Origin of the sequence: Micromonospora sp. NPDC023814 (assembly GCF_040639595.1) — a bacterium.
GTDB lineage: Bacteria > Actinomycetota > Actinomycetes > Mycobacteriales > Micromonosporaceae > Micromonospora.
Genome location: NZ_JBFAAF010000005.1, coordinates 1 through 56,233, shown reverse-complemented (window position 1 = coordinate 56,233; position 56,233 = coordinate 1). Strand labels below are relative to the sequence as shown.

Annotated in this window: 51 protein-coding genes, 1 tRNA gene and 1 riboswitch (1 of these 53 cut by a window edge); of the genes, 25 read left to right on the top strand and 27 right to left on the bottom strand. The window is 73.5% G+C overall.

Annotated features, from left to right (window positions below; genetic code table 11):
• The 9 genes from AB0G14_RS03900 to clpB all read right to left on the bottom strand — a co-directional run.
• Window positions 1-1,202, bottom strand: partial view of a polyamine aminopropyltransferase gene (locus tag AB0G14_RS03900; RefSeq protein WP_357693449.1) — the 5' portion only. It extends 367 nt beyond the left edge of the window; only the first 1,202 of its 1,569 coding nucleotides appear in the window; it begins with the start codon at window positions 1,200-1,202; its stop codon lies beyond the left edge, outside the window.
• Window positions 1,199-2,026: a hypothetical protein gene (locus AB0G14_RS03895; RefSeq protein ID WP_357693447.1), complete on the bottom strand. Its 828-nt coding sequence runs from the start codon at window positions 2,024-2,026 to the stop codon at window positions 1,199-1,201. Before AB0G14_RS03895 ends, AB0G14_RS03900 begins: the two co-directional genes overlap by 4 nt.
• Window positions 2,026-2,448: a DUF350 domain-containing protein gene (locus AB0G14_RS03890; protein ID WP_357449859.1), complete on the bottom strand. Its 423-nt coding sequence runs from the start codon at window positions 2,446-2,448 to the stop codon at window positions 2,026-2,028. The genes AB0G14_RS03895 and AB0G14_RS03890 overlap by 1 nt, the downstream gene beginning before the upstream one ends.
• Before the next feature lie 37 nt (window positions 2,449-2,485).
• Complete coding sequence (locus AB0G14_RS03885) at window positions 2,486-2,911, bottom strand: DUF4247 domain-containing protein (protein ID WP_357693445.1); 426 nt, start codon at window positions 2,909-2,911, stop codon at window positions 2,486-2,488.
• Entirely contained in the window at window positions 2,908-3,414 is a 507-nt protein-coding gene (locus AB0G14_RS03880; RefSeq protein ID WP_357693443.1) for a DUF2617 family protein, read from the bottom strand. Before AB0G14_RS03880 ends, AB0G14_RS03885 begins: the two co-directional genes overlap by 4 nt.
• Window positions 3,414-4,037, bottom strand: coding sequence for a DUF4178 domain-containing protein (locus AB0G14_RS03875; RefSeq protein WP_357693441.1), 624 nt, complete (start codon window positions 4,035-4,037; stop codon window positions 3,414-3,416). The genes AB0G14_RS03880 and AB0G14_RS03875 overlap by 1 nt, the downstream gene beginning before the upstream one ends.
• Before the next feature lie 85 nt (window positions 4,038-4,122).
• Window positions 4,123-5,082, bottom strand: a complete 960-nt coding sequence (locus AB0G14_RS03870) for a hypothetical protein (protein ID WP_357693439.1) — start codon at window positions 5,080-5,082, stop codon at window positions 4,123-4,125.
• A 69-nt stretch (window positions 5,083-5,151) separates the two neighbouring features.
• Window positions 5,152-5,532 carry a hypothetical protein gene (locus AB0G14_RS03865; protein WP_357693437.1) on the bottom strand — a complete coding sequence of 127 codons (381 nt, stop codon included), beginning with the start codon at window positions 5,530-5,532 and terminating at the stop codon, window positions 5,152-5,154.
• A gap of 113 nt (window positions 5,533-5,645) precedes the next feature.
• A complete protein-coding gene (gene clpB, locus AB0G14_RS03860) occupies window positions 5,646-8,237 on the bottom strand; it encodes an ATP-dependent chaperone ClpB (RefSeq protein WP_357693435.1) in 2,592 nt (863 codons plus the stop codon).
• Between the two features lie 231 nt (window positions 8,238-8,468).
• Here clpB and AB0G14_RS03855 point away from each other — a divergent pair, with 231 nt between their 5' ends.
• The 3 genes from AB0G14_RS03855 (at window position 8,469) to AB0G14_RS03845 (ending at window position 10,792) form a co-directional block, all read left to right on the top strand.
• Window positions 8,469-8,969: a TrkA C-terminal domain-containing protein gene (locus AB0G14_RS03855; RefSeq protein WP_350702229.1), complete on the top strand. Its 501-nt coding sequence runs from the start codon at window positions 8,469-8,471 to the stop codon at window positions 8,967-8,969.
• 7 nt (window positions 8,970-8,976) lie between these two features.
• Window positions 8,977-10,182 (top strand): cation:proton antiporter, encoded by a 1,206-nt coding sequence (locus AB0G14_RS03850; RefSeq protein ID WP_357693433.1) that lies wholly within the window; start codon window positions 8,977-8,979, stop codon window positions 10,180-10,182.
• Between the two features lie 178 nt (window positions 10,183-10,360).
• Complete coding sequence (locus AB0G14_RS03845; RefSeq protein WP_357693431.1) at window positions 10,361-10,792, top strand: hypothetical protein; 432 nt, start codon at window positions 10,361-10,363, stop codon at window positions 10,790-10,792.
• Window positions 10,793-11,002: 210 nt separating this feature from the next.
• Here AB0G14_RS03845 and AB0G14_RS03840 read toward each other — a convergent pair whose 3' ends face one another.
• The 5 genes from AB0G14_RS03840 to dnaK form a co-directional block, all read right to left on the bottom strand.
• Window positions 11,003-11,212, bottom strand: a complete 210-nt coding sequence (locus AB0G14_RS03840) for a hypothetical protein (protein ID WP_357693429.1) — start codon at window positions 11,210-11,212, stop codon at window positions 11,003-11,005.
• A gap of 199 nt (window positions 11,213-11,411) precedes the next feature.
• Window positions 11,412-11,852 carry a helix-turn-helix transcriptional regulator gene (locus AB0G14_RS03835; protein ID WP_357693427.1) on the bottom strand — a complete coding sequence of 147 codons (441 nt, stop codon included), beginning with the start codon at window positions 11,850-11,852 and terminating at the stop codon, window positions 11,412-11,414.
• 46 nt (window positions 11,853-11,898) lie between these two features.
• On the bottom strand, window positions 11,899-13,095 hold the full coding sequence (dnaJ, locus tag AB0G14_RS03830; protein ID WP_357693425.1) for a molecular chaperone DnaJ: 1,197 nt from the start codon (window positions 13,093-13,095) through the stop codon (window positions 11,899-11,901).
• Window positions 13,096-13,178: 83 nt separating this feature from the next.
• Entirely contained in the window at window positions 13,179-13,907 is a 729-nt protein-coding gene (gene grpE / locus AB0G14_RS03825) for a nucleotide exchange factor GrpE (protein ID WP_357693423.1), read from the bottom strand.
• Between the two features lie 47 nt (window positions 13,908-13,954).
• Window positions 13,955-15,817, bottom strand: coding sequence for a molecular chaperone DnaK (dnaK, locus tag AB0G14_RS03820; protein ID WP_357693421.1), 1,863 nt, complete (start codon window positions 15,815-15,817; stop codon window positions 13,955-13,957).
• Between the two features lie 221 nt (window positions 15,818-16,038).
• On the opposite strand from dnaK, the gene AB0G14_RS03815 reads away from it, so the two are divergent.
• The 3 genes from AB0G14_RS03815 (at window position 16,039) to AB0G14_RS03805 (ending at window position 20,898) form a co-directional block, all read left to right on the top strand.
• Entirely contained in the window at window positions 16,039-17,880 is a 1,842-nt protein-coding gene (locus AB0G14_RS03815) for an ABC transporter (protein ID WP_357693419.1), read from the top strand.
• Window positions 17,877-19,562 (top strand): GTPase, encoded by a 1,686-nt coding sequence (locus AB0G14_RS03810; RefSeq protein WP_357693417.1) that lies wholly within the window; start codon window positions 17,877-17,879, stop codon window positions 19,560-19,562. The genes AB0G14_RS03815 and AB0G14_RS03810 overlap by 4 nt, the downstream gene beginning before the upstream one ends.
• A gap of 112 nt (window positions 19,563-19,674) precedes the next feature.
• Window positions 19,675-20,898 carry a hypothetical protein gene (locus AB0G14_RS03805; protein ID WP_357693415.1) on the top strand — a complete coding sequence of 408 codons (1,224 nt, stop codon included), beginning with the start codon at window positions 19,675-19,677 and terminating at the stop codon, window positions 20,896-20,898.
• A 137-nt stretch (window positions 20,899-21,035) separates the two neighbouring features.
• Here the strand turns inward: AB0G14_RS03805 and AB0G14_RS03800 are convergent, their stop codons facing one another.
• Window positions 21,036-21,626, bottom strand: coding sequence for a phosphatase PAP2 family protein (locus AB0G14_RS03800; protein ID WP_357693413.1), 591 nt, complete (start codon window positions 21,624-21,626; stop codon window positions 21,036-21,038).
• Between the two features lie 226 nt (window positions 21,627-21,852).
• On the opposite strand from AB0G14_RS03800, the gene AB0G14_RS03795 reads away from it, so the two are divergent.
• The 7 genes from AB0G14_RS03795 (at window position 21,853) to AB0G14_RS03765 (ending at window position 31,755) form a co-directional block, all read left to right on the top strand.
• Window positions 21,853-22,413 carry a hypothetical protein gene (locus tag AB0G14_RS03795; protein WP_357693411.1) on the top strand — a complete coding sequence of 187 codons (561 nt, stop codon included), beginning with the start codon at window positions 21,853-21,855 and terminating at the stop codon, window positions 22,411-22,413.
• A 794-nt stretch (window positions 22,414-23,207) separates the two neighbouring features.
• The gene (gene pdhA / locus AB0G14_RS03790) at window positions 23,208-24,383 is read left to right on the top strand and encodes a pyruvate dehydrogenase (acetyl-transferring) E1 component subunit alpha (protein ID WP_357693409.1); all 1,176 of its coding nucleotides are present in this window, start codon (window positions 23,208-23,210) and stop codon (window positions 24,381-24,383) included.
• Complete coding sequence (locus tag AB0G14_RS03785) at window positions 24,383-25,372, top strand: alpha-ketoacid dehydrogenase subunit beta (RefSeq protein WP_357693407.1); 990 nt, start codon at window positions 24,383-24,385, stop codon at window positions 25,370-25,372. Before pdhA ends, AB0G14_RS03785 begins: the two co-directional genes overlap by 1 nt.
• Window positions 25,373-25,377: 5 nt before the next feature.
• Window positions 25,378-26,847 carry a dihydrolipoamide acetyltransferase family protein gene (locus tag AB0G14_RS03780; RefSeq protein ID WP_357693639.1) on the top strand — a complete coding sequence of 490 codons (1,470 nt, stop codon included), beginning with the start codon at window positions 25,378-25,380 and terminating at the stop codon, window positions 26,845-26,847.
• Between the two features lie 222 nt (window positions 26,848-27,069).
• Window positions 27,070-27,207, top strand: coding sequence for a hypothetical protein (locus tag AB0G14_RS03775; protein ID WP_165947779.1), 138 nt, complete (start codon window positions 27,070-27,072; stop codon window positions 27,205-27,207).
• A 344-nt stretch (window positions 27,208-27,551) separates the two neighbouring features.
• Entirely contained in the window at window positions 27,552-29,801 is a 2,250-nt protein-coding gene (locus AB0G14_RS03770; protein WP_357693405.1) for a hypothetical protein, read from the top strand.
• A 121-nt stretch (window positions 29,802-29,922) separates the two neighbouring features.
• Window positions 29,923-31,755 (top strand): NHL domain-containing thioredoxin family protein, encoded by a 1,833-nt coding sequence (locus tag AB0G14_RS03765; RefSeq protein WP_357693403.1) that lies wholly within the window; start codon window positions 29,923-29,925, stop codon window positions 31,753-31,755.
• Window positions 31,756-31,809: 54 nt separating this feature from the next.
• Here the strand turns inward: AB0G14_RS03765 and AB0G14_RS03760 are convergent, their stop codons facing one another.
• From AB0G14_RS03760 to AB0G14_RS03750, 3 genes are read right to left on the bottom strand one after another with little or no spacing between them, the layout of a single operon-like run.
• Window positions 31,810-32,559: a 5-oxoprolinase subunit PxpA gene (locus AB0G14_RS03760; RefSeq protein WP_357693402.1), complete on the bottom strand. Its 750-nt coding sequence runs from the start codon at window positions 32,557-32,559 to the stop codon at window positions 31,810-31,812.
• The gene (locus AB0G14_RS03755; RefSeq protein WP_357693400.1) at window positions 32,543-33,403 is read right to left on the bottom strand and encodes a biotin-dependent carboxyltransferase family protein; all 861 of its coding nucleotides are present in this window, start codon (window positions 33,401-33,403) and stop codon (window positions 32,543-32,545) included. Before AB0G14_RS03755 ends, AB0G14_RS03760 begins: the two co-directional genes overlap by 17 nt.
• The gene (locus AB0G14_RS03750) at window positions 33,400-34,017 is read right to left on the bottom strand and encodes an allophanate hydrolase subunit 1 (RefSeq protein WP_357693397.1); all 618 of its coding nucleotides are present in this window, start codon (window positions 34,015-34,017) and stop codon (window positions 33,400-33,402) included. Before AB0G14_RS03750 ends, AB0G14_RS03755 begins: the two co-directional genes overlap by 4 nt.
• A 106-nt stretch (window positions 34,018-34,123) precedes the next feature.
• Here AB0G14_RS03750 and AB0G14_RS03745 point away from each other — a divergent pair, with 106 nt between their 5' ends.
• A complete protein-coding gene (locus AB0G14_RS03745; RefSeq protein ID WP_357693393.1) occupies window positions 34,124-34,801 on the top strand; it encodes a hemolysin III family protein in 678 nt (225 codons plus the stop codon).
• Window positions 34,802-34,894: 93 nt separating this feature from the next.
• On the opposite strand, the gene AB0G14_RS03740 is transcribed toward AB0G14_RS03745, so the two are convergent.
• On the bottom strand, window positions 34,895-35,182 hold the full coding sequence (locus AB0G14_RS03740; RefSeq protein ID WP_357693391.1) for a DUF6458 family protein: 288 nt from the start codon (window positions 35,180-35,182) through the stop codon (window positions 34,895-34,897).
• 114 nt (window positions 35,183-35,296) lie between these two features.
• Between AB0G14_RS03740 and AB0G14_RS03735 the strand changes: the two genes are divergently transcribed.
• Window positions 35,297-35,833 (top strand): histidine phosphatase family protein, encoded by a 537-nt coding sequence (locus AB0G14_RS03735; RefSeq protein ID WP_357693389.1) that lies wholly within the window; start codon window positions 35,297-35,299, stop codon window positions 35,831-35,833.
• Window positions 35,834-35,976: 143 nt separating this feature from the next.
• On the opposite strand, the gene AB0G14_RS03730 is transcribed toward AB0G14_RS03735, so the two are convergent.
• From AB0G14_RS03730 to AB0G14_RS03715, 4 genes are all read right to left on the bottom strand, one after another.
• Window positions 35,977-36,246, bottom strand: a complete 270-nt coding sequence (locus tag AB0G14_RS03730) for a DUF6458 family protein (protein WP_043961115.1) — start codon at window positions 36,244-36,246, stop codon at window positions 35,977-35,979.
• 688 nt (window positions 36,247-36,934) lie between these two features.
• Complete coding sequence (locus AB0G14_RS03725; protein WP_357693387.1) at window positions 36,935-38,791, bottom strand: acyl-CoA dehydrogenase; 1,857 nt, start codon at window positions 38,789-38,791, stop codon at window positions 36,935-36,937.
• 163 nt (window positions 38,792-38,954) lie between these two features.
• Complete coding sequence (locus AB0G14_RS03720; RefSeq protein WP_350702273.1) at window positions 38,955-40,088, bottom strand: PP2C family protein-serine/threonine phosphatase; 1,134 nt, start codon at window positions 40,086-40,088, stop codon at window positions 38,955-38,957.
• A 100-nt stretch (window positions 40,089-40,188) separates the two neighbouring features.
• A complete protein-coding gene (locus AB0G14_RS03715; RefSeq protein ID WP_357693385.1) occupies window positions 40,189-40,818 on the bottom strand; it encodes a septal ring lytic transglycosylase RlpA family protein in 630 nt (209 codons plus the stop codon).
• A 195-nt stretch (window positions 40,819-41,013) separates the two neighbouring features.
• Between AB0G14_RS03715 and AB0G14_RS03710 the strand changes: the two genes are divergently transcribed.
• Window positions 41,014-41,562, top strand: coding sequence for a phosphoribosyltransferase family protein (locus AB0G14_RS03710; RefSeq protein WP_357449942.1), 549 nt, complete (start codon window positions 41,014-41,016; stop codon window positions 41,560-41,562).
• 69 nt (window positions 41,563-41,631) lie between these two features.
• Entirely contained in the window at window positions 41,632-42,063 is a 432-nt protein-coding gene (locus AB0G14_RS03705; protein ID WP_357693383.1) for an ASCH domain-containing protein, read from the top strand.
• Window positions 42,064-42,148: 85 nt separating this feature from the next.
• Here AB0G14_RS03705 and AB0G14_RS03700 read toward each other — a convergent pair whose 3' ends face one another.
• Window positions 42,149-43,030 carry an LLM class flavin-dependent oxidoreductase gene (locus tag AB0G14_RS03700; RefSeq protein ID WP_357693381.1) on the bottom strand — a complete coding sequence of 294 codons (882 nt, stop codon included), beginning with the start codon at window positions 43,028-43,030 and terminating at the stop codon, window positions 42,149-42,151.
• A 213-nt stretch (window positions 43,031-43,243) separates the two neighbouring features.
• Between AB0G14_RS03700 and AB0G14_RS03695 the strand changes: the two genes are divergently transcribed.
• The 5 genes from AB0G14_RS03695 (at window position 43,244) to AB0G14_RS03675 (ending at window position 49,693) form a co-directional block, all read left to right on the top strand.
• A complete protein-coding gene (locus AB0G14_RS03695; RefSeq protein WP_357693379.1) occupies window positions 43,244-44,047 on the top strand; it encodes an AAC(3) family N-acetyltransferase in 804 nt (267 codons plus the stop codon).
• 206 nt (window positions 44,048-44,253) lie between these two features.
• Complete coding sequence (locus AB0G14_RS03690) at window positions 44,254-46,596, top strand: FlgD immunoglobulin-like domain containing protein (protein WP_357693377.1); 2,343 nt, start codon at window positions 44,254-44,256, stop codon at window positions 46,594-46,596.
• 1 nt (window position 46,597) lies between these two features.
• The gene (locus AB0G14_RS03685) at window positions 46,598-47,713 is read left to right on the top strand and encodes a hypothetical protein (RefSeq protein WP_357693375.1); all 1,116 of its coding nucleotides are present in this window, start codon (window positions 46,598-46,600) and stop codon (window positions 47,711-47,713) included.
• Window positions 47,714-47,816: 103 nt separating this feature from the next.
• Window positions 47,817-49,499, top strand: a complete 1,683-nt coding sequence (locus tag AB0G14_RS03680) for a hypothetical protein (protein ID WP_357693373.1) — start codon at window positions 47,817-47,819, stop codon at window positions 49,497-49,499.
• Entirely contained in the window at window positions 49,499-49,693 is a 195-nt protein-coding gene (locus AB0G14_RS03675; protein WP_357693371.1) for a hypothetical protein, read from the top strand. Before AB0G14_RS03680 ends, AB0G14_RS03675 begins: the two co-directional genes overlap by 1 nt.
• 81 nt (window positions 49,694-49,774) lie before the next feature.
• Here the strand turns inward: AB0G14_RS03675 and AB0G14_RS03670 are convergent.
• Window positions 49,775-49,848 (bottom strand) — tRNA-Gly (locus AB0G14_RS03670).
• Window positions 49,849-50,250: 402 nt separating this feature from the next.
• On the opposite strand from AB0G14_RS03670, the gene AB0G14_RS03665 reads away from it, so the two are divergent.
• Window positions 50,251-51,234, top strand: coding sequence for a zinc metalloprotease (locus AB0G14_RS03665; protein WP_357693369.1), 984 nt, complete (start codon window positions 50,251-50,253; stop codon window positions 51,232-51,234).
• 118 nt (window positions 51,235-51,352) lie between these two features.
• Here AB0G14_RS03665 and AB0G14_RS03660 read toward each other — a convergent pair whose 3' ends face one another.
• Window positions 51,353-51,904, bottom strand: coding sequence for a pyridoxamine 5'-phosphate oxidase family protein (locus AB0G14_RS03660; RefSeq protein ID WP_357693367.1), 552 nt, complete (start codon window positions 51,902-51,904; stop codon window positions 51,353-51,355).
• A gap of 78 nt (window positions 51,905-51,982) precedes the next feature.
• Here AB0G14_RS03660 and dcd point away from each other — a divergent pair, with 78 nt between their 5' ends.
• Entirely contained in the window at window positions 51,983-52,561 is a 579-nt protein-coding gene (gene dcd / locus AB0G14_RS03655) for a dCTP deaminase (RefSeq protein WP_350683119.1), read from the top strand.
• Between the two features lie 70 nt (window positions 52,562-52,631).
• Here the strand turns inward: dcd and AB0G14_RS03650 are convergent, their stop codons facing one another.
• On the bottom strand, window positions 52,632-53,672 hold the full coding sequence (locus tag AB0G14_RS03650; protein WP_357693365.1) for an NlpC/P60 family protein: 1,041 nt from the start codon (window positions 53,670-53,672) through the stop codon (window positions 52,632-52,634).
• 12 nt (window positions 53,673-53,684) lie between these two features.
• Window positions 53,685-53,821: riboswitch (cyclic di-AMP (ydaO/yuaA leader) on the bottom strand.
• 238 nt (window positions 53,822-54,059) lie between these two features.
• Between AB0G14_RS03650 and AB0G14_RS03645 the strand changes: the two genes are divergently transcribed.
• Complete coding sequence (locus AB0G14_RS03645) at window positions 54,060-56,081, top strand: peptidoglycan recognition family protein (protein WP_357693363.1); 2,022 nt, start codon at window positions 54,060-54,062, stop codon at window positions 56,079-56,081.
• Window positions 56,082-56,233 lie beyond the last annotated feature (152 nt).

Below are 56,233 nucleotides of genomic sequence, written 5' to 3'. Positions count from 1 at the left end.
TAGAACTCGACCGTGTAGAGCTTGGCGGTGGCCGTCTCGTCCGGGTCGGGCAGGTCGGCCACCACCGCGTCGAACCGGTCCGTGGCGGTACGCAGCCACGAGAACGCGTCGGCGTGCACCACCCGGACCCGGGAGTCGTCGAACGCCCCGCCGTTCAGCCGGCGCAGCTGCGGCTCGCTGCGGGCCAGCGCCACCACCGCCGGGTCCAGGTCCACCACCGTGACCCGCCGGACGTCCGGGTAGCGCAGCAGCTCGCGTACGGCGAGGCCGTCGCCGGCGCCGAGCACCAGCACCTCGCCGCGCGGGCCGTTCAGCACCGGGTGCACCAGTGCCTCGTGGTAGCGGTACTCGTCGACGGAGCTGAACTGGAGGTCGCCGTTGAGGAAGAGCCGCAGGTCGGTGCCGGTCCGCCCGGTCTCGGGGACCGAGCGGGTGAGCACGATCTCCTGGTAGCGGCTGCGCTCGGCGTGCACCACCGGGTCCCGGTAGAGCTGCTGGCGGGCGGTCAGCTCGAAGTCGTGCGCGGTCACCCACGCGTACCCGAGGCTGAGGAAGACCACGACGGTGCCGGCGCCGAGCGCGACGCGGGCCCGGCGGCTCAGCTCGCGCCGGAAGACCGTGCAGACCAGCGCGAGCCCGGCCACGGCGTTCACCGCGCCGACCACCAGCGCGCCCTTGAGCTGCCCGAAGACCGGCAGCAGCAGGAACGGGAAGGCCAACCCGCCGAGCAACGCGCCGACGTAGTCGGCGGCGAACAGGTCCGCCACCGCGCTGCCGGCGGCCTGCTCCCGGATGCGTTGCAGCAGCACCATCAGCAGCGGGATCTCCGCGCCGATCAGCAGGCCCAGCACGAACGCGGTGGCGACCAGCGCCGGGCCGTAGAGGTCCAGCCACGCGAAGGCCGCGTAGAGGCCGAGGACGGAGAGACCGCCGAGCAGGGCCAGGGCCAGCTCGATCGCGGCGAACGCGGCGGCGGCGCGCGGCTGCAACGGCTTGGCGGCGAGCGCGCCGACGCCCATCGCGAACACCATCACGCCCAGCACGATCGACGCCTGCCCGACCGTGTCCCCGATCAGGTAGCTGCCCAGGGCGACCAGGGCCAGCTCGTAGACCAGGCCGCAGGCGGCGCAGACGAAGACCGCGACGAGCACCGCCGCGCGGGACAGCCGCCACCGCGCGGGCGCCGGCGCGTCGACGGTCACCGGCCCTCCGGCGTACGCCGTGCGTCCCGCTCGGCGGGCTGCCGGGGAGCCGTGGGCGTCCGCCCGCCGGCCTTGCCTCCCTCGGCCTCCTTGCGGAGCTGGCGGCGGCGCTGCCACAAGCCGACGGCGACCAGCAGCCCGGTGAGCAGCAGCAGGCCGAACGCGGCCAGGAGGTAGCCCCAGCGGTCCCGCCACAGGTCGCTGCTGGCGTCGGGTAGCGGCGCGGGGGTGGCCGCGTCGACTGCCGGGGTGGCGGCCGGCTCCACCAGTCCCGCCTCGGCGGCGAGCAGGGGCAGCGTCACGGCGGCCCGGGTGATCGCCCAACCCGGGTCGTCGACGAAGACGTCCTCGGTCAGGCCGAACCGCTCCAGCCCTTGCTCGATGCGCAGCAGCTGACTGGTGGAGATGTCGGCGGACCCCGTCACGTCGATACGCGCGAAGTCGTTGCTCTCGCTGCTCTCCGAGGTGTAGGCGACCTGGGCGTCCACCTGCACCCAACGGGGACAGGCCGGGTTCTCCTCGACCGCGACCCCGTCACCGAGGTTCGACCCGACGCTCAGCGGGTCGCTGTAGCTGTAGCTGTAGTAGTCCTCCAGCACCCAGCCGTAGCAGATGCCCTGGCTGTCGGTGGAGCGCTGGAGGATCGGCACGGTGTCACCGCGTTCCTGCGCGGTCGGTGCCGGCACGTCGTCGTCTCCCGAACCGCTGTTGACCATCCCGGCCACCACGCAGCCGAGGACGACCAGGCCGGTGATCAGCCAGAAGACCCAGGCTCCCGTCGACTTCTTCGCGGCCGGCGCGGCGGGTGTCTTCGTGCCGGCCATCAGCTGATAGCGGCGGCGATGATCGCGCCGGTGGCCAGGTGGACGACGGCGGAGACCCAGACCGCCGGGTGCGGCTGCGGGTCGACCAGGATCTCCCCGAGCCTGCCCGGCGTGGCCGCGTCGAGCAGCAGGAACGCCGCCGCCATGATGACCAGGCCGAGGATGCCGTACGCGGCCGCGCCGACGATGCCGAGCACGAAGTCGTCGGCGCTGGCGGCGATGGCGGCCACCACGATGATGCCGACGCCCGCCAGGTTGGAGGCGAGCAGCAGCGCGGCGTTGCGGTTGCGCTCGACCCAGATCAGCTCGTGGAGCTTTCCGGGGGTGGCCACGTCGACGAGGGCGTAGCCGACGGCCATCAGGACGACACCGACCACGCCGTAGGCGAGCGTGACCAGCAGATCGGTGACCAGCGTCTGCAAGGGGACTCCAGGGGTTTCGTCGGGGTGAGGGGATGGGCTACTTGCCGGAGCCCGGGCCGCCGCCGCGCACGGTGCTGCCCCGGCCCCAGCCCCAGTGGTTGCCCACGGTGGAGTGGTAGCGCGGGTACGCCGTGCCGAGGCGTTCCAGCAGGATCACCGAACCGGCGGCGATGGGCAGGATCACCACCGAGTCGTCGTCGTAGCGCAGGTAGACGCCGCTGCCGTCGACGTACTGGTCGGCCGGCTGCCACGCGTCGGTGACCTCCTTCGCCACCTGGCTGGGCGACCGGTTCGAGGTGTAGGCGACGGCGTTCCCGCCGATGTCCCGGCTCGCCGCCCGGGTGTACCTGTCCTCGACGAAGCCGCGGGGCGAGAAGTTGCCGTAGAAGATGGCGAAGGCGGCGACCAGCGCGCCGATGACGGCGAACGCCACCCCCACCACGAACCAGCGTCGGTACGTCATCGCAGTGCCACCACCGTCTCGGTCAGGACCAGCTCGTTGGTCTGGGGATACGCGTGCCAGGTGCGCCAGCCGAGGGCGCCGTCCGGCGGATCGGGGCGCACCGACAGCGCGGTCACCGCGTCGGCGTCGCCGGGGAAGACCCCCACCAGCGCGTACGGGTCGTCGGCCAGGTCGGCGCGCAGGGCGGCCACCCGGTCGCTCAGCCCGGTTCCGGCGGGCCGCAGCACGGTCGCGGTGAAGCGGTAGCCGTTCGCCTCGTCCTGCACCGCTTGCGGCAGCTCGGGCGGGCGGCCGGGCAGGCAGGCGACCGTCTCGGTCAGCGTGGTGCCTCCAGCGCGCAGGACCACCTGGTGCGAGGCGCCGAGCAGGCGCAGCCGCAGCCGGACGCCGCCGGGCAGGTCGAGGTCGAGCACGTGCAGCGCGGGCAACTCGTCGTCGCCGAGGGCCAGGCTGAGGTCGGCGGCGCTGGTGTCGACGTACGGGGCGTCGAGGGTGACGAGCATCAGTCCACCTCGGCCTGCGGGTAGATCATCACGTCGGCGCGGTGCAGCACCTCGCCCAGCGCCACCTCCCAGCCCGCCTCGCCGTACGCCTCGAAGGAGAGCCGGGCCCCGCCGGGCGCCTGGTAGTCGTGGTACCGCATGGTGCCGGTCGGGTCGAGGCCGGTGGTGCCCGTCGCGGTGTAGCGGGCCTGGCCGGACTCGTCCCAGTTGTAGCGACGGCCGGCGAAGTCGATCGTCGGGGCGCCCGGGGTGACGGTGGCGCCCGGCTCGGCGGCCCAGAGCACCAGCTCCAGCTCCGGGTCCTCCTCCACCGAGAGCCAACGGCGCACGCCCGCGGCGTCGTCGAGCAGGTGCTCGGCCCAGCTCCAGCCGCCCTCGACCAGGCGGATCGAGCCGCGGACGGCGTACGACGTCCCGCGGATCTCGACGATGTCGCCGGGCTTCAGGCGGCGGGGGTCGCCGCGCAGCGCGTCGGCGTCCCGGTCCCGCAGCGGATCGCCCGGCTCCTTGGGGCGCTGCGGCCGGGACCGACCCCGGCGCAGGGCCACCACGGCGACCACCACTCCGGCCACCCCCACCAGACAGCCCGCCGCCGTCAGCAGGTACGCCACCGACCCGTCCACCGACCACCTCCCCAGGTACGTCGGCGGAGACGGTAACAACCCCGCGCACCTGGGGAAACCTGCCGTCGTTCGAGTGAGGAACCGATTACGCGACGTGCTGGATGGTTCCGTCGTCCGCGGTCCCCGATCCGGCGTCGCCCGGCCGGGGCGGGGCCTCGTGTGCCGCCGGATCGGGACAGATCAGGTGACCGGGCGGGGCGGCCTGGTGACCGCCGGGGCTGGCCGCCGGGACGTGAGCGCCGGGCCCCGCCGGTGGGGCGTAGGCGCCGGGCCAGGCCGGCGGGACGTGTCCGCCGGCCCAGGCCGCCGAGGCGTAGGCGCCGGACCCGGCCGGCGGGGCGTAGGCGACGGGGATCACGGCGTACCCGGCCGGCGGCAGCGGCGCGGCGGGGGACGCGGCCCGGGGCACGAACCACCGGTGGGCGGGCGGCAGCGCCAGCAACAGCACCACCGCGAGGGTGAGCAGCAGCACGGTCAGCACCCCGAGTCCGGCCAGCGGGAACAGCACCGCATCGAAGGGGTCGGACTGCGAGTAGAGGGTCTCGACGAACTTCGACTCCGCCCAGAAGTCGGCCTCCGGGTCGACCGGCCCCTCGACGGGATACTCCTCCTCCGCGTACGGCTCGTCGAGGCCGAGGCCGAGGCCGAAGAGCAGGGGGAACACGAGCACGCCGGCGAAGCTCTGGCCACAGCAGACGACCAGTTGGACGCCGCCGGCCACGAAGACCAGGATCCGGGCGACGTTGCCGCCGCGCCGCACCGGCAGCGCCGTGGCGGCCAGCCAGAGCGCGAGCAGCAGGGCGGGCAGGCCGAGCACCACCGCCCCGACGACGTTGCTCCAGCGCTCGCCGCGCACCTCGTCGGGATCGGCGTCCGGGACCGCCCGCACCGCACGGTCGATCTGGCCGTCCCACTGGATGGCCTGGGTGACCACCAGGGCCACCAGCCCGAGGAGGACGAGCACAGTCGCGAGTTGCAACCAGAAGGCGATGGTGACGGTGGCGGGACGGGGCGGGCGTACCGGCGCGTCGGCGGGAGGCGTCATGGGACGGAAGCTACGGACCGCCGGCACCGGCCGGCAGGGCCGATCGGGCGGGGCCGGCCGGCGAACGGATCATGCGCCGGCGAGCCGCTCCGACGCGTACCCGCCCAGGGTGGCGCGGCCCATGACACAGCCGGTGAACGTGCCGAACTCCGCCGGGTCGTCCCGCAGCGCCGTCCAGGCCGCCCGGCCGGCCGCCGGGTCGATCCCCTCCAGCAGCGTGGCGGCGTAGACGCGGCCCGCCGGGGTGCCCTCGGCGAGCAGCCGGTCGAGTTGCCCGCGTACGTCCCCGGGGTCGTCGGCGAGCGCCGCCTCGACCCGCCGGTACGCCTCGGTCACCGGCAGCAGCGTGCCGGCGATCCCGACCCCGCCGAACGCCACCGTGTCGGCCTGCCGTAGCTCGTCGAGGGCCGCCCCGACCTCCCGGTCCCGCTTCTTCCCGATCCCGAACATGCCCATCTCCTTCCCCGCCGCGCCCCGCCCGACTCTCTGAATCATGAGGTTGGCGGCAGTTGTCGAGATCCAACTCGCCGCCAACCTCATGATCGATGCGGGTCGGGCAGGGGTCAGGCCGTCGAGACCGAGAGGGCGTCCTTCGTGTCCGCCAGGTCGACGCGAACCGTGTCGCCGTCGCGGATCCGGCCGGCCAGGAGGGCCTTGGCGAGCTGGTCGCCGATCGCCGTCTGGACCAGGCGGCGCAGCGGCCGGGCCCCGTAGATCGGGTCGTAGCCGTGCTCGGCGAGCCACCCCCGGGCGGCGTCGGTGATGTCCAGGCCGAGGCGGCGGTCCGCCAGCCGCCTGCGCATCCGGTCGAGCTGGATGTCCACGATGGCCCGCAGGTCGTCACCGTGCAGCGCGGCGAAGACCACGATGTCGTCCAGCCGGTTGAGGAACTCCGGCTTGAAGTGCGACCGGACCACCGCGAGGACACCCTCCCGGCGCTGCTCCTCGGCCAGCGTCAGGTCGCCGATCACCGACGACCCGAGGTTGGAGGTGAGGATCAGGATGGCGTTGCGGAAGTCCACCGTGCGGCCCTGCCCGTCGGTGAGCCGGCCGTCGTCCAGCACCTGGAGCAGGACGTCGAAGACGTCCGGGTGGGCCTTCTCGACCTCGTCCAGCAGGATCACCGAGTACGGCCGGCGGCGTACCGCCTCGGTGAGCTGGCCGCCCTCCTCGTAGCCGACGTAGCCGGGCGGGGCGCCGACCAGGCGGGCGACGGAGTGCTTCTCGCCGTACTCGCTCATGTCGATGCGGACCATGGCCCGCTCGTCGTCGAAGAGGAACTCGGCGAGCGCCTTGGCCAGCTCGGTCTTGCCGACGCCGGTCGGGCCCAGGAAGAGGAAGCTGCCGGTCGGGCGGTCCGGGTCGGCGACCCCGGCCCGGGCACGGCGGACGGCGTCGGAGACCGAGCCCACGGCCTCGGCCTGGCCGACCACGCGGGCGCCCAGCGACTCCTCCATCCGCAGCAGCTTGGCGGTCTCGCCCTCCAGCAGCCGGCCGGCAGGGATGCCGGTCCAGGAGGCGACCACGGCGGCGATGTCGTCGGCGCCGACCTCCTCCTTGAGCATCGCGCCGTCGGCCTGGAGCCGGGCCAGTTCCTCCTCGGCCTGCTTCAGCTCGGTCTTGAGGGCGGGAATCCGGCCGTAGCGCAGCTCGGCGGCGCGCTCCAGCTCGCCGTCGCGCTCGGCCCGCTCGGCCTCGCCGCCGAGCCGCTCCAGCTCCTCCTTGGCGGTGGAGAGCTTGGTGATGTGGTCCTTCTCCAGCTTCCAGCGGTCGGCGAGGGCGGTGAGCTGCTCGCGCTTGTCGGCCAGCTCCTTGCGCAGCCGCTCCAGCCGCTCGGCGGAGGCGGCGTCGGGCTCCTTGGCCAGCGCCATCTCCTCGATCTCCAGCCGGCGCACCGCCCGCTCGATCTCGTCCACCTCGACGGGCCGGGAGTCGATCTCCATCCGGAGCCGGGAGGCGGACTCGTCGACCAGGTCGATCGCCTTGTCCGGCAGGAACCGGTCGGTGATGTAGCGGTCCGACAGTGCCGCGGCGGCGACCAGGGCGGCGTCGGTGATGCGTACGCCGTGGTGCACCTCGTAGCGCTCCTTGAGGCCGCGCAGGATGCCGATGGTGTCCTCGATGGTCGGCTCGCCGACCAGCACCGGCTGGAAGCGGCGCTCCAGGGCCGGGTCCTTCTCGATGTGCTCGCGGTACTCGTCGAGGGTGGTCGCGCCGACCATCCGCAGCTCGCCGCGGGCCAGCATCGGCTTGAGCATGTTGCCGGCGTCCATCGAGCCCTCGCCCTTGCCGGCGCCGACGACGGTGTGCAGCTCGTCGAGGAAGGTGATGACCTGCCCGTTGGAGTTCTTGATCTCCTCCAGGACGGACTTCAGCCGCTCCTCGAACTGGCCCCGGTACTGCGCGCCGGCGACCATCGCGCCGAGGTCGAGCGAGACCAGCTTCTTGTCGCGCAGCGACTCGGGCACGTCGCCGGCGACGATCCGCTGGGCCAGGCCCTCGACGATCGCGGTCTTGCCGACGCCCGGCTCGCCGATCAGCACCGGGTTGTTCTTGGTACGCCGGGACAGCACCTGGATCACCCGGCGGATCTCCGAGTCCCGGCCGATGACCGGGTCGATCTTGCCGTCGCGGGCGCTGGCGGTCAGGTCCACGCCGTACTTGGCCAGGGCCTGGTAGGTCTGCTCGGGGTCGGTGGTGGTGACCCGCCGGTCCCCGCCGCGCACGGTCGGGAAGGCGGCGACGAGGTTCTCCTCGGTGGCGCCGGCCGACTTCAACGCGCCCGACACCGCGCCACCCACCCGGGCCAGGCCGGCGAGCAGGTGCTCGGTGGAGGTGTACTCGTCGCCGAGCGGCCGGGCGATCTGCTCGGCGGCCCCGATGGCGTTGACGAACTCGCGGGCCAGGGTCGGCTCGGCGATGCTGGAGCCGCGCGCGGCGGGCAGGGCGTCGACCGAGCGCTGGGCGACCCGGCGCAGCTCGGCGGGGTCGGCCCCGACGGCGCGCAGCAGGCCGGCGGCGGTCGAGCCCTCGGTGTCCAGCAGCGCCAGCAGCAGGTGCCAGGGCTCCACGGTGGCGTGACCGCGCTGGTTCGCCATCGCGACGGCACCGGTGATGGTCTCGCGGCTCTTGGTGGTGAGTCGTTCCGTGTTCATGGGCTCCCCCGGATCGGCGTGTCCACTGGGAAGGACACAACCAGAGTTGAGCCTATTCCGCTCAACCCTGACGGTGTGAGCTGAATCACTCTCGCCGCCCGGACGTGCCCAGCGGTGTCTGCGATCGATTGGACGGGCGGTTCTGGTGGCGGGGAAGCGCTGAGCGACCACACAGCGGAACCGCGCTCGTTGCCAAGATCTGCGCGGGCCGACCAGGGGTAGCCTGGCCGTGTGCGCGTACGTGTTGAACAGACCGCCCTGCCGGGAATCGGGGTCCGTCACGATCTGTTGACGGAGTCCGGTCGCCGCCTCGGTGTGGTCTCCCACCGCAATGGCCGCCGTGACCTCGTCCTGTACGACCCGGACGATCCCGACTCATGTCAGCACGACATACCGCTGACGGACGACGAGGCGGAGGCGCTCGCCGACATCCTCGGCGCGTCGCTGATGCTCGGTCAGCTGTCCGGGCTGCGGGAGCAGGCCGCCGGCCTGCTCACCGAGCAGATCGCCATTCCGGCCGGCTCGAAGTACGTCAACCGGAAGCTCGGGGACACGCAGGCACGTTCCCGCACGGGCGCCTCGATCGTGGCCGTGCTGCGCCACGGCGAGGTGATCGTCTCGCCGGAGCCCTCCTTCCGCTTCGCCGCCGGTGACGTGGTGGTCGTGGTCGGGACCCGCCAGGGCCTCGACGGGGTCACAGCCATCCTTGCCGACAGCGACCCGGACGGCTGAGGCGCGGATGCACGAAACGACGACACTGCTCATCGAAGTCGGCGCACTGCTCTTCCTGCTCGGCCTCCTCGGCCGGCTGAGCCGCCGGATCGGCCTCTCACCCATCCCCCTCTACCTGCTCGCCGGGCTCGCGTTCGGGCACGGCGGCCTGCTGCCCCTGGCCGCCAGCGAGGAGTTCTTCGCGGTCGGCGCCGAGATCGGCGTGATCCTGCTGCTGGTCATGCTGGGCCTGGAATACTCGGCCAACGAGTTGGTCGGCAACCTGCGCGCCGCGGCCCCGGCCGGCCTGATCGACGGGCTGCTGAACGCGCTGCCCGGGGCGGCGTTCGCGCTGCTGCTCGGCTGGGACTGGATCGCCGCCCTGGTGCTCGCCGGCATCACCTGGGTCTCCTCCTCGGGGGTCATCGCCAAGGTCCTCGCCGACCTGGGCCGCCTCGGTAACCGGGAGACCCCGGTGATCCTCTCGGTCCTGGTGATCGAGGACCTGGCGATGGCGTTCTACCTGCCCCTGGCGACCGCGGTGCTCGCCGGCAGCGGCCTGCTGGGCGGCGGCATCGCGCTCGGTGTCGCGGTCGGCACCGTGCTGCTGGTGCTGGTGGTCGCGATCAGGTACGGCAACCTGATCTCCACCGCCATGTCGGCGAAGGACCCGGAGGCGCTGCTGCTCGGCGTACTCGGGATGACCCTGCTGGTGGCGGGCATCGCGGCCAAGCTCCAGGTGTCGGCGGCGGTCGGCGCGTTCCTGGTCGGCATCGCGCTGTCCGGGCCGGTGGCGCACCACGCGACCGAACTGCTCACCCCGCTGCGGGACCTCTTCGCGGCGGTCTTCTTCGTCTTCTTCGGTCTGGTCACCGACCCGCGGGACATCCCGCCGGTGCTGCTGCCCGCGCTCGCACTGGCCGTGATCACCATGGCGACGAAGACGCTCACCGGTTACCTGGCGGCTCGCCGGGTCGGCATCGCCGAACCCGGTCGCTGGCGGGCCGGCCTGGCCCTGGTGCCCCGGGGAGAGTTCTCCATCGTCATCGCGGGGCTCGCGGTGGCCGCCGGCAGCGTCGACCCGAAGCTGGCGGCGCTCGCCACGGCGTACGTGCTGATCACGGTCGTGACCGGGCCGATGCTGGCGCGGCTGCCCGACTTCGCGTGGTTCAAGCGCTGGCTGCGGAAGCGCGGCGCGGCCCAGCGGGCCCAACCGGTGCCGGCGCACGACTGACCGACGTCACCGTCCGGGCCGGGTCGACCGTACGGTCGGCCCGGCCCTCGCCCAACGGTTGTCGAATTGCCTCCGGCGGGGCCTACCGCCGGTCGACGCGCCGGGTTACCGTTTCGCCCCAGCAGCCAGAGCTCGCGGACGGCCTGAGCCGCCGCGGACGAGAGCGGAAGGTTGGCCGGTGAGCGTGCAGGAGTCGACGTTCCACGGCTTTGCCAACCCCGTCGATCCGACCCCCGCCGAGCTGCGCGCGTGGGCCTTCCAGCCCGACTCCGTGCCGCTGACCTCCATGCCGCCGGACTGGGACCTGCTGGTATCCGGTGACCGGCTGGTGGCGGTGCTCTTCGACCTGGCGATGGACCCGGCCTGCCCGGCCCGCCGGTTCGCCCTGCACTGCCTCTACATCTACGCCGCCGACGGCATCCGGACGAACTTCCGCGCCCACCCGAAGCGGCGCTTCCGGAAGCTGGTCGAGCAGGCCGAGCGGAACGGCGACGACCTGATGCGCACCTGGGCGTACAACAGCCGGGCGCTGCTGGCCCGGCCGGAGCTCTTCGTCTACCGGGACTGGTGCGAGGGCGGCCTGGTCCGGGAGAACCGCCGCATCGCCTGAGCGCCCCACACACCCGCACGGCGTCCCGGCCCGTACTCCACGACGGCGAACGTGCCGGGACCCCCACCCGGGACCTCTGGCGTCCCGGCCCGCCTCTGGACGGCGAACGGGCCGGGACCCCCGCCCGGGACCTCTGGCGTCCCGGCCCGTCCCTGGACGGCGAACGGGCCGGGACCCCCCGTGGGTCCCGGCCCGCACGTCGGCGGAGCGTCAGTGTTCCGATCCGCCCTGCTCGCGGCGTCTCGCCTCGTCACGTCCCTGGTCGATGCCGTGGTCGACCTGGTCGGCGAACCTGCCGTTCTTGATCTCGTCGGTGAAGCGGGTCTCGGTGAACCGGTCGAATCTCTCCCGGACGTTCTTCGTCACCTCGTCGAGCCGTTCCTCTGTCTGCTGGGCAACCTTCCTCGCCGCTTCCGTCATGGCTCCCCCTGCCATCGGAGTCCGGATTGAGATGGTTGGACCTGATTTTGAGGCTAGCGGATCCGGTGCCGTCCCCGCCGGCAAACCGGTAACCGTGGGCCCTTGCGGAGACGACGCACGTCCCGGTCGGAGGCGGGGCGGGGGCGGAAAGGCGACCGCGCCCGGCCGCGGGAGGGCGGCCGGGCGCGGTGCGGTGTCGTCAGCGGTCGGGGCCCCGCCGGGGACGCCAGACCACCAGCGCGGTGGAGGTGCGGTTGGTCGGGACGAGGTCGCTGCCCGGGAAGCGGGCCAAGGCCTCCAGCTCGGCGATCCGGCGGTACGCGGCGTCCAGTTCCGCCTCCAGCCGGGCCACCCGCTGCTGGGCCTGCTCCAGCAGCCGCTCCAGCCCGATGATGCGCTTGACCCCCGCCAGGTTGATGCCGTCGTCCTGGCTGAGCCGCTGCACCTCGCGCAGCAGCACCACGTCCCGCACGCTGTAGCGGCGGCCACCGCCGGCCGCCCGGCCCGGCTGGACCAGGCCCAGCCGGTCGTACTGGCGCAGGGTCTGCGGGTGCATCCCCGCCATCCGCGCCGCCACCGAGATCATCAGCACCTTGGCCTCGTAGGCAGGGTCACCCGAACCGACGAACTCGTCCGACATCCCGCTCACCTCCGCGTGCACTCCACCGAGCCGACTGAACACCGGGTCAACTGAATCGACGCACCCGCGCGTCGAGATGTTCCCGGGCGGCCGGCGGGGTCTGCGCGGCGAAGCTCTCCAACGCCGTACGCGCCTCGTCGGACACCCGCGCGGGCACCACCACGTCGAGGGTCACCAGCAGGTCACCCGCCCGCCCGTCGCGGCGGACCACGCCCTTGCCGCGGGCCCGCAGGATCCGGCCGCTCGGCGTGCCCGGCGGCACCCGCAGGGTCACCGCGCCGTCGAGGGTGGGCACCCGCAGGTCCGTGCCGAGCACGGCCTCCGCGAACGTGATCGGCACGGTCAGCGTGAGGTCGTCGCCCGTACGCCCGAACAGCTCGTCCGGTCGCACCTTGACGTGTACGAAGAGGTCCCCGGCCGGGCCGCCCCGCGCGCCGGGCTCACCCCGCCCCGCCAGCCGGATCTTCTGGCCGTCGGCCACCCCGGCCGGGAAGCGGACGTTCAGCGTGCGGGTCTTGGTGACCCCGCCGGTGCCCTGACACTCCGGGCACTTCTCCTCCACGATCGTGCCCACGCCCTGACAGTTGCGGCACGGCTCGGAGAAGCTGAACGACCCCTGGTTGCGGGTGGTCACCCCGGCCCCGTGGCACACCGGGCAGGTGCGCGGCTGGGTGCCGGGCTTGGCCCCGTTGCCGTGGCAGGTGTCGCAGACCCCCGGGGCGCGCAGCGTCAACGGGACGGTCACCCCGCGTACGGCGTCGCCGAAGTCGAGGGCCACCTCGGCCTCGACGTCCCGGCCCCGCGCCGGGCCCCGGGGTGCGGCCGGCCCGCCGCCGGGACCAGCGGCGCCGCCAGTGAAGATCGAACTGAACAGGTCCTGGAAGCCGGCCCCGCCGAAGCGGCGGTCGCCACCCCCACCGGCCGCGCCCCCGAACAGGTCGGAGACGTCGAACGGCATGCCGCCGGGCTGGCCGGCGCCACGGGCGTTGCGGCGGAACGCGCCCGAGCCGAACAGCGAGCGCAGCTCGTCGTACTCGCGGCGCTTGGCGTCGTCGCCGAGCACCGCGTACGCCTCGGAGGCGGCCTTGAAACGCTCCTCGGCCTTCGGGTCACCGGGGTTGTGGTCCGGGTGCGAATCCCGCGCCAGCTTCCGGTATGCCTTCTTGATGTCGTCGCCGGAGGCGGCCTTGTCCACGCCCAGCACGGCGTAGAAGTCCTTCTCGATCCAGTCCTTGGAACTCACCGGTCCACCCCCTCCCTACCTGGGGACCGACCGTCCCGCCCACCCGTTCGGGGTGGGCGGGACGATCCGGTCGTCGTTGCGCACTACTCCGGGTCGGCGACCGCGACCATGGCGGGTCGCAGCAGCCGCTCCCCGACCTGGTAGCCCCGGCGCATCACCTGCACACAGGTCGGCTCGGTGACGTCGGCCGAGGTCTGGTGGGCCACCGCCTCGTGCCGGGTCGGGTCGAACGGGTCGCCCTGCTCGCCGAACGCCGTCAGCCCGAACTTGCCGAGCGCCGTGGTGAGCTGCTCGGCCACCGTGCCGAACGGCCCGACCAGGTCGCCGTGCTCGCGGGCCCGGTCCAGGTCGTCGAGGATCGGCAGCAGCGCGGCGAGCACCGCGCCGGTCGCCTGCTCGGTGACCAGACCCTTGTCCCGGTCCACCCGCTTGCGGTAGTTGGCGTACTCCGCCGTCACCCGCTGCAGATCCCGGGTCCGCTCGTCGAGGTCCTTGCGCAGCGCCTCCAGTTCGGCGCCGAGCGCGGTCCCGCCGCCGTCGGCCGGCTGTGCCGGGGCGTCCACCACCGGCGGGCCGGCCACCTCGGCCGCCTCGACCTCGATCTCGTCGACCACGACCTCGGCCTCCTCGACCAGGCCCTCGGCCGGGGCGTCCGACCCGGCGTCGGCGGCGGCCGGCTCGTTGCTCTCACTGATCTTGCGGTTGTTGCGGATGACGACCCGCGGCCCGTCGCCGGCCTGCTCGGCGGGCGCGGAGCCACCCGGCGTCGACCCGGTCGCACCCGGGTCGGCGGCTCGTGGCTTCTCCGTCATGGGGTTACCTCATCCCTCTGCCGTGGTGCCGTGTCCGGGACGGACCGTCACTTCTTGTCCTCGTCCACGATCTCCGCGTCGACCACGTCGTCCGCGCCACCGGCCTGCGCGCCACCGGTCGCCCCGGCGCCCGCCGCACCCGCGGCACCCGGACCGGCCTCGCCCGGCTGCTCGCCCTGCTGGCTGTAGAGCAGCGAACCGGCCTGCTGGGAGACCTGCGCCAGCCGCTCGTGCGCCGACTTGATCTTCTCGATGTCCTGACCACCGAGGGCGCCGCGCAGCTCGCCGAGCGCCTCGTTGATCTGGTCACGGGACTCCGCCGGCAGCTTGTCGCCGCTCTCGGCCAGGAACTTCTCGGTCTGCCACTGGAGCGCCTCGGCCAGGTTGCGGGTCTCGGCCTCGTCGCGGCGACGCTTGTCGTCCTCGGCGTGCTCCTCGGCGTCGCGGCGCATGCGCTCGATGTCGTCCTTCGGCAGCGAGGAGCCGCCGGTGATCGTCATCTTCTGCTCCTTGCCGGTGCCGAGGTCCTTGGCGTGGACGTTGACGATGCCGTTGGCGTCGATGTCGAAGGTGACCTCGATCTGCGGCACGCCGCGCGGCGCCGGCGGGAGGCCGGTCAGCTCGAAGGTGCCGAGCTTCTTGTTGTAGGCCGCGATCTCCCGCTCGCCCTGGAACACCTGGATCAGCACCGACGGCTGGTTGTCGTCCGCCGTGGTGAAGACCTCGGAGCGCTTGGTCGGGATGGTGGTGTTGCGCTCGATCAGCTTGGTGAAGATGCCGCCCTTGGTCTCGATGCCCAGGCTCAGCGGGGTCACGTCGAGCAGCAGGACGTCCTTGACCTCGCCCTTGAGCACACCGGCCTGCAGGGCGGCGCCGACGGCGACGACCTCGTCCGGGTTGACGCCCTTGTTGGGCTCCTTGCCGGTGAGCTGCTTGACCAGGTCGGTCACGGCCGGCATGCGGGTCGAGCCGCCGACCAGGATGACGTGCTCGACGTCGGAGACCTTGATGCCGGCGTCCTTCACGGCCTGCTCGAACGGGCCCTTGCAGCGGTCCAGCAGGTCCTGCGTCATCCGCTGGAACTCGGCCCGGCTGAGCGTCACGTCCAGGTGCAGCGGGCCCGCCGCGCCGGCCGTGATGTACGGCAGGTTGATGTTGGTGGTGGTGGCGGCGGACAGCTCGATCTTGGCCTTCTCGGCCGCCTCGCGGAGCCGCTGCAGCGCCATCTTGTCCTGGGCCAGGTCGATGCCGTGCTCGCCCCGGAAGGTCTTCACCAGGTGGTCGATGATGCGCTGGTCCCAGTCGTCACCACCGAGGTTGTTGTCACCGCTGGTCGACTTGACCTCGATGACGCCCTCGGCCAGCTCGAGCAGCGACACGTCGAAGGTGCCGCCGCCGAGGTCGAAGACCAGGACGGTCTGCTCCTTGGAGCCCTTGTCCAGCCCGTACGCCAGGGCCGCCGCGGTCGGCTCGTTCACGATCCGCAGCACGTTGAAGCCGGCGATCTCGCCGGCCTCCTTGGTGGCCTGGCGCTGGCTGTCGTTGAAGTAGGCCGGGACGGTGATCACCGCGTCGGTGATCTGCTCGCCCAGGTACGCCTCGGCGTCCCGCTTGAGCTTCATCAGCGTGCGGGCCGAGATCTCCTGCGGGGTGTACTTCTTGCCGTCGATGTCGACGGACCAGTTGGTGCCGACCTCCCGCTTGACCGAGCGGATCGTCCGATCCGGGTTGGTCACCGCCTGGCGCTTGGCGACCTCACCGACGAGCACCTCGCCGTTGCGGGCGAACGCGACGATCGACGGGGTCGTCCGCGAGCCCTCAGCGTTGGCGATGACGGTGGGCTCACCGCCCTCCAGGACGCTGACGCAGGAGTTCGTCGTGCCGAGGTCGATACCGACCGCACGTGCCATCTTCGCTTCCTCGCTTCGTGACGTTGTGAGCCGCTCGTGGGCACCGCCCTGAGCTGCGTGGCGGGCGTCGCCCGCAGCGACCCCACCACAAGTTGAGTGAACTTGACTCAATAGTGCCACGCCCCCGGAAATCGTCAAGTCGAGGTTGAGCCGACCCGACGCAAGTCACGGGTACTACCGGCCGGTTGTCTTCCCTTGCGTCGGTCGGGCACGCTTTAGCGGTGACGACGCACGGCGACTCCGCCACCCAGGCCGACGCGCCCACCGTCGCAGCCCGCACCGGCTCCACGGACGCCGGGGAGGACCGGCCCGCCACCACCGGGGACGACAGCCTGCCCGCCGCGCTGGCCGACCTGCGCGCCGCGATCGGGGCGGCCCGGTTCCCGCTGGCGCTACCCTCCGCCGAGCCCGCCCGCCGGGCCGCCGGGAGCCTCACCGACCAGCTCGACGACTACCTGCTGCCCCGGCTGCGCCGGCTCGACGCGCCGCTGCTCGTGGTGGTCGGCGGGTCCACCGGCGCGGGCAAGTCCACCCTGGTCAACAGCCTGGTGCAGGCGCGGGTGAGCGCGGCCGGGGTGCTCCGGCCCACCACCCGCTCCCCGGTGCTGGTGTGCAGCCCGGCCGACTCCGGCTGGTTCCGTCAGGGCGAGCTGCTGCCCGGCCTCACCCGCACCAACGAGCCCAGCGAGGACCCGCACACCCTGCAACTGGTCACCGCCCCCGCCCTGCCGCCCGGGTTGGCCTTCCTCGACGCCCCCGACATCGACTCGGTGGTCGACGCCAACCGGGCCCTGGCCGGCCAGCTCCTGGCCGCCGCCGACCTCTGGCTCTTCGTCACCACCGCCGCCCGCTACGCCGACGCGGTCCCCTGGGAGCTGCTGCGCAGCGCCCGGGCCCGGGGCGCGGTGATCGCCATGGTGCTGGACCGGGTGCCCCCGGAGGCGGCCGACGAGATCGCCGCCCACCTGTCGGAGATGCTCGCCGCGCAGGATCTCGGCGCGGCCCCGCTGTTCGTGCTGCCGGAGACCTCGGTCGACGGGCAGGGCCTGCTGCCCGACCGGGTGACCGCGCCGCTCTCCGCCTGGTTCGCCCGGCTGGCCGCCGACGCCGACGCCCGGGCGGCCGTGGTCCGGCAGACCCTCGACGGCGCACTCGCCGCGCTGCGCCCGGCGGTCGAGGGGCTCGCCGACGCCGCCGACGAGCAGGTGACCGCCGCGGACGCGCTCGACGAGCGGGTGCGGGCGGCGTACCGGGGGGCGCACCGGGCCGTCGAGCAGGGGCTGAAGGACGGTCGGCTGCTCCGTGGCGAGGTGCTCGCCCGCTGGCAGGAGTTCGTCGGCACCGGGGAGTTCTTCCGCACGCTGGAGGCCCGGATCGGGCGGCTCCGCGACCGGGTGGTGGCCGCCGTCACCGGCCGTCCCGCGCCCGCCGCCGAGCTGCGCGAGGCGATCGAGTCCCAGCTGGTGACCCTGCTGCGCGGCGTCGCCGCCGAGGCGGCGGAGAACGCGTACACCGGGTGGAAGGCGCATCCCGCCGGGGCGGCACTGCTCGAGCCGGGGCTCGCCCACCCCGCCGGCGACCTGCCCGAGCGAGCCGAGCGCCTGGTCCGGGAGTGGCAGCGCGGCGTGCTGGAGCTGGTGCGGGTCGAGGGCGGCGACCGGCGCTTCGTGGCCCGCACGGCCGCGTACGCCGTCAACGCCACCGGGCTCGCCGTGATGATCGCCGTGTTCGCCTCGACCGCGTTCGTCCCGACCGGGCTGGAGGTCGCCACCGGGGCCGGCACCACGGTCGCCGCGCAGACCGTGCTCCAGGCGCTCTTCGGCGACCAGGCCGTGCGTACGCTCGCCGCCAAGGCCCGGGCCGACCTGCTGGACCGGGTGCGGGCCCTGCTGGACGACGAGGCCGCCCGCTACCTGGCCCGGACGGCGGAGGCCCGGCCCGCCCCGGACACCGCGGAGGCCCTGCGCCGGGCCGGCAACGGGGTGGAGATGGCCCGGCACCGCAGCGGCCTCGCCGACGCGGACGCCGCGCGCCTCCCCGGCACCGAGGGCGGAGGATCATGACGAACATCGTCGGGCGGATGCGCGAGGCGTTCCGTGGTGACCGACGGGTGGACGCCGACGCCCTGATGGCCCGCCTCGACGCCGTACGCCGGTTCCTCACGGTCGTCGACGGCCACCTGCCGGATTCGCGACTCGTGCCGGCGCACACCCTGGTCGAGCGGGCCGGCACCCGGCTGGCGCTCTCCCGCGACCACACCGTGGTGGCCCTCGCCGGCGCGACGGGCAGCGGCAAGTCCAGCCTGTTCAACGCGCTCGCCCGGATGGAGCTCTCCCCGGTCGGGGTGCGCCGCCCCACCACCGGCGTCACGCACGCCTGCGTCTGGGGGCCGCTCGACGGCGGCAACCGGCTGCTCGACTGGGTCGGGGTGCTGCCCCGGCACCGGTTCGTCCGGGAGAGCGTGCTCGACGGCGACGACGAGTCGGCCCTGCACGGGCTGATCCTGCTCGACCTGCCCGACTTCGACTCGGTGCAGCGGTCCCACCGGCTGGAGGTGGACCGGCTGCTCGGCCTGGTCGACCTCGTGGTCTGGGTGGTCGATCCGCAGAAGTACGCCGACCGCGTCATCCACACCAGCTACCTGCGCGAGTTCCACCGGCACAGGGACGTCACGCTGGTCGTGCTCAACCAGGCCGACCGGCTGCCCCCGGCCGAGCTGCCCCGGGTGCTGGCCGACCTGCGCCGCCTGCTCGACGCGGACGGCCTGGCCGGCGTGCCGCTGCAGGCCACCACCGCCGTGGAACCGGCGGGCATGGTCGGGCTCCGGGAGGCGCTGGAACGGACGGTGGCCGGGCGGCAGGCCGCGCTGCGCCGGCTCCAGGGTGACGTGGACACGGTGGTGGCCGGGCTCGACGAGCTGGTCGGGGGCGGGTCGTCGGCCGCCGGGCCGGACGACGCCGCCGTCACCGCGCTGCACCGGGCGCTGGCCGGCGCCGCCGGGGTGCCGACGGTCGCCGAGGCGGTCGAGCAGGCGTACCGGCACCGGGGCGCCGCCGCCACCGGCTGGCCGCTGGTCCGGGGCTGGCGGCGGCTGCGGCCCGACCCGCTGCGCCGGCTGCACCTGCCCGGCCCGGCCGGCGAGCGCGACGACCCGGCGGAGAGCCTGGTCGCCGCGACCTCGGTGCCCGACCCCACCGCCGCGCAACGCTCCGCGCTCGGGCTGGCGATCCGGTCCGTGGCCGACCAGGCCGGGGCGGAACTGCCCGCCTTCTGGCCCGCCGCGGTGACCGCCGCCGCCCGGTCGCGCCTCGGCGACCTGCCGGACGCGCTGGACCGCGCGGTCGCCGGCACCGACCTCGGCATGGACCGGCGGCCGCTCTGGTGGCGGATCGTCGGCGGCCTCCAGTGGCTGGTGACCCTGGCCGCGCTGGCCGGGCTCGCCTGGCTGGCGCTCGGCTACGGGCTGCGCGCGCTGGGCCTGCCGGAGTTGGCCGACCCGGCCGTCGGCGAGGTGCCGCTGCCCACCCTGCTGCTCCTCGGCGGCCTGCTCGCCGGGCTGCTGGTGGCGGCCCTGACCAGGCCGGCCGTCCGGTGGGCGGCCCGCCGCGCCCGCCGCCGCGCCGAGCACCGGCTCACCGAGCGGGTGACGGCGGTCGGCGAGGAGCAGGTGCTGGCCCCGGTGCGGGCGGTGCTCGCCTCCTACGCCGAGGCCCGGGCCGCCCTGCGGGGCGCCGCCGGCCGCTGACCCGGGCACTCGCCGGCGGCAGCCGCAGGTCGGCGGTGGTGGGTGCCACGACGCGGGCGATGCTCGGGTCGCTCGTGCCGCCCGGAGCCGGGCGACAGCGTAGGGTCGGTGGATGGGAACGCCTCAGACTCCGTACGACGCGGTGCTGCACGCCGCCCGCGACGTGGCCAAGCTGGAGAACGCCCTCGACGCGGAGATGCTCGGCGCGGCCCTGCTCGGCAGCGTCTACGCGGTCGCGGAGACCGACCGTGACAGCGCGGTGCGGGAATTCGTGGCCGGCTTCCTGGCCGCCACCTCCCGTCGCCGCTCGGCCGCCGCGACCACCGTCCGCTCGGTCTTCGCCGCGCTGGTGCCCGACGCCGAGGGGGCCGCCCGGGTCCGCCCCGGCGCCGCCACCCCCGCCTGGGTCGCCCACCTCGGCCGGGTCCACCTCACCGGCTGCTGGTCCTACGGCGACGTGTACGGCGACCAGACCTCCTACCTGGCGACCTTCGCGTACGACGACCCGGCCGGCGGGCCGGCGCACGCGGTGGTGACGCTGCTCGACCACAACATCGGCATCACCAAGGACGTCTTCGTCGGCGGGCCGCCCGACCGGATCCTCGACCAGGTGCGGCAGATGTGCGCCGGGGACGAGCTGACCTGGTTCCGCGACGAGGAGCCGGCCCGGATGCACGCCGAGGTGGGCCGGCACCTGACGATCACCGACAGTCTGAGTGAGCTGCCCGGGGAGGGCTCGCTGGCCACCGACCGGGCCCTGCTCGGCGCCCGGCTGGCGCGGTTGCCCCACCCCACCCGCACCGTGCCCGCGCCCGCCGTCGAGCCGCTCTCCGCCGCCGAGCGTACGGAGCTGGTCCGCCGGTTCCTCGCCTCGCCGGAGGCGGCCCGGTTCGGCCTGGACGCCGTCGACGGGGCGGAGCTGGCCTCGCTGCACTTCTGCCTCAGCCTGCTGCTGGACCACGCGGCCAGCTTCCCCGACGCCGACCCGATGCGGTGGAGCCCGACCGTGTCCGGGCTGTTCCTGCTGGACTGGGTGCACCGGCGGGCGGTGCTGGACATGGACGACGCAGCCCTGCTGCCCCGGGTGCTGCGCGGCTGGGCCGCGTACGCCGCCCGCAAGCGCGGGCTGCCGGAGCGGGCGGCGGCGCAGACCGACACGGCGATCGAGGAGATGGTGCCGGAGTTCGCCCGCCTCTACAGCACGGGCGAGCGGCGCAGCCCCGCCACCGCCGCCGTGGCGCAGTTGATGGCCGACGGCGTCGACCCGGACGACCCGGCCGCCCTGAACGCCTGGATCGAGGCCAACCGCCACCGCCTGGCCGACGAGGGCGCCTGACCCACCCGCGCAAGCCGGCGTCGATCATGAGGTTGGCGGCGGCCGGGACGATCCACACCGCCACCAACTTCGTGATGGACGGCCGGGTGGGGGGGCCGGCTGCCGGGGCGGTGGGCGGAGGACGGGCGCGGGGCGGGTCAGCGGAGGGTGGCGAAGACGACGCCCGCGATCAGGGCGCCGAGCAGGGCTCCCGCGACCACCTGGGGCACGGTGTGGTCGCGCAGGCGGACCCGGGACCAGCCGACGAGCGCGAGCAGCGGCGCGGTCGCCAGCAGCGCGGCGCCGAACGTCAGCACCAGCACCACCACCGTGCCGGCGGCCACCGCCGAGTGGATCGACATCTTCCACCAGTGACTGACGGCCACGGCGACCACCAGGCCGAGCAGCCCGGCGGCGGCCAGGGCCAGCACCGGGCGGGGCGCGCCGAGGACCGCGAGCAGGGCCAGGCCGGCGGCCACCGAGCAGAGGCCGAACAGCAGCGGGACGCGGCGCTGCTCGCGGACGCCCACGTGGTGGTCGGTGAACCGGCCCCGGCGCACCCCGCCGACGATGTACGCGAACGGGATACCGCTGACGAAGAGCGTGGCGAGCAGCCCCCAGGCCAGCCCGTGCGCGCCCCGGGTGCTGTGCCAGCCGACCGCCACGGTCAGCAGGGAGACCAGCACCGCGGGCGCGGTCAGCTCGGTGACGAGCCGGGCGAGCCGCAGCGTGGGACCGGGACGCGGCACGGCGTCCGGGCGGGTCGAGGGCCCCGCGCCCGTGCCGTCCGCTCCGCTCAGCGCTCCGCCTCTGCTCCGCCCCGGGCCGCGCCCGGAGCCACCCCGTCCACCCACCGGCGGCCCGACCCGCGCTGCGCCGTTGGGCGGCTCATCTGCCGTCGGCCGTCACCGTACCCGTGGCCGCCCGGCGCCGGCCCGCACTCCGGCGGGCTCGACCGTAAGGCGGGAGGCCTCGGTGGGCCGTGGGCCGGTCGGGGACGAGGTCGGCGTGGGATCGGCGGTCGGCGTGGGGTCGGCGGCCGGCGGCGAGCCCGTGCTCGTGGGCTCCGCCGACGGTCCCGGGGTCGGCGAGCCGGTCGCCGTGGTCACCGGGGACGGACTCGGCGAGAGGGTCGGCTCGGGCGAGGGCGACGTGGACGGGGAAGGGGACGGGCTGGGTGAGGGCAGCGGAACCGGCCGGCCGCCCGGCGGGCGCGACGGGACCACCGCAGGCGGGGGCGCGGGCCGCACCACCGACCCCGGGCCCGGCGCCGCCACGACCGGCGTACGCGGGGCCGGCGCGGCGGGCCGCCAGGTGCTCGGGGTCGCCACGGCGGGGGACGGAGTCGACGGGGCGACCGCCGGCTGGTTCGTCGCCGGCACCGGGATCACCACCGGGCCCACGGAGGGCGTGGGCAGGAACGGGGTGCCGCTGTCGGGCAGGGCGGTGCTGCCGACCGTGGCGGAGCCGGTGCTGATCGCGGCGAGGATCGGCATCGACGCGGTGCCGGCGAGCAGCGCCACGGTGAACAGGTAGCCCCGGGGCGGCCCGCCGGACCCGGGCGCCCGGTGCGCGCCCACCAGTCGGCGGTAGCCGCCAGCCGCACGGTGCCGACCGAGGAACGGGGCACCGGGGCCTTCTCCTGGATCGGACACCGCGCACTCCTCCTCGTTGGTCTCCCGCCGACCGGGGCAGCGGTCGCCCGACTCCGCCCGCGACCACGGCCGCATCATCGAGCCCGGCACCCACGACGACCTGCTGGACGACCGTCGGCTTCGCGACCGTTCACCGGCCCGACGATCAGCGGGACACCGCGACGGCGTCCGACCCGAACCCCGGCGGCACCCGGATCGCCGCGAGGAGGCGGCAAACCGCTCGACCTGGGCCATCCCCCCGCCAACCAGCCTGCCCAGTGACGCTCCGTCAGCCAACCCCCTACCGCGTGTCGACACGCGTATCTGCCCGAACGGTGACGAACCATCGCCGGATCGGCCGCGCGTCGATGGAACGGACACCCGGCGCTTCGTGTAACGAAGCGGGCCGCCCTCCCGGTGCGGGGCGGGCGTACTGTGGGCGCGCTCACGTGTGATGCGAATATGGACCACGACGGCAACGCAGCCTCGACCTCCGCGCACCCCCGCGGCAGGCGCGGCTGGGCGCCGGCGCTCCCGAACCGGGTTCGGCCAAGAATCCGGCTTCACGCCGCGCGGCAACCCCCACCGGGGCTAGGCGCGGCCGCCAGGAACCGGTCCGGCACCAGCCGGACAGGCGCACGAGTTGCGCGGCCGGGTGACCCCCCGGTGCCGACGCAGACAGACAGGGAGAGACGGATGGCAAAGGGCGACCCCGGGGTCTCCAGCCGCGGCCGGCGGGCCGCACCCCGCTCCAGGAAGGGCGCGACCGGCGACCCGCAGCTGGTGCAGTTGCTCACCCCGGAGGGTGAGCGGATCGAGAGCGCGACCGGCCCGGACGGGACGGAGTACCGCGTCGACTTCACCGACGAGGAGTACCGCGGGCTCTACCGCGACCTCGTGCTGGTCCGCAAGCTCGACGCCGAGGCCACCGCGCTGCAGCGCCAGGGCGAGCTGGGCCTGTGGGCCAGCCTGCTGGGCCAGGAGGCCGCGCAGGTCGGCTCGGGGCGTGCCCTGCGCACCCAGGACATGGCCTTCCCGACCTACCGGGAGCACGGCGTCCTCTACTGCCGGGGCATCGACCCGATCATGCCGCTCGGTCTGTTCCGGGGCGTCGACCAGGGCGGCTGGGACCCGAACGAGTTCAAGTTCAACATGTACACGATCGTGATCGGGGCACAGACCCTGCACGCGACCGGGTACGCCATGGGCGTCAGCATGGACGGCAAGACCGGGACCGAGGACGGCGAGGCGGTGATCGCCTACTTCGGCGACGGCGCCACCAGCCAGGGCGACGTCAACGAGGCGTTCGTCTGGGCCAGCGTCTTCAACGCCCCGCTGGTGTTCTTCTGCCAGAACAACCAGTACGCCATCTCCGAGCCGCTGGAGCGGCAGACCCGTGTCCCGCTCTACCAGCGGGCCGGCGGCTTCGGCTTCCCCGGGGTGCGGGTGGACGGCAACGACGTGCTCGCGTCGTACGCGGTGACCCGGCACGCGCTGGACAACGCCCGGCTCGGCCAGGGCCCCAGCCTGATCGAGGCCTACACCTACCGGATGGGCGCGCACACCACCTCCGACGACCCGACCCGCTACCGGATCGCCAGCGAGGTGGAGGCCTGGCAGGCCAAGGACCCGATCGCCCGGATGAAGGCGTTCCTGACCAGGCAGCAGATCGCCGACGCGGACTTCTTCGCCGACGTCGACGAGCAGGCCCGCACCGAGTCGGTGCACCTGCGCGAGCGGGTGCTCGCCATGCCCAACCCGGAGCCCGTGACGATGTTCGACCACGTCTACCCCACCGGGTCCCCCGAGCTCGACGAGCAGCGGGCGCAGTTCAGCAGGTACCTGGAGTCGTTCGAGGGGAGCGCCCACTGATGGCCACGGAGACGCTCACCCTCGGCAAGGCCCTCAACACCGGCCTGCGCAAGGCCCTGGAGAACGACCCGAAGGTCGTCATCATGGGCGAGGACGTCGGCAAGCTCGGCGGCGTCTTCCGGATCACCGACGGCCTCCAGAAGGACTTCGGCGAGCAGCGGGTGATCGACACCCCGCTCGCCGAGTCCGGCATCATCGGCACCGCGGTCGGCCTCGCCATCCGCGGCTACCGCCCCGTCTGCGAGATCCAGTTCGACGGCTTCGTCTACCCCGCGTACGACCAGATCGTGTCGCAGGTGGCGAAGATGCACTACCGCTCGCAGGGCAAGGTCAAGATCCCGATGGTCATCCGGATCCCCTTCGGCGGCGGCATCGGCGCGGTCGAGCACCACTCGGAGTCGCCGGAGGCGTACTTCGCCCACACCGCCGGCCTCAAGGTGGTGAGCTGCGCCAGCCCGCAGGACGCGTACACGATGATCCAGCAGGCGATCGCCTCGGACGACCCGATCGTGTTCATGGAGCCGAAGCGGCGCTACTGGGAGAAGGGTCCGGTCGAGCTGGACGCCCCGTTGTCCGAGGCGTACCCGCTGCACTCCGCCCGGGTCGCCCGGGCCGGCGCCGACGCCACCCTGCTGGCGTACGGGCCGATGGTGCGGACCTGCCTGGACGCGGCGACGGCCGCGGCCGAGGACGGCCGCGAGCTGGAGGTCATCGACCTGCGCACGCTCTCGCCGCTGGACCTGACCGCCGCGTACGAGTCGGTGAAGCGCACGGGCCGCTGCGTGGTCGTGCACGAGGCCCCGGGCAACCTGGGCCTGGGCTCGGAGATCGCGGCCCGGGTCACCGAGGAGTGCTTCTACTCCCTGGAGTCCCCGGTGTTGCGGGTGACGGGCTTCGACACTCCCTACCCGGCCTCCCGGGTGGAGGAGGAGTACCTTCCCGACCTCGACCGGGTGCTCGACGCCGTCGACCGCACCTTCGGCTGGTGAGCGGCATGTCGCGGATCAAGGAGTTCAACCTTCCCGACCTGGGCGAGGGCCTGACCGAGGGCGAGATCCTCGCCTGGCTGGTCAAGGTCGGCGACGTCATCGAGCTGAACCAGCCGATCGTCGAGGTGGAGACGGCCAAGGCGGCCGTCGAGATCCCGGCGAAGTGGGCCGGCCAGGTGCAGGCGATCTTCCACCCGGAGGGGACCACGGTCGAGGTCGGCACCCCGATCATCGCGATCGACACCGACCCGGGCGCCGGGCCGATCGAGGCGTCGACGACCGGTGCGCCGGCCGCCGACCTGCCCGCCCCGTCGGCGGCGTCGCTGGCCGCGGTCGAGGTGGCGCCGGCCGAGGGCGCGGTCGAGCCGGGCCTGATCGGCGGTCCGGCCCCGGGTGGGCGTACCGCCGTGCTGGTGGGCTACGGCCCGCGGACCACGGCCGCCAAGCGTCGCCCACGCAAGGGCGGCGCCCCGGTGCCGGCGCAGGCGGCGGCTCCGGTCGCGCCGGCGATCCCGGTCGCGCCGGCGGCCCCGGTCGCGCCGGTGAGCACGGCCCCGGCGAACGGCCACGGCCGGGCCGGCGGCCCGGTGCTGGCCAAGCCTCCGGTCCGCAAGCTCGCCAAGGACCTCGGCGTCGACCTGTCCACGCTGACCGGCTCGGGCCCGCTGGGCTCGATCACCCGGGATGACGTGCAGCGGGCGGCGAGCGGGACCCCGGCGGCGGCCGAGCCGCTGACGGTGGCGGCCCCGGCCACGGCGGCGGCGAGCTTCGGCGCGGACCGCGAGCAGCGCATCCCGGTCAAGGGGGTACGCAAGCTCACCGCCGAGAACATGTCCCGCTCGGCGTTCACCGCCCCGCACGTGACGGAGTTCCTGACCGTCGACGTGACCCGGGCGATGAAGGCCCTGGACCGGCTCCGCGGCCGGCGGGAGTGGCGCGACGTGCGGGTCTCGCCGCTGCTGCTGGTCGCCAAGGCGGTGCTGCTGGCGGTCCGGCGCCACCCGATGGTCAACTCGACCTGGGCCGGCGACGAGATCGTGGTCAAGGACTACGTCAACCTGGGCATCGCGGCGGCCACCGAGCGAGGGCTGATCGTGCCGAACATCAAGGACGCCGGCCGGCTCTCGCTGCGCGAGTTGGCGGACGCGATGACCGACCTGGTGCAGACGGCCAAGGCGGGGAAGACCTCGCCGGCCGACATGTCCGGCGGCACGCTGACGATCACCAACGTGGGTGTCTTCGGCGTGGACACGGGCACGCCGATCCTGCCCCCGGGCGAGTCGGCGATCCTGGCCTTCGGCGCCGTACGCGAGATGCCCTGGGTGCACAAGGGCAAGGTCCGCCCGCGCCAGGTCACCACGCTGGGCCTGTCGTTCGACCACCGGATCATCGACGGCGAGCTGGGCTCGAAGTTCCTGCGCGACATCGGGGACTTCCTGGCCGACCCGGAGGCGGCGCTGCTCGCCTGGACCTGACGGGTCTCGACACCAGCCACGGCCGGTGTGCCTCGGGTGAACGCCCGGCACACCGGCCGTGTCCGTTGGGCGACGGAAACATCGGCTCCCGGACCGGTTTGACCTTCGATTGTTCGGCTCGTGTCCCAGCTCACCTAATAATCGATGGAAGTTAGGGCCGTTCTGCGGTTCAATAGAGACATCAAGGGGCTGACAACCGAATAGCCAGGAGGAGAGACCACCATGAGCATGATCGAGCGAATCCGTAACCGCCGCGACGCCAACCGCCGCGCCCGTGCCATCGAGCACGCGCTGCGCTCCGCCAACTCGCCCGCGGTCCGCGAAGAGATCCTCGCCATCGCCCAGCGTCACATGAGCTGACGCCCAGATCGTTCCTCACCTCCTCCAGATCGATGGCCCGCCCGGTCCGCCCGGGCGGGCCATCGGCGTTTCACACCCATTGACACCGGGATTCCACCCCGCCGCAGCGCCCGGTACGGTGGGCTTCGGTCGTTGCCCGTCGACCGGGAGCAGGTCGAGTCGATAGAAGCCGCTCGACACCACCCGGCCACAGGGAGTGACGGCCGGTGCTCCCCGGAAGCCCTCGGGCAGTCACCGGATACGGTGCGGGGAGCCGGTACGGCCGGTACACCGGCGACGCCGGCCACCCTGCCGAGCAGACCGATCGGCAGCGGCGGCCGACAGGTGATGGAGGAGGCGCACGCATGACGTCCGAGGGCACGCACCACCCCGGCCAGCAGCCGGACGAGGTGTCGCCGGGCGCCGGCGGACCGGCGCCGTACGGCGACCGCCCGGCGCAGCAGGGCAACGGCTATGGCGGTGCCCCCGACCTGGGCTGGGCGCCCCCGCCACCGTCCGGGCAGCCGAACCCTCCCGCCTGGGCCAACCAGAACGAGCAGCAGGCGGCCCCCGCCTGGGGCACCGGCCAGGCTCCGCAGCAGGCCGACCCCGCCCCGCCCGCCTCCTGGGGACCCGCCGGCGGGTCCCCACAGCCGGCGTGGGCCGGCGCGCCGGGAGAGCAGCCCGGTCCGGCATGGGCCGCCGCCCCGCCGCACGCCGCCCCCGACCAGCCCGCCTGGGCCCAGACCGAGCAGACCTCCCCGGCCTGGGCGCAGTCCGAGCCCGCCGCGCGCGGCGCCGCCCAGGTCCCGCAGGCCGCCCCGGCCCCGCAGCCCTGGCCCGCCCAGGACGACCCCGCCCGCTCCGGCGGCTGGAACACCGAGCCCCCGCAGGACCCCACCCGCTCCGGCGGCTGGACCGCTGCCGGGCAGCCGCAGGGCGACGAGTGGCCGGGCCGGGACGAGCCGGCCTCGACCCGAGGCGCGGCCTCGGTGCCGCAGCAGCCCGAGGACGGGGACCCGAACGGCTGGGGCACCTCCGCACCGACCTCCACCCCGCCCGGCCGGGCGGCCGTTCCCGCGTCGGGCGACGGCGGGCCGCCGCCGTGGGGCCCCACGGCCGAGAGCCTGCCGCAGCGGGTCGGCGGCCCGGCCGTACCGGACGTCGAGCCGTGGTCGGCGGACGAGGCGTGGGGCCGCGCCGGGGCGGGCGAGCCCGCCGCGAACCGGGCCGGCAACGGCTGGGAGGCGGACCGCTCCGAGGAGCCGCCGATCTACCAGCCCGCCCCGGGCCCCGGCATCTCGCCGGCCAACGCGGTGCCGCTGCCGCCCCAGGAGCAGCGGGTGCCCGGCGCCAGCCTGGCCGCCGCCCCGCCGACCGACTACGTTCCGCCGGCCCAGTTCGCGCCCGAGCAGTCCGCCCGGGAGGGCGGTGTCCCGGCGTACGGGCAGGAGCAGCCGGGCTGGGCGCAGGCCGGCTCCCGGCACGACGAGCCGCAGTCCACCGCCGGGCCGGTGGTGCCCGCTCCGCGTACCTCGCCGGAGGGTGCCGAGGCGGCGGCCGGCAGCGTCTCGGCGAGCGCCGCGGTGCCGCTGGCCAGCCGGGTGATGCCGCCGGCCGACCAGGCCCTGCAGCCGGGTGCCCCCGCGCCGCAGCCCCGGGTGTACGGCCGGCCGGCCCGCCCGGAGCCAGCGGACGAACCCGCGCAGGACGAGCCGCACGGGCACTGGCCGGACCACGCGCCGCCGCCGCGGTTCGACCAGGGGCCCGAGGTGCGGTTCGACCAGGACACCCGGTTCGACCAGGGGCCGGACGCCCGGTTCGACCAGGACACGCGGTTCGACCAGGACACGCGGTTCGACCGGACTCCCGAGCCGCGCTTCGACCAGGGGCCGGAGCCCCGCTTCGACGACCGGGACCGGGGAGCGGCCGCCTTCGGCGCCGCCGCTCCGGTCGCGCCCGCGTCGCCGGCCGCACCCCCGGCCTTCCCGCCGGGCGTGCCGTCCTTCGTCGACGCGCCGGCCAACGGCCGGCCCGTCAACGGGGTCCGGCCGCACGATGGCGCGGACCGCCCCGCCGAGCACTTCGGCACCCCGGCCGCCGGCGGCGCGGCACCCGGCTACGGGTCCGCCCCGATGACCGACCCCGCACCGGGCGGCGCCTTCCCGCCGGCGTTCCCGCCGCCCGGGCAGCAGCCCGGCCCGTCCTCCTGGGACCAGGGCGCTCCGGAACAGGACCAGGGCCGGTTCGACTCGTTCAAGCCCATCGCGGAGCCGAAGACCGAGGCGCCCACGCCCAAGGTGCGCAACGGGCGGGTGCTCGCCGCGGTGCTCGTCGCCGCGGTGCTGATCCTGGCGGTGCCGCTGGGCCTGCTCATGCTGCTCGGCAAGGTCGGCGGCACGGAGGAGGCCCCGGCCTTCGATCCGGCGGTCGGCAGCTGCGTCAAGCAGTCGGGCGAGGGCGCGGCGGCGGCGGGCTGCGGTGAGGCGGGTGCCTTCACCGTGGTCTCCAAGGTTGACGCGAAGGACAAGTGCGCCGACCCGGCCCAGCCGCACGTGGTGCTCCCCGGCGACGGGGCGAACCGGGTGCTCTGCCTGAAGCCGGCCGGCAAGTAGCCACAGCACGGGGCGGGGCCACGGGAGACCGTGGCCCCGCCCCCGTTTCGCCGGTGGGATGTGATCGAGCGCGCGCGGGGTGCCGCCCGGCCCGAACCGCCGCGTCCGGCAGACTGGGCTCATGAGCGCACGAGTACGGGCCCCCGAGCTGCGCGGTCGAGGCTGGCTGAACACCGGCGGGCGGGACCTGAAGCTGTCCGATCTGCGCGGCAAGATCGTGGTCGCCGACTTCTGGACCTTCTGCTGCGTCAACTGCCTGCACGTGCTCGACGAGTTGCGCCCGCTCGAGGAGAAGTACGGCGACGTGCTCGTCGTGATCGGCGTGCACTCGCCCAAGTTCGAGCACGAGAAGGACCCGGACGCGCTGGCCGCCGCCGTGGAGCGGTACGGCGTCCACCACCCGGTGCTCGACGACCCCGAGCTGGACATGTGGCAGCAGTACGCGGCCCGCGCCTGGCCCACCCTGTCGGTGATCGACCCCGAGGGCTACGTGGTGGCGACCATGGCCGGCGAGGGCCACGCCGAAGGGCTCGCGCGGCTCATCGACGACCTGATCGCCACCCACGAGGCGAAGGGCACCCTGCACCGGGGCGACGGCCCGTACGTGCCGCCGGCCGAGCCGGAGACCACGCTGCGCTTCCCCGGCAAGGCGGTGCTGCTGGAGAACGGCAACCTGCTGGTGTCGGACTCGGCCCGGCACTCGCTGGCCGAGCTGGCCCCGGACGGGGAGACGCTGGTCCGCCGGATCGGCGCCGGCACCCGGGGGCGGGCCGACGGTCCCGCCGGGGCAGCCACCTTCTCCGAACCGCAGGGGCTCTGCCTGCTGCCCGCGCACGCCGCCGAGGTGGCCGGCTACGACCTGGTCGTCGCCGACACGGTCAACCACCTGCTGCGGGGCGTACGCCTGGCGGACGGGGAGGTGGTCACGGTCGCGGGCACCGGTCGGCAGTGGCGCTCCACGGTCGACGACCACGCGCACGACGCGCTCTCGGTCGACCTCTCCTCCCCCTGGGACCTGGCCTGGTACGACGACAGGGTCGTCATCGCGATGGCCGGCATCCACCAGCTCTGGTGGTTCGACCCGGTGAAGCGGACCGCCGGCATGTACGCGGGCACGACGGTGGAGGCGCTGCGCGACGGCCCGCTGGCCGAGGCGTGGATGGCGCAGCCGTCCGGCCTCTCGGTCTCGGCCGACGGCGCGCGGCTCTGGGTCGCCGACAGCGAGACCAGCGCGATCCGGTACGTCGAGAACGACGTCATGGGCACCGCCGTCGGGCAGGGGCTCTTCGACTTCGGCCACGTGGACGGGCTGGCGTCCTCGGCGCTGCTCCAGCACCCGCTGGGGGTGTGCGCGCTGCCGGACGGCTCCGTGCTGATCGCCGACACGTACAACGGGGCGGTCCGCCGCTACGACCCGGAGGACGACCGGGTCTCGACGGTCGCCGACGGGCTCGCGGAGCCGAGCGACCTCGTGCTGACGCCGGCCGGCGAGGTGCTGGTGGTGGAGTCCGCCGCGCACCGGTTGACCCGGCTGGCGCCGGGCGCGCTCTCCGCCGCGGGGGCGAGGACCGTGGACGGTCCTCGGCACCGCACCGAGCGCAAGCCCACCGACCTGGCCGCCGGCGAGGTGACGCTGGACGTCGTCTTCACCCCCGCGCCGGGGCAGAAGCTGGACGAGACGTACGGCCCGTCGACGCGGCTGGTGGTCTCCGCGTCCCCGCCCGAGCTGCTGATGGAGGGCGCCGGCACCGGCACGGAGCTGTCCCGCCGCCTGGTGGTGAACGGCGACGTGGCCGGCGGCGTGCTCCAGGTGACCGCCCAGGCGGCGACCTGCGACGCGGACGTCGAGCACGCGGCCTGCCACCTGACCCGCCAGGACTGGGGTGTCCCGGTCCGGGTGGTCGACGGCGCCGCCGCCCGGCTCCCGCTGGTCCTCCACGGCCTCGACGCCTGACCCGGTCGCGCTCGGCGTCAGGACGGCCTTCCCGCCGAGGCAGGCGTGCGGCTGCTACGCGAACGGCGTGAGCGTGACACCCGCGTCGATCAGGGCGGCGCGGACCAGCTCGGCGCAGCGGACCGCGCCGGGGGCGTCGCCGTGCAGGCAGATCGACTCGACCGGGCACGGGACGACGCTGCCGTCGACGGCGACCACGGTCCGCTCGGTGGCCATCCGGACGGCCCGGGCGGCCACCTCCTCCGGGTCGGTGACCAGCGCGCCGGGGGCGGTGCGCGGCACCAGCGAGCCGTTGGGCAGGTAGCCCCGGTCGGCGAAGCCCTCGGCGACCACCCGCAGGCCCGCCCCGGCGGCGAGCTGGGCGAGGACCGAGCCGGGCGAGCAGAGCAGCGGCAACCGGTCGTCGTAGTCGCCGACCGCCGCCACGAGCGCCGCCGCCTGGGCCTCGTCGCAGGCGGCGGCGTGGTAGAGCGCCCCGTGCGGCTTGAGGTAGCGGACCCGGCTGTGGAACAGCCGGCAGAACGCGTCGAGGGCGCCGAGCTGGTAGGTGACCTCGTCGCGCAGCTCCGCGAAGGCGTACGCGATGTGTCGCCGGCCGAAGCCGGCAAGGTCGCGGTAGCCGACCTGGGCGCCGACGGCGACCCCGCGTCCGGTGGCGGCCTCGCAGACCTGGCGCATCGTGGACGCGTCGCCGGCGTGGAATCCGCAGGCGACGTTGGCGGAGGTGACCAGGTCCAGCAGGGCGGTGTCGTCGCCGAGCCGCCAGATGCCGAATCCCTCGCCGAGGTCAGCGTTGAGGTCCATGGAACGTGACCGTAGTACCTGGGCGCGCCTGCGCGAGGGGGGTCACGTCGTCCACCACCCCGACGACGGGGTACCCGCCGGTGGTCGGATGGTCGGCGAGGAAGATCAGCGGCTGGCCGTCCGCCGGCACCTGCACCGCGCCGAGCACGATTCCCTCGCTGGGCAGTTCCCCGGCCACCGCGCGGGGCAGCACCGCGCCGGTGAGTCGCGCGCCGACCCGGTTGCTCACCGGGCTCACCGCGTACGTGGTGCCGAACAGCCGGTCCAGCGCCCCCGGGGTGAACCAGTCGTCGCGGGGGCCGAGGCGCAGCGTCAGCCGCAGCTCGGTCGACGTCGGCGCCACGACGGTGATGTCGACCGGGGCGGGTGGCCCCGTCGGCGCGCCCAGGGGCAGCAGGTCGCCGTCGCGCAGCGGCGGCGGGCCGAGCCCGGAGAGCGTGTCGGTGGCCCGGCTGCCGAGCACCGGCTCGACGGCGATCCCGCCGCCGACCGCGAGCCAGTTGCGCAGGCCCTCGCGGGGCGGGTCGATCCGCAGCACGGCGCCCGCCGGCACCGACAGCGGCCGTCCCACGTCCCCGAACCGGCGGCCGACCCGGACGGCGGTGGCCGTCCCCGTCACCGCGACCGTCGCGGCGCGGGGGAACCGCAGCTCGCAGCCGGTCAACGTGATCTCCAGGCCGGCGGCGGACTCCGGGTTGCCGACGAGGCGGTTGGCCAGCCGCAGCGCCGCCGGGTCGAGCGCGCCCGACCGGGGCACGCCCAGGTGCGCCCACCCGGCCCGGCCGAGGTCCTGGACGGTGGTCAGCGCCCCGGCGCGGAGCACCTCGACTTCCGGCCCGGTCACGCGGCCACCAGGCGCACCTCGGTGCCGGGGGTGAGCCGGGCCGGCGGGTCCGCGTGCACGTCGAAGAGGGCCGTGCCGGTCCGCCCGACCAGCAGCCAGCCGCCGGGCGAGGCCGCCGGATAGATCCCGGCGTACGGGCCGGCCAGGGCGACGGAGCCGGTCGGCACCCGGGGGCGCGGGGTGGGCAGCCGGGGCACCGCCAGTGCGGCGGGGAGCCCGGTGAGGTAGGCGAACCCGGGGGCGAAGCCGCAGAAGGCCACCCGGAAGGCGGTACGTGTCAGCCGCTCGACCACCGCCGGCACGTCCACGCCCCAGTGGCCGGCGACGACGGGCAGGTCCTCCCCGTCGTACGTCACGGGGACGTCGACCGTTTCGGCGGCGACCGCGCCGGCGGGGGCGGGCGGTCGGGGTGTCCAGGCGGCGATCCGCGCGGCGGTCACGGCCGGGTCGGGCACGCCGTCGAGCAGGACGGTGGTGGCCGCCGGCACGATCTCGACGGCGCTCAGCTCGCCGCGTTCGCGCCGCCGCCACAGCGTTGCCCGCCATCCCTCCACCTGGTCGGCGTCGTCACAGTCGATCAGCAGGGCGTGCGCCCCGACGAGTCGGATCCGCATCCCGCCATACTCCACGACCGTCCCGGGGCACCAGGGCCGACGGTCGCCATCTCGCGTGACCGGACGCACTACTTTCAGGTAACCTACGGTGCCGTAACCTAATGTCGTGACCACCTCCGCCCCGCTTCGACTCAAGCCGGTCGACATCGGTAAGCCCCGGATGCGCGGCTGGCTCCACACGTACGCGTTCTTCGTCGCCCTCGTCTGCGGGATCGTGCTCAGCGCGATCGCCGCCTCCCGGCCCGGCTGGGCACCCCTGGTGAGCTGCGTGATCTACAGCCTGACGGTGTGCGGACTGTTCGGCACCAGCGCCCTCTACCACCGGCGGGTATGGTCCGAGCGCGGCTACCAGGTCATGCGCCGGATGGACCATTCGATGATCTTCGTGTTCATCGCCGGCACGTACACGCCGTTCTGCGTCCTGCTGCTGGAGCCCCGGCCGGCCGCGATCATGCTGTCGCTGGTCTGGGGCGGGGCGATCGCCGGGGTGGCGCTCAAGCTGGTCTGGCCGCACGCCCCGCGCTGGGTCTCCGCGCCGCTCTACCTGGCGCTCGGCTGGGTCTCGGTCGCGATGCTGCCCGACATCCTGCACCAGGGCGGCGTGACCGCGCTGGTGCTGCTCGTCGTCGGCGGCCTGGTCTACAGCGTCGGCGCGGTCTTCTACGCGCTGCGCCGGCCCAATCCCTGGCCCACCGTCTTCGGCCACCACGAGTTCTTCCACGCCTGCACCCTGGTGGCCGCACTCTGCCACCACATCGCGATCTACTTCGCCCTCTTCGCCTGACCCACCGACCGACGCACCACCCGTGCTCCCGGCTGCGCACGACGACGGGGGCCCCGCCACGCCGCGGAGCCCCGTCAGATCGGCGTCGGGACGTCAGACCGTGCGGCGTGGCCGACGCACCTCGCGGTACTCCTCGACGACCCGGTCGTCCTGCACCGGCACGACCCGCTCGGCGACGACCCGGTCCTCGACCACCGGGCGGGCGACGACGGTACGACGGCGCGTGTTCCAGAAGTGGAGGGTGACCAGCAGGCCGGCCAGGCCGGCGAGCATCAGCACCCAGCCGACGACCGCCAGGTTGAGCCAACCCAGATCCGCCTCCACGGCGAACGCGAAGATCGCACCCAGCGCGATCAGGAAGATGCTGCCACCAAAACCCATGTCGTCGCCTCCTCGGCTGTCCCTGGCGTTTGCCTCCGCCGCGGCCATCGGTGAGGGTGCGGCATCCATCGACTTACCCAGGCGCTCTGATCGCCAATCGGGCAAGCTTGGGACATGACGGACGCTCACGCCGCGGGACGGACACTGGTGCTGCTCCGGCACGCCAAGGCCGAGCAGCCGGGGGAGGTGCCGGACGAACGCCGCCCGCTGGCCGCCCGGGGGCACGCCGACGCGGCGGCGGCCGGCGCCTGGCTGGCCAAGCACGCGCTGCTGCCGGACGTCGTCATCTGCTCGGCCGCCCGGCGCACCCGGGAGACCTGGCACGGCGTGGCGATGGGCATGACCGGGTCACCACCCGAGGGCGGCTCGGCCGGCCCCGCCCCGGTCGTACGCTACGAGGCGGAGGCGTACGAGGCGCACATGGAGGACCTGTTGGCGCTGGTCAGGCGGGTCGATCCCGCCGCCCGTACCGTCCTGCTGATCGCCCACAACCCGGGCATCTCGCTGCTCTCCGCCCTCCTGGACCCGCTACGCGCTGACCAGGAGGGTATGCGTACCAGCGATGTCGTCGTGCACCGGCCCGAGGTCGGGTGGGCCGACCTGGACCGGGGACGGGCCCCGATCACCGATCAACACACCGCACGCGGCTGAGCCATCCGCCGTTGCTGGCGGATGGCTGAGGGGCCGCTCGATGTGCCGGTCGTGCCGCCGGTCGTCGTACCGCCGCTCAGGTTGACGGCACGACGGCGTCCGCTCAGGACGGTCCGCTCAGGACGACGGCGTCGGCGTCAGCGTCAGGACGGTGGCGCCGTCGGCGGCGGCGGGTCGGGCGGCGGTGGCATCATCGCGGTCGGATGCGAGAGCCGGTTCTCCTCCACGATCAGGGTCCGCGCCCGCTTGCGGCGGTCCTGCCAGAACCAGAGCGTGGTCAGCAGTACGGCGAGCCCGGCCAGGATGAACACCCAGCCGACCGCGCGCAGGTCGACCCACCAGACGTTGGCCCTGATGGCGAAGGTGAGGATCGCGCCGATCGCGATCAGGAAGATCCCGCTACCAATGCCCATGTGCGCTGCACTCCCCCGTGCGATGGCTTCTGGGCGTTCTCTGCCGTGGTCCTGCGACGGTTACCCGCCACACCGCCCGGCTACCTGGCTGAGGCCACCGAATAGCCGAGGCGCCCCCCTCTTCCGGAGCTTCTCTCGGGCGGGGCCCGCTCTCCCAGTGGCAATCGCGCCCATCCGGACACCCCCGGCATGCCGCCCCAACTCGCCCACGACGCCGAGGCCGACCGCGTCGCGCCAAACTACGGAGCGCGACGGATCCGGAAAATTTTGGAAGCTTCACGGAGAGTCATGATCACGACACCCGCCACTCCACCCCGGAGTCGGCGCGAATCGGAATAACGGGACGGTACCGGTGCAGCTCGGCACCGCCAGCCCCACGCCTCCGCGTCGCCTTTGCTCTGCACCCACGGACGCGACGGACACCGAGAGTGTCTGGTGCCTCCGTGGGTGCAGAGCAAAGGGCGGAGGAGGGCGTCCCTCGTTGGCGCGCTGACCACAACGCTGCGTGATCGATGTGGTGACCGCGGGCCGGTCGGCGGGCGCGGCACCTCCGGGGACGCCGACGGCCGGCGGGCTGCTGCCCGCCGGCCGTCGTGCCTGCCTCTGCCGGGTCGTCACCCGGCCGCACCGCAGCACCGCAACACCGCAGCACCGCCGCCGCAGCGCCGCAGTGCGGGCGTGGCGTGACTCAGAAGGCCTCCTCCGGGAGATCCATGATGTCCAGGTCGGTGCCCTCGATGATCCGCCGGTCGGCGCCCACGCGGGGCAGGACCTCACGGGCGAAGAACCGGGCGGCGGCCACCTTGCCGGTGTAGAACGCCTTGTCGGCGGCGGAGACCTCGCCCGCCAGGGCCTTCAGTGCCACGTCGGCCTGCTTCTGCAGCAGCCAGGCGACGACCAGGTCGCCGACCGCCAGCAGGAACCGGCGGCTGGCCAGGCCGACCTTGTAGAGCGCCCGGGCGTCGCCGCCCTGCGCCTCGCCCAGCCAGCGGGTCAGCACCCCGAGCATGTTCTGGATCTCGACGAGCGCCTTGCCGAGCGCCTGCCGCTCCTCCTTGAGCTGGCCGTTGCCGCCCTCGGTGGCGATGAACTCCTGGATCTCGCTGGCGACGACCATCAGGGCCTTGCCGTTGTCCCGGACGATCTTCCGGAAGATCAGGTCGAGGCTCTGGATCGCGGTGGTGCCCTCGTACAGGGTGTCGATCTTCGCGTCGCGGACGTACTGCTCCAGCGGGTAGTCCTGGAGGAAGCCGGAGCCGCCGAAGGTCTGCAGCGACTCGTGCCCGAGCAGCTCGTACGCGCGCTCCGAGCCGACGCCCTTGACCAGCGGCAGGAGCAGGTCGTTGACCCGCTTGGCCGTCTTGGCGGCCTTCTCGTCACCGGCCGTCTCGGCCAGGATGATCTTGTCCTGCCAGCTCGCCGTGTAGCAGACGAGCGCGCGCAGGCCCTCGGCGTACGACTTCTGCAGCATCAGCGAGCGGCGCACGTCCGGGTGGTGGGTGATGGTGACCCGCGGCGCGGTCTTGTCCGCCATCTGGGTCAGGTCGGCGCCCTGCACCCGGCTCTTGGCGTACTCGAGGGCGTTGAGGTAGCCGGTAGACAGGGTGGCGATCGCCTTGGTGCCGACCATCATCCGGGCATTCTCGATGATCATGAACATCTGCCGGATGCCCTCGTGCTTCTCGCCCAGCAGCCAGCCCTTGGCCGGCACGCCGTGCTCACCGAAGGTCACCTCACAGGTGTTCGAGACCTTGAGGCCCATCTTGTGCTCGACGTTGGTGGCGAAGACGCCGTTGCGCTCGCCCAGCTCGCCGGTGTTCTCGTCGAAGTGGTACTTCGGCACCACGAACAGCGACAGGCCCTTGGTGCCCGGGCCGCCGACACCCTCGACGCCGACCGGGCGGGCCAGCACGTAGTGGATGATGTTGTCACTCAGGTCGTGCTCGGCCGAGGTGATGAAGCGCTTCACGCCCTCGATGTGCCAGGAGCCGTCGGGCTGCGGGATGGCGCGGGCCCGGCCGGCGCCCACGTCCGAGCCGGCGTCCGGCTCGGTGAGCACCATCGTGGAGCCCCACTGCTTGTCGGCGAAGAGCTTGGCCCACTTCTTCTGCTGCTCGGTGCCCTCGACGTGCAGTACGTGCGCGAAGGACGGGCCGGAGGAGTACATCCAGACCGCGGCATTGGCGCCGAGCACCAGCTCGGCGAGGGACCAGACCAGCGCCCGCGGCGCGTTGCTGCCGTCCAGCTCCGCCGGGAGCTCCAGCCGCCAGAACTCGGAGTTCATGAACGCCCGGTACGACTTCTTGAACGACTCGGGCAGCGGCGCGGTGTGCGTGGCCGGGTCGAAGACCGGCGGGTTGCGGTCGCTGTCCAGGTAGCTGGCGGCCAGGTCCTCCCGGGCGAGGCGGTCGACCTCGGCGAGGATGTCGCGCGCGGTGTCGACGTCCAGCTCCGTGTACGGCTCCTGGCCGAACGCCCGGTCCGCCCCGAAGACCTCGAAGAGGTTGAACTCGAGGTCCCGAAGATTGCTCTTGTAGTGGGTCATGCTCGCTGGCCCCGCTTCCGGACAGGTGTTACCGATCAGTAACCCCGACTCTATTACTCGCGGGTAGGCAGCGACAAGCCGATCTCGGAAGTGACGGCGGTTACACAGTTCCCGTTCAGGTTGCCGAGACCGCCCCGACACCCTCTCGCGATGGCCGCCGGCCTCAGCTCTCGGCCGCGCCGACCTCCCAGCTCGGCACGGCCGCGGTCGCGGTCGTGCCGCCGCGCGAGCCCGTGTACTCCATCAGGACCAGGGCGATGTCGTCGTCGAGCCGGCCGTGCACCCATTCCTTCAGAGCGGTCTCCAGCGAGGCGAGCCCGTCGGCGACGGTGCCGTGGCCGAGCAGCCGCCAGGCGCGGTCGGCGGTCGGGAAGAACTCCCCGTCCCGGCGCGCCTCGCCGAGCCCGTCGGTGAAGAGCAGCAGCCGGTCGCCGGGTTCCAGCCGCTCGACCCGGGGGCGGACCACCGGCATGAAGCCCAGTGGCGGGGCCGGGGCCGGCGGTTCGAGCGGGATGACGGCGCCCCGGCGCAGCAGCAACGGCGGCGGGTGACCGCAGTTGACGATGGTGAGCGTGCCGCCCCGCTCCTCGACCAGCGCGGCGGTGACGAAGTCCTCGTCGCCCACGCTCCGGGCCACCGCCCGGTCCAGGTCGGTCACGATCGCCCGCAGGTCGGCCCGCTCGTACGCCACGTGCCGGTACGAACCCAGCACGATGCTGGCCAGCCGGACGGCGTCCAGCCCCTTGCCCCGCACGTCGCCGATGATCATCCGCACCCCGTACGGCGTGTCGATCGCCTCGTACAGGTCCCCGCCGATCTCGGCCGTGGCGGTGGAGGAGATGTAGCGGGCGGCGACCGAGAGACTGCCGACCTGCGGCCCGAGCGGGCGCAGCACGGCCTGCTGCGCCACTGCCGCCAGCCGGGACAACTCGGCGATCTGCTCGGCCTGCCGTTGCCGTACGGCCGCCGTGGCCGCCGCGATCCCGGTGCCCAGCGCGATGCACGTGACGGCTACCGCGGTGGACAGCGACACGGTCTGCTCGCCGAGGGCGAAGCCCGCCCCGAGCGCCGTGGCGGCGGCACCCACCCCGAGCACGATCCGCCACGACGCCAGCGCGGCGGCCAGGAAGGGCGCGGCGACCATGAGCGCGATGTAGTTCGCCGACCGTCCGTCGGCCAGCTCGACCGCCGAGACGATCGCGAGCAGGACGACGGCCGCGCCGAGGCCGGCGCGGGATCCGGGGCTCAGTGGGCCGCGGCCCGACTGGAAGGGTTTCGTGCGTACGAGGGACAGCATGCCTGATGGACGTGAACGGGTGAATGAAGCTGGCCCGTCGTCCGAGGATGTTCTGGCCGCGCGGATCACCCCGGCGGGCCGATCGCGGCCCGGCGAGGGCTCAGCCGAGCACCTCGTAGCGGACCTCGACGTGACCCGCGTCCAGCGAGGCGATCTCGGCGAACGCGGCCCGGGACAGGTCCAGACAGCGCCCCTCGACGAACGGGCCGCGGTCGTTGATCCGCACCGTCACGGACTTGCCGTTCGCCGGGTTGGTGACCCGGACCCTCGTGTCGAACGGCAGGGTCTTGTGGGCGGCGGTCAGCTCCGACGGGTCGAAGGTCTCGCCGTTGGCGGTGAGCTGCCCCTCGGAGTAGAAGGAGGCGCCGCAGGAGCCGCTGTCCACCACCGGTCGGGCGGTGCTGGTCTTCTTCGTCGCCGTGGGCTTCGGCGCGGCGGTGCGCGGCTTGCTCCGGGAGGGAGCCTGGGGCGACCGGGTCGCCGTCGGGCTGGGGGTCACGCTCGGCGACCCGCCGGCGCTCGGCGAGGCGGCCGGCGAGCTGGGGGCCGCGCTGCTCGGCACGCCGGTGGGCGACAGGTCGACGGCGGCCGGCCGCGCGGACTCCGAACCGGAGGTCAGCTGAACGGCGCCGACCGTGCCGCCGACGGCGAGGGCCACCCCGACCGCCGCGGTGGCCGCGATGGCGGCCGGCGAGGAGAACATGCGGGTACGGGAGTGCCTGCCAGCCACCGGTCCGGTCCTTTCGTCATCCGACAAACCGGGTCGGACCATAACGAGAGAAACACTTCCGAAGTCAACGTGATCATGTCGTTTTGCCCGCAATTACAGTGATACGTGTAGCCGATCATCCGACCCGAGGTGGGCCGGGCGGCCCGGCGACCCACGGCCTGCGCGGGTCGCGCCGGTTGCCGCAGGATGGGTGGCATGCCCCCCGAGCTGAGCGGACGCCTCGCCGAATTGGTCCGGTGGATCGATCCCGGCCCCGGCGCCAGTCACCTGGTCAGCGACGTCTCCGGCTGGTGGCGCGACCCCGAGGTGCTCGCCCGGCTGGGGCCGGCCCTGGTGGAGCCGTTCCGGGCCGCGCGGCCCACGGTGGTCGTCGCGCCGGCGGTGACGGGGTTCCTGCTCGGTCCGCTCGCCGCCACGGCGCTCGGGGTCGGCTTCGTGCCGGCGCACAAGCCGGGCGACGGCCGGCTGCCCGCCGGGCCGCTCACCTGGGCGCAGAGCCCGCCGGACTTCCGCGGCAGGCGGGTGGACCTGGCCGTCCGGGACCACGGCCTCGACCGCGGCGACCGGGTGCTGGTGGTGGACGACTGGGTCGCCACCGGAGCCCAGGTCCGTGCGCTCTACGAGATCTGCGCCGCGCGCGGCGCCGAACCGGTCGGCACCGCCGCCGTCGTACTCGACTGCCCACCGGCGGTCGCCGCCGAGCTGCGGATCCGGGGGCTGGTCAGCGGCGACGACCTGACCTGACCCGGACGAACTCCTCGACCGCCGTCTAGGCGCAGGCACGAGATCAACGACGGCGGTAGCGTCGGCAGGATGTGGCCTCGGATCGGTGAACTGCGCACCCTCGCCCTCGGCACCCCCGGCGACCTGCGGACGCGACTGAACACCCTGGTGCTCGGCGGGGTGAAGACGGCGACCGCCGGCCTGCTCACCGAGTACGCCGAGGAGGGCGAGGATCTGGAGCGCGTCGGCGAGCGGCTGGCCCTCGTGGACGACGAGGACTCGCTGGTCGGCGTCGTCGAGGTCACCGGCGTCGAGGTGGTCCGCTTCGCCGAGGTGACCTGGGACTTCGCCCGGTCCGAGGGCGAGGGCGACCGCTCGATCGAGGAGTGGCGCGAGGGGCACGCTGCCTACTGGGCGCGGGTCGGCACCCCCGTCACCGACGACAGCGAGGTCGTCTGCATCCGGTTCCGGCTGGTCTCGGCCGGCGACGGCGGCATCCCCACCGGGGACCTCGGCACCTGAGGGCACCCGGCCGGGCCGCCGGTCGCCTCCGGGCCGGCATCGGAGCCGGCCCGGAGACCGAGCCGAACGGGCCCGCCGGGGCCGATCAGCCCCGGCGCAGCTCGGGCAGCAGGCGGGTGGCCACGTCCACCAGGACGGCCTCGTCACCGGCGTACCAACTGCTGGCCCGGGGCCAGTGCGTGACCACGTCGGTGAAGCCGAGGGCGGCGGCCCGGCCGACCTGGTCGGCGAAGAACTCGGCGCTGTGCAGCGAGAAGACGGGCGCCGAGTCCAGCGACAGGTAGCGGTCCAGGGTGCCCGGGTCGCGGCCGGCCGCGGCGAGCGTCTTGTCCATCCGGGCGCAGAGCTCGGCCACCCCGTCCCACCAGCTCTCCAGGTCGTCCCCGCCGGGGCCGGTGGTGACCCAGCCCTGACCGAACCGGGCCGCCAGCCGCATCGACCGGGGCCCGTTGGCGGCCACCACGAAGGGCACCCGGGGCGTCTGGACGCAGCCCGGGTTGTTGCGCGCGTCGACCGCCGTGAACCAGTCCCCTCGCCAGGTGGTGCCGTCCTCGCTCAGGATGAGGTCGAGCAGCTCGGTGAACTCGGCGAACCGGTCGACGCGCTGGCGCGGCGGCAGCGTCTCCCCGCCGAGCACGGCCGAGTCGAAGCCGATCCCGCCCGCGCCGAGGCCGAGCAGCAGCCGCCCGCCGGAGACGTCGTCGAGCGCGGTGACCTGCCGGGCGAACGCCGCCGGATGCCGGAAGTTCGGCGAGGCGACCAGCGTCCCGAGCCGGATGCGGGTGGTCACCGTCGCGGCGGCGGTCAGCGTGGTCACCGAGTCGAACCACGGCCCGTCGACCAGGTCCCGCCAGCCCAGGTGGTCGTACGTCCAGGCATGGTCGAAGCCCCACTCGTCCGCCTGCCGCCAACGGCGCTGCGAGTCGGACCAGCGCTGGTCGGGAAGGATCACGATGCCAAACCGCATGATCGCCAGCCTAACGGCCGTCGCCGGCCCGGACACCCACCGCGCGCTGGCTGGTGTTCGGCCGGGCCAGCCGCCGCACCGGGGTGTCGCACCCGCTCGGTGCGCGGTCACCATGCTGTAGGCGCTCACCGAGCGACCCGCCCGGTCGATCGCATACCTTCCGGGCGGGAAACGCGGTGGGCGGCCGGCCGGAAGCCGCATAGGCTGCGCGGCGTGGATCAAGCCGCGCCGCACACCGCCGCGTCCCTGGCCGCCGACCTGCGCGACCTCGGCGTCTCGGCGGGCGACGTCCTGCTGGTGCACTCGTCGATGCGGAGCCTCGGGTTCGTCGCCGGCGGTCCGCGGGCGGTCGTGGAGGCCCTGCTGGCGGCGGTCGGCCCCGACGGCACTCTCGTGGTGCCCACTCACACCCCGGAGAACAGCGACCCTGCCGGCTGGCGGAGCCCGCCCGTACCCGAGTCGTGGTGGCCGGTGATCCGCGCACACACGCCCTGCTTCGACCCGGCACGCACGCCGAGCCGGTGGGTGGGCGTCCTTGCCGAGGTGGTCCGTGTCTGGCCGGGCGCCCGGCGCAGCGACCACCCGCAGGTCTCGTTCGCCGCCCTCGGCGCGCACGCCGCAGAGATCGTGGCGAGGCACCGCCTCGACGAGGCGCTGGGCGAGCGGTCGCCGCTCGGCGCGGCGTACCGCCTGAACGGCAAGGTGCTCCTCCTCGGCTGCGGGCACGACTCGAACACCTCGCTCCACCTGGCGGAGTGGCGGCAGACGTCCCCGCCCCGCACGGAGGAGGGCGCCTCGGTGCGGCAGCCGGACGGAAGCAGCCGCTGGCTCACCTGGACCGACGTGCGAACGGACGAGGGCGACTTCGGGAGGCTGGGCGCCGAGTTCGAGAAGACGGGCGCGGCCGCCGTGGGCCGGGTGGGTGAGAGCGCCGCCCGGCTGATGTCTCAGCGCGCGCTGGTCGACTTCGCCACCGCCTGGATGGCGGCCCACCGCGTCCGCTCCGCCGGGGCGTAGCGCTCGGAGAACCACGGGTGTACGGACCATCCGGAGCGGCTTCGGCTGCTAAGCTCCGGCCACTTGTCTGGGGCTTCCAGCCGTTGCGGGCCAACGCTTCCTGACCTGCCACCGCATCGGGGTGCCGCAGGAACAGCTTCCCCGCAAGACGTCTTCCGGCTCCGTGGCCGGAACCCCTCACCCTCTGTCTTGCAGGGAGGACGAGCGTGGTCCGAGGCTCGCTCATCCGCGCCGGCATCGCCGCCGCCGTGTCGTTCACGCTCGCCGTGGGCCTGACCCCGTTGTCGGCTGGCAGCGCGTGGGCCGAACCGGTCGCGGGAGAGGTGGTCATCCCCGCCACCTACGTCCTGGATCCCCGGACACAACTGTTCAGCGCGGGCCCCTCGGGGTTCCTCCGTCACGAGTCCACGCTGGGCTACCTGTGGACGAGCTACACCGGCGTCGACACGAAGCTCGACTCGTACGCCCCCGATACGAACATGGTCCCGGACCTCGGCGCCGGCTCGGACGTCGTCGCGGAACTCGACCAACCCAGGACCGTCACGCTCCGGTACATGGCGACCGGCCGATCGCGTACGGTCACGATTCCCGTCGGCCACACGTACGTCAGCACGCTGGGGTCGACGGTCGTGACGACGACGGGAAACCTGTTCGACACCAACTACACGTGGCACCTCTTCGACACCCACGACGACGGTTCGGTCACCCAGCGTGCCGTGGCGGGCGTCCCCGACGGGATCGCAGGGCCGACCGAGGTCGGAGCGCCGCTGGGCGACGCGCGCGGACAGGTCGTGCAGTACCGGGTGGGCACCACGGGACGCACCGGGTTCCTCGACATCGAGCAGGGCCGGCTGATTCCGCTCCCGTACACCAGGCACGCGGGCACCGGTACCGTCGTGCTCACCTCCACCCACCTGCTGTGGTCGCACGACGGCGCCGTCTCCATCCACTCGCGCGAAGATCTGACCGCCACCCCACGGACCGTGCCGCTGCCCGGCGGCGCGCAGGTGCTGGGGATGGTCGGCGAGACGCTCGTGGTGGGCCGGCACGACCCCTCGCTGGGTCCCCTGAGCTACCTGGATCCCGTCTGGCGGGTCGAGGCTGTGGCCCTCGACGGTCGTCCGACGAAGACGCTGCTGGCCAGGTCGGAGGGGCTGCCCATGCCGACCCCGGACGGCAGGCTTCTCGTCCAGGGCGGGCCCGACCTGGACCAGTGGGGAGTCTCCGTCGTGGAGGCCGTGGACGGCGGTGACGTGACGATCCGCAAGATCGCCGAGGCGTACCCGCAGAAGATCCAGACGGTGTCCGGGCTGACCTTCACCCAGGGGCGGCTGACCACCCTGGAGTACTTCAATGCCTGGCAGAAGCGGCGCCACCTCTACACCCGGGAGATCGGCGTGACCGGCACCCTCACGGTCGGGCCGCGTACCGCCCGGGGTCCCGCGCCCGCCAGCTGCGACACCACGGCCTGCCCCGACCTCCACGACACCGGCGACGGCCGGACGGTCGTCTCGGGCCTCAGCTACGGGCGTACGGACGACGACCGGCAGCCCCACCTGTTGGCGCCGAACCAGCCCATGCCCGGGACGCGGATCGACAGCTCCCGCACCTACCACTCCGTCGCGGCTGTCGGCGGCCGCTTCGCGGCACTCACGGCCGCCAGCGGCACGGGTAACGAGACCCGGGTCGTCGATCTCGACACCGGGAAGGCGGTGTTCACGACCACGGCCTCCGTCGAGGCGCTGTGGGGCACCACCCTGTGGGTGCGGGACGGCAACGACGCCGTGGCGCCCGTCGACGTGCTGACCGGGCAGCGGGGCGCTCAGGTGTGGTTCGGCCAGGGGTGCCTCCTGGAGGACCTCCAGGCCGTCGGGCGGTGGCTGCTGTGGACCTGCGTGGGCTCGGCGTCGGGCCAGGGCGTGTACGACACCGTCAAGCGGACGAACCTGCGACTCGTGTCCGGAGACGACTGGTCGTGGGCCAAGCTCGGCGACGGCTTCGTCGCGTCCGAGGTGAACGGGCAACTGAAGGTGACCGACGTCCGTGACGGGACGCCGAGGTCGCACACCGCCGGGGCGTTCGCGTCGTGGCGGCCCTGGGACGTCGACCCGTACACCGGCGTCATCGCCCACCTCGGCGCCGACGACGGCATCCACCTGGTCCCCAGCGGCGTCCCGGTCTCGCCCCTCGCCCAGCTCGACGCCACCGTCGCCACTTCGGCGCACGTCAAGGACGCCACCGGGCACTGGAGCCCGAAGTGGTGGCTGTCCAAGCCGGCCGCCTCCTGGACGCTCGTGATCAGGAGTCAGACCAGCGGCGTGGTCGTCCGTACCCTCTCCGGCGGCCTGACGCGCGGCCTGGTGGCCACGACCTGGAACGGCAGGGACGACCGCCGCCGGTCGATGCCCAACGGCGCCTACACGTGGACGCTGACCGCCACGCCGGCGGACGGGCAGGGCGCGGCCCTCACCAGGTCGGGGACCGTGCAGCTCAGCCACGAATGCCACATAGGCGACCGCCCGCAGCTGGTCACGGTCAGGTGCTCCTGACATGACCGCGCCGGACGGTGCTGTCCCCGGGCGTTCCGCCCGGTTCGCCGCCCAGCTCGTGGCCACCGTCGCGGCTCCGCTCGACCCCGCGTCGGCGGACGCCCCGCAGGTGCTGCACTGGCCGGGGCGCAGGCTGCTGGTGCAGCGCGGGGACACCGAGCTGGCCGTCCGCGACCTGGACGGGGAGGGGACGGAGATCCGCTTCCCCGCCCCCTGGCCCCGCCGGTACGGCTCGACGGCGGTCTCTCCTGCGGGCGACGTCGCCGTGTTCGTCGGCGTCCACGCGTTGCGAGCGGTGGATCCGACCGGCGCCGTGCGGTGGGAGATCCGGCACGGTTGCTGGTCGGCCGCCGTGTGCACCGAGTCCCATGCCTCGTTCTCCGAGTACGCAGACGACCACCACCACGGTCACGCGGACAGCGGCTCGGCGGCCTTCTCCTCGGACGGCAGGATCCTCTGGGCCCACGTCCGCAACAACGCGGGGCACGAAGTCGAGGAGGAATGGCTGATCCTCGATCCCGCCGACGGCACGGTGCTGACCCGGGCCGAGACGACGACCGTCGCATCGGGCTCCTACCACTTCCCCCATCCGGACCCGGCGTACATGGGGCTGACCGTCGCCGAGGGCGAGGAGGACTCGCCCGTGCTGTGGGGGCACTGGGACGGCGCGACGCTCACGGTCCAGCGGTTCGCCGAGGAGGTCCTCCTCGCCGTGAGCCCGTCCGGGGAGCACTTCCTGACCACGGATCCGGGACAGTGGGCCCTCTACCTGCACCGGGCGGAGGACGGCACGGAACTGCGGCGGCTGAACGCCGAGGAGGCCGTGCCCCCTGCCTCAACCGCGGACAACCGCGTTTGTTGGGGCTACGAGGCGGCGTTCCCGTACGACGACCGTGCCGTGGTCGGCACCGAGTACGACGAGGAGGTCCCCCGCCACTGGCTGGTCGACACCCGCACGATGGCCGTGCGCGGCCAGATCGCCTACCCCTTCCCCGTTTCGGGATCCCCCCGCTCGGCGGGGCGGGGCGCCTGGTACACGGTCTCCAAGGATGGCGCCGCCGTCCACCTGTGGAGCCTGCCGCAGGCGACCGGTACCCGGCCCTGGGGACTTAGATGATCTCCCCCGCGCTCCCTTCCTCCCACGGCGACCGGCCCAGTAGGCTCGCGCCCAAATCCTCGGTGTGAAAGCGCCGATCCTTGTCACGGGGGCGGGAGGTCGGGTGCGCGTCAAAGCGATCGCACGTCTGATGGTCGCGGCGCTGGGCGCCGCTTTCGGCGTGGTGGCGCCGATGGGTTCCGGTACCGCGTACGCCGACGGCGCGGTCGGTCTCGGCATCGACACGTACGCGGAGATGGTGGTCGACTCGGCGCGCGGTCGGCTGTTCTTCAGCCAGGGGCGGGAGCGCTCGGGCGTGCGGTTGACGGACCTGTCCGGCGGCTCGCAGCGGACGATCCCGAACCTGCCGGGCGCCAGCGGCATGGCGCTGAGCCCGGACGGCTCGACGCTCTACGTGGCCCTCGCTGACGCGGGCGCGGTCGCCGCGATCGACACCACCACGCTGACCGAGACGCGTCGCTACAGCACCGGCGCGAGCAGCTGTCCCACCTGGCTGGCGCCGGCCGGCGGGAAGATCTACGTCGGCTATGGATGCCAGTCCGGGAAGGGCAAGCTGGGGTCGATCGACGTACGCGGGGCGACGCCGATCGTCGCCTTGGACCTGCCCCTCAACGGCCAGTACTACTACCCGCCGCTGCTCCGGAGCACCCCGGCCAACCCGAATCTGCTGCTGCTGGTGAACCGGTCCCGCGTCTCGTTCGCCATCTCGGGCGAGCCGAGTCTGTACGACGTCTCGTCCGGGACACCGTCGCATGTCGCGTCCCTGGCCGGGGAAACCTGCACCGGCCTGCACGACGCCGCGCTGACGGCCGACAAGGTGATCCTCGCCTGCTCCTACCTGTGGGACCCACAGTCGAACTCCCGCTTGGTGGCGACCGAGCACGTGGCGTTCTCCACGGCGGACCTGTCGCCCGCGGGCGCGTACCCGTCCGGGACCTGGCCGACGGCCGTGACGACGTCTCCGAACGGTTCCCTCGTCGTCCTCGGCGCCAGCGAGAGCAATTCGATCCACGTCAAGCGACCGGACGGGAACATGGTCCGCCGGTACGACCTCCCGCCGGGCAACCACCTCGAGGTGCGGGGCCTCGCCGTCGGCGCCGACAACCGCACGCTCTACGCCGTCACCACCGATCAGGACCGGAAGAACCCGGCCCTGCGGGTGCTGACCGACTTCGGCACCACCGGATCCTCGCTCCTGCTGTCCGCGCCGACGACGAGCACCCGCACCGCGCCACTCACCGTCCACGGGAAGTTGGCGTTCGCTGGTGCGAACGTGTCGACGCCGTGGACGCTGCGGGTCGTGAAGCAGGACCTCGCCGGCGGCCACCCGCTGCCGGACGTCACCACTGCCGCGGACGGCTCGTTCTCCTTCTCCGACACGCCGCTGGTCGGCGCGGCCAACACCTACACGGTGACCTTCCCCGGCGACGCCACGCGCCCGGGGGCGACCCAGTCGGTCACCGTGCAGGTCTCGCGCGCCGCCACTGCGTTGAGCGTCACGGCGAAGGCGACGGCCGACCGCCGCGCGGCGGTGACCGCCCAGCTCGGCGCCACCTACACGAACCGCACGGTCTGCCTGTACGCCCAGCCCTACAGGTCCACTCGCAGAACGATCACCTGCGGCACGGTGGATTCGAGCGGCAAGCTGACGGCCACGTATCCGACGTACCAGCGGGTCACGTTCAGCGCGAGCTTCGCCGGGGACCACCGGTACGCACCCGCCGAGGCGTCGGTACGCACGTACGGGCTCCACTGGAGGAAGCCCGGGGTGTTCCGAGGCTACTGATGGGCCCACCTGTGACCCGGATGGGCCACGACAGCCCACGCGCCGCGCTGATCTACCAGCACGCCAACCGGGAGGCCGACCAAGGGACCGCCGATGCGATCGACAAGGCGGTGAAGGCAGCCCGGCGCAAGCCGAGCAAGCGCAAGCCGAGGCAGGCTCCCGACAGTGGCGGGCCGGCCGCCGAGGCAAGCTAATGGCCCACGTCCTGTTTCAGCTCGCCTGACAACACGAAAGCCCTGGTTGGGACTCTCGTCCCGACCAGGGCTTTCGTGCGTTGGAGCGGGTGACGGGAATCGAACCCGCACTGTCAGCTTGGGAAGCTGATGTTCTGCCATTGAACTACACCCGCAGGCGGCACCACTGTACCTGAGACGTCCCGCCGGTGCACCCAGGTACCCCCTCCGGCGCCGCACCGTGTCGCCCGGCGGCCCCCGGGTGATTCGCGGCCACCGCCCGGAGCCGGTCCCGCCACGGCGGCCGCGATCTGTTCTGCGCCGTGGCCCGCACCGGCTGGCGGACCGCCACGCGCGAAGAGCGACGCCACCGAGCCGCCGGGCGGCGGGAGTCGCTACCGAGAATCACCGTTTCATCGCCAATTGTCGATCACGAGTCGGCGCCGGCCAGGAAAAAGTTTCATCCCCGCAACATATGGCCGTTCTCAAATCCGTCGATCGGTTGTAACGTCTGCCCAACGTTTTCAGCCACGGCGTGACATACCCCCCTGTCGCGCCGGCCAGAAAGAGGTGGGCCCATGGGACTCCGTCCCAACCTGCTGACCCGGCGTACGGCCGGCGTCGCGTCGACGACCCTCGCGCTGCTGCTCAGCACCGCCGCCGTGGGCGTCGTACCGGCCGCGTCGGCCTTCTCCGCCGCCCCGAGCGAGGTCTGCGTCGAGCCGGCCGACGTCCACTCGGACTCCCGCGTCAAGGCGGGCGGCGCGGCCAAGCACGAGCCGAACGAGCTGACCCTGGCGGAGACACGCGAGCGCGAGGCCGACCTGGCCGCCGCCCTGCGCGAGCGCGCCCGGTTCCGCACCGGCGCCGGCGCCTCCATCACGGCCACCGTCACCATCCCCGTCGTGGTGCACGTGATCCAGCGGGACGGCACCCGGGCCGGCGGCAACATCCCGGACTCGATGATCACCTCGCAGATCAACGTGCTGAACCAGTCCTACAGCGGAGCGACCGGCGGCGCGGCCACCGCGTTCAGCTTCCAGCTGCAGAAGATCAACCGGGTCACCAACCCGGCGTGGTACCCGATCGTGCAGGGTTCGTCGGCGGAGCGGTCGATGAAGACCTCGCTGCGCGAGGGCGGCAAGAACACCCTCAACGTCTACCTGGGCGAGCTGAGCAACGACCTGCTCGGCTGGGCGACCTTCCCGACCCGGAAGCTGAACAGCATGGACGGCGTCGTCGTGCTGAGCGAGTCGCTGCCGGGCGGCACGGCCACCAACTACAACCAGGGCGACACCGGCACCCACGAGGTCGGCCACTGGCTGAACCTCTACCACACCTTCCAGGGCGGCTGCTCCGGCTCGGGTGACAGCGTCAGCGACACCGCGCCCGAGGCATCCCCGGCGTTCCAGTGCCCGACCGGCCGGGACACCTGCACCGCCCCGGGCGCCGACCCGATCACCAACTTCATGGACTACACCTACGACTCCTGCATGCACCAGTTCACCGCCGGGCAGGCCAGCCGCATGCTGACCGCCTGGAACGCGTACCGCGCGGCGTAGTTCCCCCGCACGACCGGTGCCGGCCCCGCTCGACGGGGCCGGCACCGTCGTCTTCGGGGTGGGGTGGGGGGCGGTGCGGCGCCCCGGACGGGGACGGCCCGGGGCGCCGCACCGCGTCTCAGGCGGCCGGGCGGGCGGCGAGGTTGCCGCCGCTCCCCGACCGCGTCTCGGGCACCAGGGCGGCGCCGGCGGCGGTCGCGCCGGGGTCGAGCCAGACCTGGACGGCGGGCCGGCCGTGCCCCTCGCCGGCACCGCCTGCGACGCCCGGCTCCCGACGGGCGAGCATCGCCACGTCGACGGTGAACTCGAACAGCCGCCAGTCGACCTGCGGCGCGGCCCGGTGGCTGCGGGCCAGCCGGGCCACCCGGGCCGGGTCGGTGACCGGCCGGGCGTGGCCGGCGACGTAGGCCTCGTCGTCGCTCTCCTCCGGCGGGAAGGAGTGCAGGGCGTAGCGGCCGTCGCGTTCCAGGTCACGCCGCTTCGGCGAGTCGACCACGAAGCAGAAGAGCCCCTCGTCGGTGATCACCGGAGAGACGGGATGGACCCGGGGCCCGCCGTCGGCGCGGACGGTGGCCAGGTAGCCGAAGCCCGGCCCGTACTGCTGCATGAGGGAGCGGATCCCGTCGGCGAGGCGGGGCTCGTCGGCGGCGAATTCGGACCAGGAAGCCATGCCGACATTCTATCGAACACGTGTACGAACAGGTAGTCCGACACGCAGGTCACGCACATCGCTCGCTAAGGTGGTGCGATGCTGCTCTCCGACCGCGACCTGGTCTCCGAGATCAAGGCGGGCACGCTCGCGCTGGAGCCGTTCGAGCCCACGCTGGTGCAACCGTCCAGCATCGACGTACGCCTGGACAAGCTCTTCCGGGTCTTCAACAACCATCTCTACACCCACATCGACCCGGCGATGCAGCAGGACGACCTGACGTCGATGGTCGAGGTGCCCGAGGGCGAGCCGTTCGTGCTGCACCCGGGCGAGTTCGTGCTCGCCTCGACGCTGGAGGTGATCTCCCTCGGCGACCAGCTCGCCGGGCGGCTGGAGGGCAAGTCGAGCCTGGGACGGCTCGGCCTGCTCACCCACTCCACCGCGGGCTTCATCGACCCGGGCTTCTCCGGCCACGTGACGCTGGAGCTGTCCAACGTGGCCAACCTGCCCATCACCCTCTGGCCGGGCATGAAGATCGGTCAGCTCTGCATCTTCCGGCTCTCGTCGCCGGCCGAGCACCCGTACGGCTCGGCCGTCTACGGCTCGCGCTACCAGGGGCAGCGCGGCCCGACCCCGAGCCGCTCCTGGCAGCACTGGCGCACCTGGCCGACCCGCTGACGACCACGAAAGGGCCCGCTCCGCGCCGCGCGCCGGAGCGGGCCCTTTCCGTCGTACGCGACGAGGCGGTTCAGCCGGGGCGGCCGTAACTGTGGATCGGGCCGTCGTCGACCTTCTTCATCTTGACCGGCACCCCGGCTCGGGAGGCGTGCACCACCCAGCCCCCGCCGACGTACATGCCGACGTGGTGCAGGTCGCTGTAGTAGAAGACCAGGTCTCCCGGGCGCAGCTCGCCGCGGGTGATGGTCGCGGTGACCCGGCGCTGCTGCGCGGCGTTGTGCGGCAGCGAGACCCCGGCCTTCGCCCAGGCAGCGAGCATCAGGCCCGAGCAGTCGTACGCGTTCGGGCCCTCGGCGCCCCAGACGTAGGGCTTGCCGATCTGGGCGCAGGCGAACTTGACGGCGGTGCCGGCCCCGCCACCGGGATAGCTGGCCGGGCAGGGGGCGGGGCGCAGCGAACCGCCGCCGCCGCTGCCGTAGATCCGCAGCCGCAGCTTCTGCAGCCGGTCGATCTCGGCGTTGATCTGCTTCTTCTTCGCGGCGAGCTGGGCCTCCGTCCGGCCGAGTTGGACGACCATCTCGTCGAGCGGGGCCTTCTTCTCGGCCAGCCGGTCGCGCAGCTCGGCGACCTGCCGCACGTCCTGCTGCTGGTGCTGGGCGAACCGGTCGAGCAGTTCGAGCTGGCCGACCATCTGGTCAGGCGAGCGGCTGCCCAGCAGGGCGTTGACGGCGGAGACGTTCTCGCCCTTGTAGGCGCGGACGGCCAGCGCGCTGACCTCCTCCATCGCCTGCTCGACCTGCCGTTCCAAGGGCTCGATCTGCCTGGCGAGGGCGTCGGCCTGCCTGCGCTTGGCGGCCAGGTCCTGGCGGGTGGCGTTGTGCCGTTCGATGATCGGTTCGAGCTTGTTCCAGTCCTCGTCGATCTGGCGCTCGATCTCGGCGACCGTCGGTTCGGCGTGGGCCGCCGTGGCGCCGCCGGTCAGGACGACGGCGAACGCGGCCAGGGCGGCGAGGGCGGTGGTGCAGCGGTACCAGCGTGGGCGCGGCGCAGCCGTCGTCGGGCCGGCGGGTGCCGACCGTGTCGACGGTGGCCGCGGGGCATGGTGTGCCACCGGGCTCCGTACTCCTTCTTCCCGTACCGCCTACCGGGTTAGCTGACGGGTTCGGGCGGGAAGGGGACGCCCTACCGCAGGTGCTGCGGATTCACCCCGGGGTACCTGGGTCCCCGGCTCGCTCGGGAGCGACTCGGCGGTGTCGGACCGTTACCGCCCCGGATGGGCGGACTGTCGCCGGCCGACGAATGACCAGAGTAGAGACCGTCGTTATCGATCCGCAACCCATCGCGCCGTGACACACCGTATTCACGCGGCCCGGGGAGGCCCGCAACCCCGGCGACGAAGATTTCCTTCCTTACGAAGTGATAGATGGAAAGGTATTGACCAGAGGTGCCGACCGGGGCGAAGGTGGCCCCACATTCGCCCGTCCGACCTGGGGGTCTGATGCACCTGTCAGCGACATCGAGGAGCAGACGCGTCCTGCTGGCCGCCGCCGTGGCGGCCGCCCTGGCGGCGACGCCGCTCACCGCCGCCGGAACCGCCGCCGCCGCGCCGACGACCGACCGGCAGCAGCAGTACGCCGCCGCGGCTGCGGAGTACGGCGTGCCGGAGAGCGTCCTGCTCGGAGTCTCCTACCTGCAGTCCCGCTGGGACACCAACGCCGGAACGCCGAGCACCAGCGGCGGCTTCGGACCGATGCACCTCACCGACGCGGAGTACGTCGCCGCGCTGCCCGGGGGCACCCACCACGACGAGGGCACCGAGGACCCGCGGGGCGACGACTCCCGCCCGTCCCTGGCCGAGGCGCACGAGCCGCCGGCCGCCCAGCCTCCCGCCGAAGCCTCGCTGCGGACGCTCGACGCCGCCGCCGGGCTGACCGGCGCCAGCGAGGAGGCGCTGCGCACGGACGTCACGGCCAACATCCGTGGCGGCGCGGCGCTGCTGGCCGCGTACCAGAAGGAGATCGGCGCCCCGGTCGGCGCCGACACGGACCCGGCGGCCTGGTACGGCGCGGTGGCCCGCTACTCCGGCGCGGACAGCACCGACGCCGCGGCGGCCTTCGCCAACGAGGTGTACGCCACCATCGCCGCCGGCGACAGCCGGCTGACCGACGACGGGCAGCGGGTCACCCTCGCCGCCCGCGCGGTGCAGCCGGAACGCTCCTGGCTCGACCGGCTGGGCCTGCGCAAGGTCGCCCGGCCCGACGGGCTGGAGTGCCCCGACACGATCTCCTGCGAGTGGATCCCGGCGCCCTACGTGCAGTACGGCCCGACCGTGGGGGACTACGGCAACCACGACCTCGCCGACCGGCCGGCCCAGCAGAAGATCGAGTACATCGTCATCCACGACACCGAGGGCTACTTCGGCCCCAGCGTCAACCTGGTCAAGGACCCGAGGCGGGTGGGCTGGCACTACACCCTGCGCTCGGTGGACGGCCACATCGCCCAGCACATCAAGACCAAGAACGTCGGCTGGCACGCCGGCAACTGGTACGTGAACGCCAAGTCCATCGGCCTGGAGCACGAGGGCTTCGCGGGGCACGGCACCTGGTACACCGAGGCGATGTACCGCACCTCCGCCAAGCTGGTCCGCCACCTGGCGCTGCGGTACAACATCCCGCTGGACCGGCAGCACATCATCGGGCACGACAACGTCCCCGGCACCGTCGCCTCGACCGTGCGCGGCATGCACTGGGACCCGGGCCCGTACTGGGACTGGTCGCACTACTTCGACCTGCTCAAGGCGCCGTTCACGTCGACCGGCACGCCGCACACGGGGCTGGTCACGATCGACCCGGACTTCGCCACCAACCAGCCGCAGTTCACCGGCTGCAACCGGCAGCCGCCCGGCGTGCCGAACCCGCCCCCGCCGGTGGCTCCCTGCCCGCTGCGCGGCTCGTCCGCGGTGATCCTGCACAGCGCGCCGAGCCACGACGCGCCGCTGGTCAACGACATCGCGCTGCGGCCCGACGGCACCCCGAACACGATGTACATCTCCGACCACGGCGCCCGGGCCTCCGCCGGGCAGACGTACGCGCTGGCCGAGGTGCAGGGGGACTGGACCGCGATCTGGTACCTCGGCCAGAAGGCGTGGTTCCACAACCCCGCCTCGAAGCCGACCGCGAAGTGGTCCGTGGGCTTCGTGGTGACCCCGAAGGCCGGCAAGGCCACCATCCCGGTCTACGGCCGGGCGTACCCGGAGCAGGCCGCCTACCCGGCCGGCGTGCCCTACCAGCCGATCTCCCCGCTCCAGTACACCCTCTCGGCCGGCCAGCGGTACGCCGTCGGCACGGTGCTCCCCGGCGAGTACTACCGGGCCGTCACGTTCGACGGGTCGTCGCCGGGCGACTGGACGGTGGTCCGCGGCGAGAACAGGTACGTGCAGATCCAGTTCGGCCACCGGGTCATGTACGTCAACCTGGACGACGTGAACGTGCTGCCCTCCGCGCTGGGGGCGCCCAACTGACCCACCGCTCGCCCGGACTGGCGCAGGCCGTCCCCGAGCACGACGAGGGCCCCCGGTCGGCGGTTTCAAGGGGTCGTTGCAACGCGTTGGCTAGTCGGTGACGGCTAGGAGCTTAGCGAGGCGCTCGGCTGGGGTATCCCAGCCGAGCGTTT

What these genes read in the sequence shown, in the direction of transcription:
- AB0G14_RS03895 (WP_357693447.1), bottom strand. Translation starts at nt 2,026, where the DNA reads ATGGCCGGCACGAAGACACCCGCCGCGCCGGCCGCGAAGAAGTCGACG.
- AB0G14_RS03885 (WP_357693445.1), bottom strand. Translation starts at nt 2,911, where the DNA reads ATGACGTACCGACGCTGGTTCGTGGTGGGGGTGGCGTTCGCCGTCATC.
- AB0G14_RS03880 (WP_357693443.1), bottom strand. Translation starts at nt 3,414, where the DNA reads ATGCTCGTCACCCTCGACGCCCCGTACGTCGACACCAGCGCCGCCGAC.
- AB0G14_RS03870 (WP_357693439.1), bottom strand. Translation starts at nt 5,082, where the DNA reads ATGACGCCTCCCGCCGACGCGCCGGTACGCCCGCCCCGTCCCGCCACC.
- AB0G14_RS03865 (WP_357693437.1), bottom strand. Translation starts at nt 5,532, where the DNA reads ATGTTCGGGATCGGGAAGAAGCGGGACCGGGAGGTCGGGGCGGCCCTC.
- clpB (WP_357693435.1), bottom strand. Translation starts at nt 8,237, where the DNA reads ATGAACACGGAACGACTCACCACCAAGAGCCGCGAGACCATCACCGGT.
- AB0G14_RS03850 (WP_357693433.1), top strand. Translation starts at nt 8,977, where the DNA reads ATGCACGAAACGACGACACTGCTCATCGAAGTCGGCGCACTGCTCTTC.
- AB0G14_RS03840 (WP_357693429.1), bottom strand. Translation starts at nt 11,212, where the DNA reads ATGACGGAAGCGGCGAGGAAGGTTGCCCAGCAGACAGAGGAACGGCTC.
- AB0G14_RS03835 (WP_357693427.1), bottom strand. Translation starts at nt 11,852, where the DNA reads ATGTCGGACGAGTTCGTCGGTTCGGGTGACCCTGCCTACGAGGCCAAG.
- grpE (WP_357693423.1), bottom strand. Translation starts at nt 13,907, where the DNA reads ATGACGGAGAAGCCACGAGCCGCCGACCCGGGTGCGACCGGGTCGACG.
- dnaK (WP_357693421.1), bottom strand. Translation starts at nt 15,817, where the DNA reads ATGGCACGTGCGGTCGGTATCGACCTCGGCACGACGAACTCCTGCGTC.
- AB0G14_RS03810 (WP_357693417.1), top strand. Translation starts at nt 17,877, where the DNA reads ATGACGAACATCGTCGGGCGGATGCGCGAGGCGTTCCGTGGTGACCGA.
- AB0G14_RS03805 (WP_357693415.1), top strand. Translation starts at nt 19,675, where the DNA reads ATGGGAACGCCTCAGACTCCGTACGACGCGGTGCTGCACGCCGCCCGC.
- pdhA (WP_357693409.1), top strand. Translation starts at nt 23,208, where the DNA reads ATGGCAAAGGGCGACCCCGGGGTCTCCAGCCGCGGCCGGCGGGCCGCA.
- AB0G14_RS03785 (WP_357693407.1), top strand. Translation starts at nt 24,383, where the DNA reads ATGGCCACGGAGACGCTCACCCTCGGCAAGGCCCTCAACACCGGCCTG.
- AB0G14_RS03780 (WP_357693639.1), top strand. Translation starts at nt 25,378, where the DNA reads ATGTCGCGGATCAAGGAGTTCAACCTTCCCGACCTGGGCGAGGGCCTG.
- AB0G14_RS03775 (WP_165947779.1), top strand. Translation starts at nt 27,070, where the DNA reads ATGAGCATGATCGAGCGAATCCGTAACCGCCGCGACGCCAACCGCCGC.
- AB0G14_RS03770 (WP_357693405.1), top strand. Translation starts at nt 27,552, where the DNA reads ATGACGTCCGAGGGCACGCACCACCCCGGCCAGCAGCCGGACGAGGTG.
- AB0G14_RS03765 (WP_357693403.1), top strand. Translation starts at nt 29,923, where the DNA reads ATGAGCGCACGAGTACGGGCCCCCGAGCTGCGCGGTCGAGGCTGGCTG.
- AB0G14_RS03760 (WP_357693402.1), bottom strand. Translation starts at nt 32,559, where the DNA reads ATGGACCTCAACGCTGACCTCGGCGAGGGATTCGGCATCTGGCGGCTC.
- AB0G14_RS03750 (WP_357693397.1), bottom strand. Translation starts at nt 34,017, where the DNA reads ATGCGGATCCGACTCGTCGGGGCGCACGCCCTGCTGATCGACTGTGAC.
- AB0G14_RS03740 (WP_357693391.1), bottom strand. Translation starts at nt 35,182, where the DNA reads ATGGGTTTTGGTGGCAGCATCTTCCTGATCGCGCTGGGTGCGATCTTC.
- AB0G14_RS03735 (WP_357693389.1), top strand. Translation starts at nt 35,297, where the DNA reads ATGACGGACGCTCACGCCGCGGGACGGACACTGGTGCTGCTCCGGCAC.
- AB0G14_RS03730 (WP_043961115.1), bottom strand. Translation starts at nt 36,246, where the DNA reads ATGGGCATTGGTAGCGGGATCTTCCTGATCGCGATCGGCGCGATCCTC.
- AB0G14_RS03725 (WP_357693387.1), bottom strand. Translation starts at nt 38,791, where the DNA reads ATGACCCACTACAAGAGCAATCTTCGGGACCTCGAGTTCAACCTCTTC.
- AB0G14_RS03720 (WP_350702273.1), bottom strand. Translation starts at nt 40,088, where the DNA reads ATGCTGTCCCTCGTACGCACGAAACCCTTCCAGTCGGGCCGCGGCCCA.
- AB0G14_RS03710 (WP_357449942.1), top strand. Translation starts at nt 41,014, where the DNA reads ATGCCCCCCGAGCTGAGCGGACGCCTCGCCGAATTGGTCCGGTGGATC.
- AB0G14_RS03705 (WP_357693383.1), top strand. Translation starts at nt 41,632, where the DNA reads ATGTGGCCTCGGATCGGTGAACTGCGCACCCTCGCCCTCGGCACCCCC.
- AB0G14_RS03700 (WP_357693381.1), bottom strand. Translation starts at nt 43,030, where the DNA reads ATGCGGTTTGGCATCGTGATCCTTCCCGACCAGCGCTGGTCCGACTCG.
- AB0G14_RS03685 (WP_357693375.1), top strand. Translation starts at nt 46,598, where the DNA reads ATGACCGCGCCGGACGGTGCTGTCCCCGGGCGTTCCGCCCGGTTCGCC.
- AB0G14_RS03675 (WP_357693371.1), top strand. Translation starts at nt 49,499, where the DNA reads ATGGGCCCACCTGTGACCCGGATGGGCCACGACAGCCCACGCGCCGCG.
- AB0G14_RS03665 (WP_357693369.1), top strand. Translation starts at nt 50,251, where the DNA reads ATGGGACTCCGTCCCAACCTGCTGACCCGGCGTACGGCCGGCGTCGCG.
- AB0G14_RS03660 (WP_357693367.1), bottom strand. Translation starts at nt 51,904, where the DNA reads ATGGCTTCCTGGTCCGAATTCGCCGCCGACGAGCCCCGCCTCGCCGAC.
- dcd (WP_350683119.1), top strand. Translation starts at nt 51,983, where the DNA reads ATGCTGCTCTCCGACCGCGACCTGGTCTCCGAGATCAAGGCGGGCACG.
- AB0G14_RS03645 (WP_357693363.1), top strand. Translation starts at nt 54,060, where the DNA reads ATGCACCTGTCAGCGACATCGAGGAGCAGACGCGTCCTGCTGGCCGCC.